The sequence below is a fragment of the [Flexibacter] sp. ATCC 35103 genome (assembly GCF_001975985.1).
GTDB lineage: Bacteria > Bacteroidota > Bacteroidia > Flavobacteriales > Flavobacteriaceae > Flavobacterium.
Map to the genome: position 1 here is coordinate 1 of NZ_MTQF01000018.1, position 57,671 is coordinate 57,671.

The 57,671-nt window shown below is 35.3% G+C and carries 40 protein-coding genes (1 of these 40 running past the window's edge); 19 read left to right on the forward strand and 21 right to left on the reverse strand.

The window, feature by feature from the left end; translation table 11 throughout:
- Positions 1–29: 29 nt before the first annotated feature.
- From BXU01_RS23110 to BXU01_RS23125, 4 genes are read right to left on the reverse strand one after another with little or no spacing between them, the layout of a single operon-like run.
- Entirely contained in the window at positions 30–923 is an 894-nt protein-coding gene (locus BXU01_RS23110) for a dienelactone hydrolase family protein (RefSeq protein WP_083696132.1), read from the reverse strand.
- A gap of 56 nt (positions 924–979) precedes the next feature.
- Positions 980–1,273 (reverse strand): DUF3861 domain-containing protein, encoded by a 294-nt coding sequence (locus tag BXU01_RS23115; RefSeq protein WP_055095304.1) that lies wholly within the window; start codon positions 1,271–1,273, stop codon positions 980–982.
- Positions 1,274–1,293: 20 nt separating this feature from the next.
- Entirely contained in the window at positions 1,294–2,025 is a 732-nt protein-coding gene (locus BXU01_RS23120) for a LytTR family DNA-binding domain-containing protein (protein WP_083696134.1), read from the reverse strand.
- Entirely contained in the window at positions 2,022–3,071 is a 1,050-nt protein-coding gene (locus BXU01_RS23125) for a sensor histidine kinase (protein ID WP_083696136.1), read from the reverse strand. Before BXU01_RS23125 ends, BXU01_RS23120 begins: the two co-directional genes overlap by 4 nt.
- A gap of 265 nt (positions 3,072–3,336) precedes the next feature.
- Here BXU01_RS23125 and BXU01_RS23130 point away from each other — a divergent pair, with 265 nt between their 5' ends.
- The 4 genes from BXU01_RS23130 (at position 3,337) to BXU01_RS23145 (ending at position 9,816) form a co-directional block, all read left to right on the forward strand.
- Positions 3,337–4,497 carry an efflux RND transporter periplasmic adaptor subunit gene (locus tag BXU01_RS23130; RefSeq protein WP_083696138.1) on the forward strand — a complete coding sequence of 387 codons (1,161 nt, stop codon included), beginning with the start codon at positions 3,337–3,339 and terminating at the stop codon, positions 4,495–4,497.
- A gap of 6 nt (positions 4,498–4,503) precedes the next feature.
- Positions 4,504–7,668 (forward strand): efflux RND transporter permease subunit, encoded by a 3,165-nt coding sequence (locus BXU01_RS23135; RefSeq protein ID WP_083696140.1) that lies wholly within the window; start codon positions 4,504–4,506, stop codon positions 7,666–7,668.
- Positions 7,669–7,687: 19 nt separating this feature from the next.
- Positions 7,688–9,091, forward strand: coding sequence for an efflux transporter outer membrane subunit (locus BXU01_RS23140; RefSeq protein ID WP_083696143.1), 1,404 nt, complete (start codon positions 7,688–7,690; stop codon positions 9,089–9,091).
- Positions 9,092–9,315: 224 nt separating this feature from the next.
- On the forward strand, positions 9,316–9,816 hold the full coding sequence (locus BXU01_RS23145) for a hypothetical protein (RefSeq protein WP_083696146.1): 501 nt from the start codon (positions 9,316–9,318) through the stop codon (positions 9,814–9,816).
- 211 nt (positions 9,817–10,027) lie between these two features.
- Here BXU01_RS23145 and BXU01_RS23150 read toward each other — a convergent pair whose 3' ends face one another.
- The 8 genes from BXU01_RS23150 to BXU01_RS23185 form a co-directional block, all read right to left on the reverse strand.
- The gene (locus BXU01_RS23150) at positions 10,028–12,844 is read right to left on the reverse strand and encodes a pitrilysin family protein (RefSeq protein ID WP_083696149.1); all 2,817 of its coding nucleotides are present in this window, start codon (positions 12,842–12,844) and stop codon (positions 10,028–10,030) included.
- A gap of 11 nt (positions 12,845–12,855) precedes the next feature.
- Positions 12,856–15,117: a Gldg family protein gene (locus tag BXU01_RS23155; protein WP_083696151.1), complete on the reverse strand. Its 2,262-nt coding sequence runs from the start codon at positions 15,115–15,117 to the stop codon at positions 12,856–12,858.
- A gap of 11 nt (positions 15,118–15,128) precedes the next feature.
- On the reverse strand, positions 15,129–16,076 hold the full coding sequence (locus tag BXU01_RS23160; RefSeq protein WP_083696153.1) for an ABC transporter ATP-binding protein: 948 nt from the start codon (positions 16,074–16,076) through the stop codon (positions 15,129–15,131).
- Positions 16,077–16,144: 68 nt separating this feature from the next.
- Positions 16,145–17,512 (reverse strand): RagB/SusD family nutrient uptake outer membrane protein, encoded by a 1,368-nt coding sequence (locus BXU01_RS23165; RefSeq protein ID WP_083696155.1) that lies wholly within the window; start codon positions 17,510–17,512, stop codon positions 16,145–16,147.
- An 11-nt stretch (positions 17,513–17,523) separates the two neighbouring features.
- Positions 17,524–20,916: a TonB-dependent receptor gene (locus BXU01_RS23170; protein ID WP_083696158.1), complete on the reverse strand. Its 3,393-nt coding sequence runs from the start codon at positions 20,914–20,916 to the stop codon at positions 17,524–17,526.
- A gap of 143 nt (positions 20,917–21,059) precedes the next feature.
- Positions 21,060–22,097 (reverse strand): FecR family protein, encoded by a 1,038-nt coding sequence (locus BXU01_RS23175; protein ID WP_083696160.1) that lies wholly within the window; start codon positions 22,095–22,097, stop codon positions 21,060–21,062.
- Positions 22,098–22,324: 227 nt separating this feature from the next.
- Positions 22,325–22,912 carry an RNA polymerase sigma factor gene (locus BXU01_RS23180; RefSeq protein ID WP_083696162.1) on the reverse strand — a complete coding sequence of 196 codons (588 nt, stop codon included), beginning with the start codon at positions 22,910–22,912 and terminating at the stop codon, positions 22,325–22,327.
- Positions 22,913–23,251: 339 nt separating this feature from the next.
- The gene (locus tag BXU01_RS23185) at positions 23,252–23,998 is read right to left on the reverse strand and encodes an NUDIX domain-containing protein (protein ID WP_083696165.1); all 747 of its coding nucleotides are present in this window, start codon (positions 23,996–23,998) and stop codon (positions 23,252–23,254) included.
- Between the two features lie 305 nt (positions 23,999–24,303).
- Between BXU01_RS23185 and BXU01_RS23190 the strand changes: the two genes are divergently transcribed.
- Positions 24,304–26,754: a glycoside hydrolase family 3 N-terminal domain-containing protein gene (locus tag BXU01_RS23190; RefSeq protein WP_083696168.1), complete on the forward strand. Its 2,451-nt coding sequence runs from the start codon at positions 24,304–24,306 to the stop codon at positions 26,752–26,754.
- Positions 26,755–26,832: 78 nt separating this feature from the next.
- Here BXU01_RS23190 and BXU01_RS23195 read toward each other — a convergent pair whose 3' ends face one another.
- The gene (locus BXU01_RS23195; protein ID WP_083696171.1) at positions 26,833–27,705 is read right to left on the reverse strand and encodes a LysR substrate-binding domain-containing protein; all 873 of its coding nucleotides are present in this window, start codon (positions 27,703–27,705) and stop codon (positions 26,833–26,835) included.
- A 97-nt stretch (positions 27,706–27,802) separates the two neighbouring features.
- Here BXU01_RS23195 and BXU01_RS23200 point away from each other — a divergent pair, with 97 nt between their 5' ends.
- Entirely contained in the window at positions 27,803–28,555 is a 753-nt protein-coding gene (locus BXU01_RS23200) for an MBL fold metallo-hydrolase (RefSeq protein WP_083696174.1), read from the forward strand.
- Positions 28,556–28,754: 199 nt separating this feature from the next.
- Here the strand turns inward: BXU01_RS23200 and BXU01_RS23205 are convergent, their stop codons facing one another.
- On the reverse strand, positions 28,755–29,357 hold the full coding sequence (locus BXU01_RS23205; RefSeq protein WP_083696177.1) for an RNA polymerase sigma factor: 603 nt from the start codon (positions 29,355–29,357) through the stop codon (positions 28,755–28,757).
- 279 nt (positions 29,358–29,636) lie between these two features.
- On the opposite strand from BXU01_RS23205, the gene BXU01_RS23210 reads away from it, so the two are divergent.
- From BXU01_RS23210 to BXU01_RS23245, 8 genes are all read left to right on the forward strand, one after another.
- Positions 29,637–30,788, forward strand: coding sequence for a FecR family protein (locus tag BXU01_RS23210; RefSeq protein ID WP_083696179.1), 1,152 nt, complete (start codon positions 29,637–29,639; stop codon positions 30,786–30,788).
- 321 nt (positions 30,789–31,109) lie between these two features.
- Positions 31,110–34,691 carry a SusC/RagA family TonB-linked outer membrane protein gene (locus BXU01_RS23215; protein WP_083696182.1) on the forward strand — a complete coding sequence of 1,194 codons (3,582 nt, stop codon included), beginning with the start codon at positions 31,110–31,112 and terminating at the stop codon, positions 34,689–34,691.
- A gap of 17 nt (positions 34,692–34,708) precedes the next feature.
- Positions 34,709–36,115, forward strand: a complete 1,407-nt coding sequence (locus tag BXU01_RS23220; protein WP_083696185.1) for a RagB/SusD family nutrient uptake outer membrane protein — start codon at positions 34,709–34,711, stop codon at positions 36,113–36,115.
- Between the two features lie 69 nt (positions 36,116–36,184).
- Positions 36,185–37,375 carry a TlpA disulfide reductase family protein gene (locus BXU01_RS23225; RefSeq protein WP_083696188.1) on the forward strand — a complete coding sequence of 397 codons (1,191 nt, stop codon included), beginning with the start codon at positions 36,185–36,187 and terminating at the stop codon, positions 37,373–37,375.
- A 151-nt stretch (positions 37,376–37,526) separates the two neighbouring features.
- Positions 37,527–38,660: a TlpA disulfide reductase family protein gene (locus BXU01_RS23230; RefSeq protein WP_083696191.1), complete on the forward strand. Its 1,134-nt coding sequence runs from the start codon at positions 37,527–37,529 to the stop codon at positions 38,658–38,660.
- Between the two features lie 115 nt (positions 38,661–38,775).
- Positions 38,776–41,562 carry a pitrilysin family protein gene (locus tag BXU01_RS23235; protein ID WP_083696194.1) on the forward strand — a complete coding sequence of 929 codons (2,787 nt, stop codon included), beginning with the start codon at positions 38,776–38,778 and terminating at the stop codon, positions 41,560–41,562.
- 355 nt (positions 41,563–41,917) lie between these two features.
- The gene (locus BXU01_RS23240; RefSeq protein ID WP_083696197.1) at positions 41,918–43,915 is read left to right on the forward strand and encodes a cytochrome c biogenesis protein CcdA; all 1,998 of its coding nucleotides are present in this window, start codon (positions 41,918–41,920) and stop codon (positions 43,913–43,915) included.
- Positions 43,916–43,937: 22 nt separating this feature from the next.
- Complete coding sequence (locus BXU01_RS23245; protein WP_083696200.1) at positions 43,938–45,437, forward strand: aminotransferase class V-fold PLP-dependent enzyme; 1,500 nt, start codon at positions 43,938–43,940, stop codon at positions 45,435–45,437.
- Positions 45,438–45,517: 80 nt separating this feature from the next.
- Here BXU01_RS23245 and fucP read toward each other — a convergent pair whose 3' ends face one another.
- The 7 genes from fucP to BXU01_RS23280 form a co-directional block, all read right to left on the reverse strand.
- Positions 45,518–46,819: an L-fucose:H+ symporter permease gene (gene fucP / locus BXU01_RS23250; RefSeq protein WP_083696202.1), complete on the reverse strand. Its 1,302-nt coding sequence runs from the start codon at positions 46,817–46,819 to the stop codon at positions 45,518–45,520.
- 117 nt (positions 46,820–46,936) lie between these two features.
- The gene (locus BXU01_RS23255) at positions 46,937–47,422 is read right to left on the reverse strand and encodes a MaoC/PaaZ C-terminal domain-containing protein (RefSeq protein ID WP_255373833.1); all 486 of its coding nucleotides are present in this window, start codon (positions 47,420–47,422) and stop codon (positions 46,937–46,939) included.
- 142 nt (positions 47,423–47,564) lie between these two features.
- The gene (locus BXU01_RS23260) at positions 47,565–48,629 is read right to left on the reverse strand and encodes a Gfo/Idh/MocA family protein (RefSeq protein WP_083696205.1); all 1,065 of its coding nucleotides are present in this window, start codon (positions 48,627–48,629) and stop codon (positions 47,565–47,567) included.
- A gap of 67 nt (positions 48,630–48,696) precedes the next feature.
- A complete protein-coding gene (locus BXU01_RS23265; RefSeq protein WP_083696208.1) occupies positions 48,697–49,953 on the reverse strand; it encodes an extracellular solute-binding protein in 1,257 nt (418 codons plus the stop codon).
- Positions 49,953–51,092: a CaiB/BaiF CoA-transferase family protein gene (locus BXU01_RS23270; RefSeq protein ID WP_083696211.1), complete on the reverse strand. Its 1,140-nt coding sequence runs from the start codon at positions 51,090–51,092 to the stop codon at positions 49,953–49,955. Before BXU01_RS23270 ends, BXU01_RS23265 begins: the two co-directional genes overlap by 1 nt.
- A complete protein-coding gene (locus tag BXU01_RS23275) occupies positions 51,089–52,237 on the reverse strand; it encodes a CaiB/BaiF CoA-transferase family protein (RefSeq protein ID WP_083696212.1) in 1,149 nt (382 codons plus the stop codon). Before BXU01_RS23275 ends, BXU01_RS23270 begins: the two co-directional genes overlap by 4 nt.
- Entirely contained in the window at positions 52,234–53,382 is a 1,149-nt protein-coding gene (locus BXU01_RS23280) for an ABC transporter substrate-binding protein (protein WP_083696213.1), read from the reverse strand. Before BXU01_RS23280 ends, BXU01_RS23275 begins: the two co-directional genes overlap by 4 nt.
- Before the next feature lie 337 nt (positions 53,383–53,719).
- Between BXU01_RS23280 and BXU01_RS23285 the strand changes: the two genes are divergently transcribed.
- The 5 genes from BXU01_RS23285 to BXU01_RS23305 all read left to right on the forward strand — a co-directional run.
- Positions 53,720–54,484, forward strand: a complete 765-nt coding sequence (locus BXU01_RS23285; protein WP_083696214.1) for an SDR family NAD(P)-dependent oxidoreductase — start codon at positions 53,720–53,722, stop codon at positions 54,482–54,484.
- Positions 54,485–54,603: 119 nt separating this feature from the next.
- Complete coding sequence (locus tag BXU01_RS23290; protein ID WP_083696215.1) at positions 54,604–55,458, forward strand: fumarylacetoacetate hydrolase family protein; 855 nt, start codon at positions 54,604–54,606, stop codon at positions 55,456–55,458.
- Positions 55,459–55,476: 18 nt separating this feature from the next.
- Positions 55,477–56,490 (forward strand): zinc-binding alcohol dehydrogenase family protein, encoded by a 1,014-nt coding sequence (locus tag BXU01_RS23295; RefSeq protein WP_083696216.1) that lies wholly within the window; start codon positions 55,477–55,479, stop codon positions 56,488–56,490.
- Between the two features lie 91 nt (positions 56,491–56,581).
- Positions 56,582–57,382, forward strand: a complete 801-nt coding sequence (locus tag BXU01_RS23300) for an SDR family oxidoreductase (protein WP_083696218.1) — start codon at positions 56,582–56,584, stop codon at positions 57,380–57,382.
- A 2-nt stretch (positions 57,383–57,384) separates the two neighbouring features.
- Positions 57,385–57,671, forward strand: partial view of an amidohydrolase gene (locus BXU01_RS23305; RefSeq protein WP_083696220.1) — the beginning only. 544 nt of this gene lie beyond the right edge of the window; 287 of the gene's 831 nt are visible here — the first part of the coding sequence; its start codon is at positions 57,385–57,387; its stop codon lies beyond the right edge, outside the window.

Below are 57,671 nucleotides of genomic sequence, written 5' to 3' on the forward strand. Positions count from 1 at the left end.
AACCTTTTTCAGGACAACTCAATGTTGCATTATTTCTTTTTTAGTTTTTCCTTAAAAAAATCAGTAGTTCGGGTCCAGGATAAAGTTGCTGCTGCTTCATCATATCTTGGGGTTGTATTGTTATGAAAACCATGATTTACGTTAGGATAAAAGTAAGCTGTATTTTCGACTTTATTTTTGTTAAGCACTTCCTGAAAAGCTGGCCAGCCTTCGTTTACACGAGTATCAAGACCTGCATAATGCAATAATAACGGCGTTTTTATTTGTTCAGCTTCTTCTTTTGTGGGTTGTCCGCCATAATACGGAACGGCAGCTTTTAAAGAAGGAATTTTTACCGCCATCATATTCGAAATCCATCCGCCAAAACAAAATCCAACTACACCAATATAACCGTTACAATCCGGATGTGATTTCAGGTATTCATACGCTGCAATAAAATCTTCGAGCATTTCTTCGCGCGTACGTTTTTTTTGTAATTCACGTCCGTCATCGTCATTTCCGGGATAACCGCCTAAAGGAGACAAGGCATCCGGAGCAAGCGTAATAAAACCTTCGATAGCGGCTCTTCGGCCTACATCTTCAATATAAGGATTGAGGCCGCGATTTTCGTGTACAACAATTATTCCGGGTAATTTCTTTTTGGTTTCTGAGGGTTGGGATAAAAGTCCTTTTATGCTTCCGCCGCCTTTTGGGGAATCATAGATTATATAACCCGTTTTTAATCTGGGATCTGTGGGCTTTACTAATATGCTGTCGACATAATTGGGTGTCATAAAGCTTAAAAGCGAAGGCAGTGTAACGGCTCCAACAGCAAATATAGAGAGCTTTTCGACAAATTGTCTTCTATTGATTTTATTATGAGCGTAATCGTCATATAAATCAAATACTTCCTGACTGATATCTTCTTTGGTTAGTTTCTCCATAGCTTTAAAATTTGAAAACTAATTTAGCAAATAAAATGAAAAAAGCCTGTAGAGAACTACAAGCTTTTTAGTTTTTTCATAAAAACAGGAAACACTTCATTTAATTCATCAAAAAGTGGATTATTGCGGTTCTTTAGTTTTACTTCGCTAAACAATTTCAGTCCAAGTGCAAATTGTGTTGCTTCGTTAGGATCTTCAAAAATGTTTTTGTCTTTTATTCGTTCTATGATATTGAATATTTCATCATGATTATCGAATTGTATTCCAAGTTCTCTTGCTGGTTCTGTTTCGCCGTTTGCATATTCTTTCAGGCTTAAAGTCAGATAATATTTGTTTGATCTTTTTTGCATGGTATTTTATATTATTATAATTATTTCAACCATTTTTCTACAATGGTTTTAAAAGTTTCCTTGTATTGTTCACCAACAGTTATTTCGGTTTTATGAATGAATATTGAGTTTTTACTGATCGAGTTTATTTTCTCTAACGGAACAATAAAAGAACGGTTGATTCGCATGAATTTTGATGCCGGTAATTTTTCTTCCAGTGCTTTAAGAGAGATTAAAGACATTACAGATTTTTGAGCATCTTCAAAATGAACTTTTACATAATCCTTTAAACTTTCTATATATAGAATATCCTTTAATGAAATTCTGACCCATTGATATTCTACCTTCAAAAAAATAAATTCATCGTCTGCAGTGACAGAATGATATTGGTTTGCTGCTTCTTCAGACATTTGAAGAACCTTGTTGGCGGCTCGCAAAAACTCCTCGTAGCTAAAAGGTTTTAAAAGATAATCTACGGCATTTACCCTGTAACCTTCAATCGCATAATGGTTGTAAGCGGTCGTAAAAATAATTTTTGGCAATGGTCCGGGCTGTTCCTGTAAAAGTCTTGCGAGTTCCATACCGGTTAAGTTGGGCATGTTTATGTCCAGAAAAACAATGTCTGGCTGTTGTTCCCTAATCAAACTCATGGCTTCTACAGCGTTGTCACAACTGCAGGCCAATTGCAAAAAAGGGGTTTGCGCTATAAAAGTTTCCACTAGTTTTAAGGCAAGTGGTTCATCATCTACTGCTATACATTTTAATACAATCATTGTTCTAAAGTTATTTGCAGATTTACTCTGTATTTGCCATTTTGGTCTAAACCGCATGTCATAACATGACGATGTGGATATATCAAATGCAATCTGCGTTTTGTATTCGTTAATCCTATTCCGCCCGGATCATTTGTTGAAGTCTTTTCGAAAAAAGTATTTACTACCTCAAATTCAAGATTGTTTTCTTTTTGTCTGAGTTTAATATGTATTTCACTTTTGTCTGTAGCATGTATGCCATGTTTAAAAGCATTTTCGACTAAAGGTAATAACAACATGGGAACAATTGGATAATCGTGTATTTTTTCCGGAATATCTGTTGTTATCGTTAATTTGCGATTAGCCCGAAGCTTCATCAAAGCTATGAAATCTTTCATGAAATCAGCTTCTTTTAATAAAGTCGTTCTTTCGCCTTCTGTGCTATAAAGCAAATAACGCATCATGCGGCTTAAGGTATGAAGTGCACCGCGGGAATCTTCGATATTGGTATACGTAAGAGAATAAATGCTGTTTAGTGAATTAAAGAAAAAGTGAGGATTAATCTGGGCTTTCAGCATCGCAAGCTCTGCCATGGTTTTGTCCTGTTCCAGTTTTTGTTTGTGTTGTGCCGCTTTCTGCCAGTGGTGAAGCATTGCCCAGCTCGTACTAATGCCTAAAACCAATAAGGTAAGCATAAAAACGTAATTGTCGAAATAAGGATTTTTGTATTTTTTAAACCCTAAAACCAGGCTTATTTTTGTATGAAGATCTGTTTGCGAAGTATAGAAATAAGCAATAAGCTGCATGACGAAAATCATGAGAAAAGCCCAAAACAAAAAAGGAGATGTGTTATCTTTTATAATCGTTTTTGGTACGATGATTTTAGCATTAGAATAAAATATTACAATAAGTAAAACCAGTACAATCATCTGCCATAACCAAAAAACGGATGGCAGCACCACATTCCAGGTTATTGGAATGTAAAATAGCATTATAAAACCCAATAATAACCAGGCAAGAATGTGTAATCCTGTGAATATGTAAGGTTTAAAAAAGTTGAGTATCATTTTGTTTGGTGATTTTATGACAATATTACATTATATTTATAAAAGATATAAAAGCAATCGCCAAAAATGGAATCAGAACCTTTAAAAACCATTTTAGAACCGACGAGCCTATTCTAAATTGTGTTGATATTACTAAACAAACTTCTATCGGTTCTTAAGTTATATCTATCGATTGTTTCTAGCCCTCCGTCTATTGGAAATTTTTTGCTTACTATATTTTAGTTATTTTGTTACGATATAAATTGATAATTACACATTTTTCACAATGAATAAGCAATCCTTTTTAAGCATTCTCGCTGCAGCTGTTGTTATCGCATCTTGCGGTAATAAAAACGACAAATCGGCTCAGGCCGGAGGTGCACCTCAAGTAAAAGAGTATAAAACGCTGACTTTACAGACGCAATCAGCTACTTTAAATACAGACTTTCCTGCCAGTATTCAGGGACAGCAAAATATAGAAATCCGACCAAGAGTAGAAGGGTATATCGACAAGATTTTTGTCGATGAAGGTGCTGTTGTAAAAGCAGGACAACCTTTATTTAAAATCAATGCGCCTGAATATGAGCAACAAGTACGTACAGCATCTGCCAGTATAAAAAGCGCTCAGGCAAGTTTAAGTTCAGCAAAACTGGCTGTAAATAAAGTAAAACCACTTGTAGAAAAAGGGATTATTAGTAAATATGATCTTGAATCTGCACAATATACATATGAATCAGCATTGGCAACATTAGCACAGGCAAATGCAGCTTTGGTAAATGCCAAAACTAATTTGGGATATACTACGGTTACAAGTCCGGTTAATGGAGTTGTAGGTTCAATCCCGTTTCGTTTAGGAAGTTTAGTGAGTTCTAATACTGCAGAACCTTTGACTACAGTTTCAAGCATTGGAAATGTATATGCTTATTTTGCTATGAACGAAAAAGCCTTATTGAATTTCACCCAAAGCGGTTCAGGAACTTCATTCTCAGAGAAAATCAAAGAATTGCCGGCGGTTTCACTTTTACTTTCAGATGGATCAGCTTATACTGAAAAAGGACGTATTGAAACTGTAAACGGACTTATAAATACAGAAACCGGTTCTGTAAATATCAGGGCTCGTTTTGCAAATCCAAAAGGTATTATCAGAAGCGGAAGCAGCACAACTGTGAGAATCCCAAATGAAGTTAAAGATGGAATATTGATTCCTCAGAGCGCTACATTTGAACTTCAGGATAAGATTTTTGCCGTAACGGTAGGAAAAGACGGAAAAACAAAAAATGCCAATATCACCGTACTTGAAAACACTGCAGGTAATTTTTATGTGGTAACAAGTGGCTTAAAAGCAGGAGACCAAATTGTACTAGAAGGAGTAGCTTCATTAAAAGAAGGAAGCGAAATAAAAACTCACAATCAGAGCCCGGAAGCGGTCTATGCTGAATTAAAATAAGAAAAAATGTTTAAAATATTCATACAAAGACCTGTACTTTCGACAGTAATATCTGTTATTATTGTCATCTTAGGTGTATTAGGGCTTATTGAGCTGCCTATTTCTCAATATCCTGATATTGCGCCGCCAACGGTAAACGTTTCTGCAAGTTATACAGGAGCAAATGCAGATGTTGTACTTAAAAGTATCGTAATTCCGCTTGAAGAGCAAATTAATGGTGTAGAGAACATGACATACATGACTTCTACAGCAACAAACGACGGAAATGCATCTATAAAAATATTTTTTAAAGTAGGAACAAATCCTGATTTAGCAGCGGTAAACGTTCAAAACAGGGTTTCGAGAGCTACAAGTTTATTACCTGTAGAGGTAACTCAGGCAGGTGTAACGGTAACAAAAAGTCAGAGTAGTAACCTGGTGATTTTCTCTTTATATAGTGACGATCCTGCTTATGATCAGACTTTCCTTCAAAATTATGCTAAGATCAATCTTGTTCCTCAAATTCAGCGTGTAGTTGGAGTAGGAGATGTAACCGTTTTTGGGGCAAAAGATTACTCGATGAGAATCTGGCTTAAACCGGATATCATGCAGCAATACAAATTGATCCCAAGTGATATCTCGGCTGCTTTGGCAGAACAAAATATCGAAGCCGCACCAGGTAAATTTGGTGAGAACGGAGATCAGGCTTTTCAATACGTAATCAAGTATAAAGGACGTTTGACAAGTGCTCAGGAATTTGGTGATATCGTAATAAAATCTGTTGGAAACGGACAAATGTTACGACTTAAAGATGTTGCTAAAGTAGAGTTGGGATCTTTAAGTTATTCGTCAACCATTAAAACAAATGGTGTAGAATCTGCTGCAATGGCAATAAGCCAGACTCCCGGATCGAATGCACGTGATGTAATCAACAATTCTAAAAAATTAATTGAAGATGCTGCAAAAAGCTTCCCAAAAGGTGTAAAATATACTATTCTTGTTGATGTCAATGAAAATCTGGATGCTTCTATCGAAAAAGTAATTCATACTTTGATTGAAGCGTTTATATTGGTATTTATTGTGGTATTTATTTTCCTTCAGGATTTCAGGTCAACATTAATTCCGGCAATTGCGGTTCCGGTTGCGATTGTAGGTACATTTTTCTTCCTGAATTTATTTGGGTTTACCATTAACTTATTAACGCTTTTTGCGATGGTTCTTGCCATTGGTATTGTGGTCGATGATGCCATTGTCGTCGTCGAGGCCGTGCATGCCAAACTGGATCATGGGTATAAATCGTCTAAAAAAGCAACGATTGATGCTATGGATGAAATTTCCGGAGCAATTATCTCGATTACTCTTGTAATGGCAGCCGTATTTATTCCGGTTACCTTTATCACGGGATCTACAGGGGTTTTCTATAAACAATTTGGTATTACATTAGCGGTTGCGATTATTCTTTCGGCAATTAATGCCTTGACTTTAAGTCCGGCATTGTGTGCTTTGCTTTTAAAACCACATGCTGACGATCATAAACATAAAAGTTTTATTCAGAGATTCTATACCTCTTTTAACGTTGCGTTTGATAATGTAACCAATAAATATAAAAGATCTGTACAATTTCTTTCCGTTAAAAAATGGATTGTATTAGCGGCTATTGTTTTTGCCGGTGCAGCTTTATTTTATATGATGAAAACAACGCCATCAGCGTTCGTTCCGGCAGAAGATCAGGGAACTGTTTTTGCCAATATCAGTTTGCCGCCATCAGCTTCTATGGAGCGTTCAGATATTATTGCGAAAAAGGTAGATAGTATTGCCAAAACAATTCCGGGTGTTAAAAACACATTGCGTATTGTAGGTCAAAACTTTACAGCCGGAGCAGGAAGTGCTTACAGTATGGTTATTGTAAAACTTGAAACCTGGGAAAAACGTGATTTAAGTGTTAATGATGTAATTGGTCAGCTTTTTGCCAAAACAAGCGGAATTCGTGAAGCTAATATTTTCTTTATTTCCCCGCCAACAATTCAGGGATTTGGACAAAGTGGTGGATTCGAATTTCAGTTGCAGGATAAAGGAGGACATTCTACAGCAGAATTCTATAAAGTGAATACAGACTTTCTGGAAAAACTTTCAAAACGTCCTGAAATACAATATGCTACAACGCCGTTTAATCCTGGTTTTCCTCAATATATGATGGATATCAATCTGGCAAAAGCTAAAGATGCAGGAGTTCCTGTTAATTCGATCCTTTCTACGATGCAAGGTTATTATGGAGGATTGTATGCATCGAATTTCAATAAATTCGGAAAACAATACCGTGTTATGATTCAGGCTTCGCCGGAATTCCGTACCAATACTGAAGGGTTGAACAAAATTTTTGTTAGAAACAGCGCCGGAACAATGGCACCAATTACAGAGTTTGTAAAAATGACCAGAGTTTTTGGACCGGAATCTATTTCAAGGTTCAACTTGTTTACGTCTATTGCTATAACAGGAGCACCAAATCCGGGATTTAGTTCAGGAGATGCGATTAAAGCAATTCAGGAGGTTGCGGCAGAAAATCTTCCGGCAGGTTATGGTTATGAATTCTCCGGATTAACACGTGAGGAATTAGCATCAGGAAGTGAAACTATTTTCATCTTTATATTATGTCTTGTGTTTGTTTACTTTTTATTAAGTGCACAATACGAAAGTTATATTTTGCCATTTGCCGTATTATTCTCAATTCCGTTTGGATTAGCAGGAGCATATTTGTTCTCGATCATATTCAAACTAAACAGTAATATCTATTTGCAGATTTCCCTGATCATGCTTATTGGACTATTGGCGAAGAATGGTATTTTGATTGTTGAATTTGCCCTGGAAAGAAGACGTAAAGGAATGCCAATTGTGCAAGCGGCAGTTGAAGGAGCCGTTGCGCGTTTACGTCCAATTTTAATGACTTCTTTCGCCTTTATTTTAGGACTTGTTCCTTTAATGTTTGCTTCAGGAGCCGGAGCTGTAGGTAACAAATCAATTGGTACCGGAGCTGTTGGAGGTATGTTAATCGGAACCATTTTGGGAGTATTTGTTATTCCGGTATTGTTTATCATTTTCCAGACTTTACAGGAAAAAGTAAGTGGTCCTGCAAAAGAGGGGTATGATGAAGATGACGACGACGAAGTACAACTAATCGAAGCTCATAAAGAGTAATAATTTAATTAAGACAGAGATGACTCATAGTTCAAATAAATATATTATAATGGTAATCGCAGTCACACTTTTAAGTGCCTGCGTTACCAAAAAGTACGAACGCCCCACAACAGTTTCTACAGCCAATCTTTATCGTGATCAGGCTTCTGCCGATTCAGCTACGATTGCCAATATGCCGTGGCAAACGGTTTTTAAAGATCAAAAACTAAATGCTTTAATTCAAAAAGGATTAGATCAGAACCTGAACTTAAAAAATGCGATCGAAAATATCGTTCAGTCGCGTGCTACTTTACGTCAGGCTAAACTGGCCTATTATCCAACGCTTAATGCAGATGCAAACGTAACGCGTAACAAGCAGTCTGAGGCAGGATTGAATTTTCCGGCAGGAATTAATATCAATACCCTGACAACGACTTATAAATTAGGTTTAAGCACATCGTGGGAAGCAGATATCTGGGGAAAACTAAGCAGTTCAAAAAGAGCCGCTCTTGCCACTTATCTTTCTACAGATGCGGCAAAACAAGCAGTTCAGACCCAATTGATTTCTGATATTGCAAACAATTATTTTTTATTGTTAGCATATGACAAACAATTAGAAATAACCAAATCGACATTAGAAAGCCGTATTAAAAATGTTGAAGTTATAAAAGCTTTAAAAGAAGGTGCTATTGTTACTGGTGCGTCTGTAGTACAAAGTGAAGCCAATCAACATGCGGCCGAAGTTTTGATTCCGGATTTAAAGAGAGACATTCGCGAGACTGAAAATGCTTTGAATATTTTGTTAGGACAAGCTTCCGGACCAATTGAAAGAGGAACATTAGGAGATCAGGTAATTCCTGAGAAAATTGCAATAGGTTTACCGGCTCAATTGCTGGAAAATCGTCCGGATGTTCGTCAGGCTGAATTTAATTTTAGAACGGCTTTTGAAACGACAAATATGGCTAAAACGTATTTTTATCCTAGTTTAACGCTTACGGCAAGTGGTGGATTTTCGAATTTGCAATTGACGGATTTCTTTACTAATTCTGTTTTTTATTCTTTAATAGGAGGATTAACGCAGCCACTTTTTAATCAGGGACTTAATAAAGCCAGGTTAACAACAGCACAATCAAGACAAGTACAGGCTTTAAATAATTTTCAGCAAAGTCTTTTAGTTGCAGGTCAGGAAGTTTCGAATGCTTTATATGCTTATGAAATGGCGGTTGAAAAAGAAGATTCAAGAGAAAAGCAAATCGAAGCTTTGACAAAAGCAGTCGATTTTACACAACAACTTTTAGAATACAGTTCTGCTACCAATTATACGGATGTATTAACATCTGAACAAAATCTTTTAGCAGCTCAATTGAGTGGCGTAAATGATAATTTGCAAAAATTACAAGCTGTAGTCGATTTATACCGCGCTTTAGGCGGCGGATGGAAATAGATTTATGATCCAATCATATGTACCTTGATGATCATTGTTTAATTGAAATTGTTAAACATGAAACGCCTCAAATTCTGAGGCGTTTTTTTATTTTATAAATATGTCGGTTGTGAGGGGCTTTTCGTCGATTGGTTTTGCCTTTCGGTATAATGAATAGGGTAAAGGCAAATTAATGGCATTACTTTAGCTTTATACAAATCAAATTAATACTAAATACTTCAAAAATGAAAAAATTAGGAATTGCTCTAATACTCTTGATGAGTGTTTTTGCCCACGCGCAAGTTTCGATCAATGTAAATATTGGTACACCGCCAAACTGGGGTCCACAAGGTTATGACGACAGCAGATACTATTATTTACCGGATATTGATACCTATTATGATGTAAACCAAAGCCAGTTTATTTATGATAACAATGGTAAATGGGTTCGTGAAAACAGATTGCCTTCAAAATACAGACAATATGATTTGTATTCAGGATATAAAGTAGTCGTAAATGATTATAAAGGCGATGCTCCTTATACCTATCACACCAAACACAGAGCCAATTATCCTAAAGGATATCAGGGACCTCCTCAAAAAAACAGAGGAAATAAACCGGACAAGGCTAATAAACAAAATAACAAGCAAAAGAATCAAAACGGAAACGGAAAAAAAGATGATTCTAATAAATCAAAAGGAAATTCTAATAAAGATAAGGGGCACGGACATGATGATCGTCACTAAATAACAGAATTAATTTAAAAAAACGCCTTAGAAATGGGGCGTTTTTTTGTTTTGTATATAATTTAGAGAGAATTAAAAGATGATTTTAGCAAAGTTCTTTTGGAACAATTATCCCATTAGAATTGTTTTTTTAGAAGTTATAAAAACAAAAAAGGCTGTCTGTTAAGACAACCTTTAATGACTAATAAAATAAAAAAGCATTCTAAAGCATTTACTTACCTGGTTGGCTTTCCGGACTCATAATTACTTCAACACTACTGGAACTATCTACAATTTGTTTGCTTAATTGCTGAATCGTTTTTAGACTAATTTTGGCAATTAAGTTTTTGTACTCATCGTCTGCCAGAAACGGAATCTGGTTCATGCTGACGTTATAGATAGTATTACTCCAAAAAGAATTTGTTTTCATAGATTCTTCTCTGTTTTTTATAAGCGCTTTTTTGATGTCTTCAAAATCGCTGCTAATCGCTGGTTTTGATTTTAAATCATTGATTTCTTTCCATACAATCTGCATTAATTTCTCTTCCTTTTCAGGATTGCAATCAAAACCAAGAGCTAAATTATATTGTGGTTTTGGTGTTATTTCCAGACTTCCGCCAACATTTACACCATAGCTTCCGCCTTCTTCTTCGCGAATTGTTTGTAGAAAACGTTTAGACAATAATTCACCAATAATATACATTCCGATGGCGTTTTCCTGACTGTATTCCATTTTTCCGGTTAAATGCAAATAAGCTGTTGTTTTAGGAATTTCCATTGCTCGTTTAAAATGAACTTCGGTTTTTCCTTTTTTAGGTTCCAGGTTATGGTCTGTAAAAGTTTCTGTTGCGTTTGCATTTCCTTTTATATTCCCGATATATTTCTGAATTAAACCAAGCGCGGAATCCGGAATATTCCCAACAAAAACAAAAGTAAAATCGGCAGCATTATTAATTCGCTCTTTATAGATTTGTGTCGCTTTTTGCAGGTCGATATTCTCAAGGAATTTTTCGTTGAAGATAAACGTACGGGTATTATGATTTGAATTTGCAAGAGAAACAGTGTCTTTAAAAGCATTTGCATTATCTTTTTTAATGTTCTCTAAACGGTTTTGATATTGCGTTTTTAGAATGCTGTAAATATTTGGGTCAAAACGAGGTGCTTCAAACGAAAGATATAACAATTGCAGCATCGTTTCGAGATCAGCCTGATTTGAACTTCCCTGAAATCCTTCGGTGTTTTCGCCAATAAACGGAGCTGCCTGAGCTACTTTTCCGGTTAGTTTTTCTTTTAAGCCGGTATTGTCAAAATTGCCAAGTCCTGATGATCTTGCAATTGTGGTTGCAATTTCTGCCGACGCTAAATTTTCATTCTTTATCAACGATTTTCCACCTTTACTAAAAGCCGAAAACACGATTTGATCCTGAGAATGTTGGGTTGGCAAAATGATAATATTGGCACCATTTTCAAGCATATATCCTTTTGCATTATTAATTCCCGGCACCTCAAATGTTTTTTTGATGGCTGCAGGTTTTAAATCTTTGTCGACTAACGGATCATTGTTTTCCTTTTTTGAATAAGGTTCCAAAGTCATGGTTTCAACCTTTTTCATTACATCAACAACGGCTTCTTTTTTAGGGAAATCATTTTGATCTTTATCAGATCCGGTTATTAAAACTATTTGGTCTACAGGTTTCTGAATCGTTTTTGCATAAGCATTCAGCTCTGTCAGGGAAATGTTTTTTATGATTCCAACGATAAGATTATAATCATCTTGTGGGGCAAGAAAGGGTTTTGCTTTCAAAAAATAGTTGGTTAGTTTATCTGCCCAGCTATCATTATCGACTTTGTCTTTATTTTTAATAAAATCATCATATGAACTGATAAAATCTTTTTTTGTACGATCTAATTCTGACTGAACGGCACCAAAACGTTTCATGCGTTCCGTCTCTGTATAAACATCCTGAAATGCTTCTAATACTTTTCCTTTTTTGGCTAAAGCCGAAATATTAAAAGAAGTATTTAATCTTGAAATAGGCTCAAAATAGCTTTTTAAACTCAAACCTGAACTTTGATTTTTTAAGATTAATTCTCTAAAACGATTGTTTAATATACTGGTATAGAATGAGTTCATTACATTCGTACGAGTAACAAGAGAATCTTTTACCAATGGCTCATCAAGCACATATTTTAGAGTAACAGATGCTGAATTTGCTTCTTTGTCTGTTGCTGTGACAAAATACAATTCGTCGTGTTTAGGAATGTCATAATAAGGACGCGGAGTTGCTTTTTTTGCCAAAGGAATTCCGGAAAATATAGATTTTACTTTCTCTTCCATTGTTTTTACATCAATATCTCCCACAATAATCACCGCTTGCAAATCCGGACGGTACCATTTTTTATAGTAGTTTCTAAGTTCAGCATATTTAAAGTTGTTGATGATATTAAGATCACCAATAACATCCCGTTTACTATATTGTGAATTGTGGTATAAAACCTGATCTGTTTGCATTTTTAAACGAAAATCGCTTGTTCTGCGGGTTCTCCATTCTTCCCTGATTACACCTCTTTCTGCATCGATTTCCTGATTCGTCAATGACAAAGATCCTGACCAGTCATGTAAAATCCAAAGTGTAGAATCTATTAGTTTTTCATTTGCAACCGGAACACCGCTTATGTTGTAAACGGTTTCATCCTGAGCAGTATAAGCGTTGATATCTTTACCAAAACTTACACCGTTTTTCTCCAGCATTTTAATGATTCCTTTTCCTTTAAAATGTTTTGTCCCGTTAAAAGCCATGTGTTCCAGAAAGTGTGCTAATCCGTTTTGATTGTCTTCTTCGAGGATTGCACCAACATTTTGAACGAAATAAAAACTCGCACGATCTTTAGGTTCTTCGTTATGCAGAATGTAATAGGTTAAACCGTTTTTGAGTTTACCTGTCGTAACATTTTTATCCAGCGGAATCGTAGTTTTGAATTGGGAAAATGTCATCTGAAACGATAACATTATAATCCCAATCATGATATTTTTTTGATGTATATGCATTGTTTTGTTTTTTATCTTCTGTTTCTTCTAATCAGTATAAAAGCCCCGCTTAGTATAATCAATAAAGGAAATAACCCAATAAATATCATTTTGCTGATAAAAACCTGATTTGCATTTACCGTTATTCTGTTGTCAGTATTTTCAGGCCGCGTCGTGTCTATTGGAAATTTATAATCGCTAAACCAGCTAAAAACATCTGTTACAAACTGAAATGTTCCTGAACCATTACGGCTTAACTCCGCATTACCCATAAAATCAGCATCACCGGCAACAATTATTTTTTGTGATTTTCCGTTAATATTTCTTGTCAATGCCACAACAAGCGGAACTGAAGAGGAAGAAGTTTGTTTTTTAAGATCTTCAGATACAGAATTGATTCCTGTTGGTGCTTCCCAAACTTTCTGATTATTGGTTTGTAGCAATGTTGTTACTTTAAATCCGGAATCAGGATTCGTTTTAACGCCGCTGGTCCCTAAAAGCGGAATTGGAAATTGACCTTTTTTAAGTTTAATAAATGAAGTATCAATTGCTTTAGAAAACTCTGTAACTAAATAATCCGGTGAGTTAATTTCGCTTTCCTGAACTAATGCCTGTTTGGTAAAACTTACACCTAATTTAGCCGCTATAGTCGCTAATGCAGAGTTTGTTTCAGGTTCTGCCAGAAGCATTAAATTTTTTCCCTGTTCGATATATTTATTGATTCTGTCAATGGCGCCCTGGCTTAATTCGGTTTTAGGATCTGCAATAATAAAAATATCTGCATCCTGCGGAATGTTCTGTGCATTGATATCTACAGAGGCTACATCAAATCCCTGATTGATTAAGGAGTTTCTGAACGTAATTTCATTAAAACCGGTTTTGTAATTTTTATCCCCGTTTTTATCAATACTGCGTTCCATATTTCCGGTAGCAAATACAATTTTTGAAGGAGTTGTAATTAAACGTTTTAATGATGCCGAGATTTCTTTCTCAAAAGGAACTTTAAACAAGTCATCAAACATTCTTAAAAAAGTTTTCTTTCCATTGTATTCTATGGTTCTAACCACTCGGTTTTGTTCTGCTTTCAGATTAATTATTTTGCTTATTTCTGCCGGAGAATATAATTTTTTCAGCTTTAAATTCTGCGTTTCGATCATTTTTTCAGCAAGTTGTTTGTCATTCAATCCCGGATTTTGGGCATACAAAGCAGCATTTGTAGAAGTATCGTAGTAATAAACGTAATCCATTTTTATTTGGGGCAAAAAACGAGAGTACTTGTCAAAACTGGCAATATCCTGATTTTGAGAATACGGCATTGCCATATAATAATTAATGTCAAGTAAATTAACATAAGTAGTAATGGTAATAGGGCCGTCGATCTTTTTTACAATTTCCTGACTGGTTTTAGTCAGCGTTTTGTCTTTTGTACGCGTCATATCTTTATAAAAAGTCAGTGGCGCAGTAGATGTAATATAACCAAGAGATAATATAACAGCAATTAATCCTGTATATTTCAAAACTCTTTTTGATGTGGTTTGAGCATCTCTTCCGGTTTGTAATTTATAAATACTTAAACCAATAAAAAGAGTACTTACCAAAATAAAATACAGTACATCCTTACTTACAATAAGCCCTTCGATCATGGAGTTTGCACGTCCGGAAATCGAAAGAAAATAAGTTACATCTTTTACATAATCAACACCTTGCCATAGTTTACCAATAAAGTTCAAACCTGCTAAAACTACCAATGTACTAATTGCGGCAACAACCTGATAAGAGGTAAGACAAGACATAAAAAGACCAATAGCCGCATAAGTGCAAACTAATAAATACAAGCCAATAAGACCGGATAAAATAAAGCTGATATCTACATTATCAATAGAAAAATAAGCTGCAACACCCAATAAACCAAGTATTGACATAAACAATAAACAATAACTTGCAATGGCAAGAAATTTACCCAAAACAATGTCTTTAATGTTTATTGGCGAAGAAAGCAAAAGTTTGATAGAACCGCTATTAATCTCACGGCTAATAAGTCCCATTGTTAAAAGCGGAACATACAGATATAAATAATTTTGCATTTCAGTATACAACCCACTGAAACCGGAAAACACAATTTGTGACAGGTTATTCATGTGTTGACCTATTTTTTGTCCTTTTTCAAAACGTTCAATCGAGTCAAAGAATTTCCAGCTTGACTGGATCGAAAATATGACTAAAACAACCCATGCAACAGGCGAGTAAAACATAGTGTTGAGTTCTGTTTTAGCGATTCTATATATAGTTTTCATTTGTTTAATTTTTAAGAAATAGGGGAATTTTTAGAAGGTGCTTTTTTAGATAACTGTGCAAAAATTTCGTCCAGAGATACTTTTTCAAATCGAATTTCACGTAGTTTCCAATTGTTCTGTACACTTAGCGAAACAATTTTTTCGGCAATTTCCTGTGTTCCGTTAAAAGTGATCTGGATTTTCTTGGTCGAAAGAAAAATAGCTTCCGTAACTTCTGTAATAGCTGTTAATGCACTCAGTTGCGGCGGATTTTCGAAACTTACCGTCAATGTATTTGCCTCTATATGATTGTTGAAAGCTTCCAGCGAATCAGCAAAAACCATATGTCCGTTTTCGATCATTCTAATTTCCTGACAAGTTGCCTGAACCTCAGATAAAATGTGAGACGAGAAGATAACAGCCTTGTCTTTAGAGATTTTCTTGATTAAGTTTCGAACTTCTAAAATTTGATTTGGGTCTAATCCGTTTGTTGGTTCATCGAGCACAACCAGTTTAGGTTCATGAATAATCGCCTGTGCAATTCCCACACGCTGACGATATCCTCCGGATAAATTGCGGATTAATCGGTTACTAAAATGTGAGATCCCGCATTGTTCCTTGGCTCTTTCCACGGCATTTTTAAGATCTTCTTTTTTTACCAGTCTTAATTCCGCACAATGCGTTAAATATTCATTTACTGTTAAATCAAGATGTAATGGCGGTGTTTGCGGCAAAAAGCCAATTAGTTTTTTAGCCTCTACCGGATTTTCTTTTAAATTGATTCCATCAATAAAAATGTTTCCTTTTGTCTGGTTTAATACACCGCAAAGAATATTCATCGTAGTCGATTTTCCTGCGCCGTTAGATCCCAGAAGACCCAGGATTTTGTTTTCTTTAATTTCAAAACTTATATTTTGTATTGCCCAATCCTTGCTATATTGATGTGACAAATCCTCAACTCTTACAATTGTTGTTTCCATAGTGTTTTTTAAAACCTCAGGAATGCCTTTTTACTGAAAAAACATTCCCGGGTAATTTTTAATATTATTTAGTATCCTAAGTTTTGGGTTAAAAAGGGATTAGAGCGTCTGGCAGTTTCCGGTATTGGATAAAGGCTGTCTGTAGAAGCCCAGATTTTGCCCGCAGTTGCACCCAGAACCTGATCGATTATACCGCTTCTTTTTAAGTCTAACCATCTTTGTCCAAATTCTGCAAAAAGCTCACGTTCTCTTTCAAGAGAAATTAATGCCAATAACTGATTTGGGTCTGTTAGGGTAGTTGAAGGTAATAACGCCCTGTTTCTAATTACATTTATATCTTGCTGAGCTCCTGTAATATCATTTGATTTTACTCTGGCTTCGGCTCTTATTAAATAAACTTCGGCTAATCTCAGTACTGTAGAACGTTCTGATGGCGAAGCGGCATAAGCATTTTTATATTTTCTAGGGGCAATAAATGTCGTTCCGTCTGCAGCAACAACGCTTCCTGTCCAGTTTGTTTTTCTGGCATCGCCGGTTTCAAACAGTGTATTTCCTTTTCTAAGCATATAAGTTCCAGCAGCTGTAAACAAAGCGCCTCCTTCATAGGTATAAATAACATTAAAGTAGGGTATTTGCCAGATTGCTTCATTATTGTCTGCAATAAACGGACTGTTGGTACTTGTTAAACCGGTAATCATTTTATAAGTGCTGTTTTGAGCAATTACAGCACTTGCATGAGTAGCAGCATCTGTCCATTTGCCTAAATACAGGTTCACTCTTGCCAGCAAAGCCTCGGCTGCCCATTTTGTAGCCCTGATTCGCTGTGCATTATATTTCGTATAATCCACAGGAAGTTCTGCCGTTGCATCTTGCAAATCTGTTACAATTTGATTGTAAACTTCTGCCTGCGGATTGCGCGGAGCAAGTGCTGTCTGGTCTACATTGGTAGTCAGGATTAAAGGAACATCACCCCAAAGGTTCGTTAAATAAAAATAAGAATAAGCTCTTAAAAATTTAGCCTCAGCAATCCAGCGTTTCCCTGAAGCTTCTGTTAGTGTTTTGCTTTTATTTATACCTTCAATAACGCTGTTTGCATTATAAATGGTTTTGTAAAAGCTTGTCCACATTGAGTTCATTTCACCATCTTCGGTAGTAATTTCATTTGTACCAAAAACGTTATTCAATTGGGTTTTTAGAATTAATTCATCAGAAGTTTGTCCAAGAGTAATATGCAAAGAACCATAAAAAGTGTTGGTTACCATACTTTGGTAAATTCCGTTTACAGCAGCTTCTGCAGTTGCATCAGTTGCATAAACAGTAGACGATGAAAACTCACTGCTTGGAAGTTCGACATCAAGGATCTCTTCGCAGCCTGTGAAACCTGTCAAAAGTAAAAACGAAAATATATAGCGGAATGTTATAGAATTATTTTTCATGTTTTTTAGATTTAGAATGTAAACTGAGTTCCTAAAGTGATCGTACGTAACGGAGGTAAAGCCAGACCTTGAGTTTCAGGATCAAATCCTTTGTAACTTGTTATGGTCAGCAAATTTTGTCCCTGAAGTGTAAGACGTATTTTTTGAATGAATTTTTGTGTTTTTGCATCCAAAGGAATCGTATACGAAGCGCTTACATTTTTTAGCTTAATGTATGAAGCATCAATTAAAGTAGCATTTGATGCTGCGTAATTTAAAAAACTAGGCAAATAGGTAGATTGCAAAGCAATTCCCTGAGCCACATAATCATTATATTCGTCTGTTTGATAATTGGCAATACCATAAGGATATCCGGGTTGTATGGCTACTGTCGACATTAAATTTCTTCCGTTTTGTTTTACAAATTGAAACAAAAAGTCTAACGAAAATGCTTTGTAATTAATCGAGTTCGAAATACCTCCGTAATATTTAGGATAAGAAGGACCGTAATATTTTCTGTCCCCAAGTCCGTTTTGCGCAAAACCCGTAGTTATTTTTCCGTCACCGTTTACATCTTCAACTTGTGCAATACCATTTACAACGCCGGTATAATTGTATAAATATCTGCTGCTTAACGGATTTCCTACCACATAAGTGCTGTAATAACTGGAATTTTCTATATTATCAAATGACAATAATTTATTAGAGTTTGTCGAGATATTAAAAGATGTAGACCATTCCAGATTTTTAGTACGCACATTTGTAGTATTCAAGGTAAACTCCCAGCCTTTATTTTCGACTTCAGCATTTAAATTTGCCAGATAAGTTGTAAATCCGGCTTGCGGGCTTAGTGTTGCATTTACCAATTGATTTCCGGTAAGATTTCTATAATATGCTACTGTTAATGAAATACGATCTCTCAGGAAACCAAGATCCATTGCAGCTTCAAACTTTTTGGTAACTTCCCATTGAAAATTTGGATTCGCGATTCTCGTTGCAGCCATAGCCGCATTTCCGTTGCCATATGTGCTTGACGAATACGTATCAGCATATCCGTAATCATCAGAAGGATCATTTCCAACTTCACCATAACTGGAGCGCAGTTTACCAAAACTGATTACGGAACTGTGTCTTAGAAAATTTTCTTCTGAGAAAATCCAGGCACCACCAATTGAGCCAAAATTTCCGTAACGTTTATTGGCTCCAAAACGGGATGAACCATCTCTTCTAAAATTGATATTTAGAATATATCTGCTTAAAATATTATAATTCAATCGGCTAAAAAGCGATGCATATTTATATTCTGATGAACCATTATAAGCTGTTACAGTTGCAGCAGTTCCGGTAATACCAATAAGATTATCAGCACTATAACCAGTAGAACTAACGTAAGATGGCATTTCTGATTTTCTGTTTTGCCATGAACCACCAACTAATGCAGTCAAATTTCCTTTCCATAGGGGAGTAGAGTAGTTTAATTGCGGATCGATAGTAAAATTATTCGTATTGTTTGTTGACACTGTGTAGGATCTCAACGTATTAAGGCTAATGTTATTAGCTTGATAATAAGCATAATTACTTCCCGTTGCCGGCATAATTTGTTTAGAAGTCATTTCTGCAATCCCGTAACCTAAATCAGTTTTAAAATAAAAGCCTTTTGCAATTTCGTATTGAATGTTAAAGCTTGTAATTAAGTTGTTGCCTTTATCTTCGACTCTTTTCGTTAAAGCCGCTAAAGGATTTATATCGCTAAAATACGTTGGAGCCCAGTAATAACTACCGTCTGCATTGTATATTGGGTGATTTGGCGCTGTTGTAATTGCATAGGAAGTAATATCAAAATAAGGCAATTTGTTTTTATCCGTAGAGAATATAACAGAAGCTCCTACTTTTAATTTATCATTCATAGTAGTATGATTGATATTAAAGTTGGTAGCAAATTTGTTGTAACCAAAATCTCCCGGTAAAACAGTAGTTTCTTTATGATAAGCACCACTTAATAGAAAACTTGTGTTGTCGTTTCCGCCTTTTAAGCTTGCTGAGAAATCATTAAAATTAGCAGCTCCGCCTATTAATTTATCCTGCCAGTCAGTAGTAGTATTTTTATCCCAGTCTGTAAGCGCAATTCCGGTGCTTGAATTACTCGCAATTGCTTTACTGTTTGTCAATGCCGTACTCATCATATTAAGGTAAGCCGGAGTATCGAGTGTTTTTATTCTTGTTGCAACCTCAGATATTCCTGAGTTGGTATTGATCGTAAATTCGGTTTTACCTGATTTTCCTTTTTTAGTCGTAATCAAAACCACACCATTTGCACCTCTGGAACCGTAGATAGCCGTAGCATCTGCATCTTTAAGGATTTCTATGCTTTCAATATCATTTGGATTAATAATATTTAACGGACTTGTAGATTTTTGAGCTCCTCTGATAACACGATCAGATTGTACTTGTTCCTTGATATCATTACCAATATACGGAACGCCGTCTACGATATACAACGGGAAATTATTTCCTGACATAGAGTTTGTACCGCGAATACTTACATTGATATTACTTCCTGCATAACCGGATGTTTGGGTCACGAAAACTCCTGGAGTTCGTCCTTGTAAGCTCTGTAAAATATTGGTTATAGGTTGTTTTTCTATATCGCTCGAAGTAATTTTTGTTACAGATCCTGTCGATGTTCTTTTGGTTGTTGTACCGTAACCAATAATCACAACTTCATCTAGTTTTGCTAAATCAGGCTGCATTTTTATAGTAACAGTTGTCTGGTTTTCAACCGTAACTTCTTGTGTTTTATAGCCCAGATAAGATATTCTGAGCACGTGTTTTCCTTTAGGCAAATCGATAAAAAATTGTCCGTCAAAATCAGATATTCCTTGTTTGTTGCCGCCTACAACCATAACAGAAACACCAGGTAAAGGCTGACCTTTTTCGTCCAGAATTTTTCCGGCAAGAGTGTACGCCATATCTGCATTTGCTGTTGTTGCAGTAGTATTAGCGACTGGTTTTGCCGTTTCTTTTTTATAGATAACAACATTTTTATCTACTTGTTTGTATACTAAATTACTTCCCTGAAGAACAGTGTTCAAAATATCACTTACGCTTCTGCGTCCTTTGGGAGTAGTTACTTTAGGAAAATCTTTTATGATCTGTGGCTGGTAAGCAAACAGTAATCCTGTTTTATTTTCTATTGTTTTAAAAAGGGTTTTAATATCCTGATTATGAAGTTCAATATCAACAGATATAGATTCTAAATTCTGACCGCTCATTTCATTGGCAAAGACCATATGTGTGCCGCAGGTCAGTAAGAAAATGTGGAATAAACTGATTCGCATGATCATAATGGTTTTTTTTGACAGGTTGAAAAAAGACATAGATTTCTTTTCCCTGTCAAACATGGTTGTTTTACAGCGTAATTTCATAAATTTGCATGTTTTTTAATGGTTACTGGAATTAATTATTAAGAATCGCGGCCGTCTGGTGTAGGAGCCAGATGGCTTTTTTATTTCATTTTTGGTTAGTTTTTTATATCAGGTTTTAAAGGTTAATACTCCGTTATTTGGTTTTATTCACAACCTTTGCCTTCCAGGACAATTGCGTTGTTTTTATTATAATGGTAAGTGGTTTCAATTACACTGCAAACCACTTGCAGCACGTGATCTAAATCTTCTTCGTTTAAGAAACTGGCCGTTATCCTGCAGTTTTCGATCTTATCATTCGATAGTACAATTTGTACTTTATACTTTTGGGCAATCATTGCAACAGCTTCTTCCATATTTACATTATCAAGAATGAGGTAATTGCTTTTCCATGCGATTGCAGTTTCGGCTTTAGTATTATTTTGTTCAAAGTCTAAAGTGTTTTTGTTCACTTTTATTTGCTGATTAGGCGTAATTACACCGTATACTTTCTTAACATCTCCCACCTGAACTTTACCACGTTCTACTGTAACTTCTATATTGTCAGAACTATCGTAAGCATTAATATTAAAAGCAGTTCCCAAAACTTTTGTACTTACTTTTCCGGTATGAACAATAAAAGGTTTCGCTTCGTTATGCTTAATATCAAAATAAGCTTCACCGGATAAAGTAACTTCTCTGGTTGTTTTGTCAAAATCATTCTGGTCATAAGTAATACTACTTTTATCGTTTAGGATAATCGTACTTCCGTCAGGTAAACGAATAAGCTGTTTTCCGTTAAAGGCCAAAACCGAACTTATTTGTTCTAATTTCTCGTCTTTATTTTTTACAGGATTTGGCGTGCTTTCATAAACAAAAGCAGTTCTTAAAGCAAATAAAATCGTGATTGCTGCTGCGATTGCAACAAGAGTTTTCCCTAATTTTCGGTATGATTTTTTATTATCATCGATCGAAATAACCTTAGGTGAAGACTGAGAAAGGATATAATTAAGAATATCATCTCCTTTTTGCTTGTCTAATATTTCAACATTCTGATTTTCCTTCATCAAAAGCTGAATCTTTTCTTTAATAAAATCATCTTGCGTGCCAGATTGGATGATTTCCATCAGCTTTTGCTGTTCTGCCTCAGTTAAATTATTCTGCAGGTAGTTTTCGAATAATTCTTCAAATACTTTTTCTTGCATTTGTTTTTTGATTGTGAGTTAATAATCGTTATGGTAAACCTGGGTGTTTTTTATTTTGTTTTAAAATCAATCATCTTGTTAAAATAGGTCATAAACCTGGGTTAAATAGTGATCTTTATTATAAAGACGATTGTAAAACAGGGAAGGAGTAGTCGAAAGTGAAAAAAATGTAAAAAAATGTAAAATAATATAAAACGATGTTAACAGATACCGATTTTTAAGGAAGTTTACATTCTAAAAAACAAAAGCAAAGTCATGAACATATTCATGTATGGCGAAATTTTAAGACGCACAAATTTCAACGCCTGCGCCATGTGTTTCTTAACAGTTTCTGTAGAAATGCCTAAATCTTCACCAATTTTCTGGTGGCTTAAACCATCCCATTTTGCCATTTTATAAATTTTTTGCTGTTGAGGAGGGAGTTGATCAACAATTTGGTTTAAGATAACATTATACTGATCGTCTTTTATTGCTTCATCAGTATCATTTGCAGATGTGTTTTTGTAATTCGTTTGCACAGATAAAGAACTATCTCGTGCAATTTTCTTAATCATATCAAAAATATGATTGCGGGAAATAATAAAAAGATAATTTTCGATATTCGTAATTTCGGCTAAATTTTCATGATTTTGCCAGATTTTCAAAAAGACATCCTGAACGACTTCTTCCGCTAAAATTCTTGATTTTGTTATTTTTAAAGCAGTAGAAAAAACAATATTTTTATATTGATTATAGAGTTTTGTAAACGCCAGTTCACTCCCTTGCGATAACTCATAAAGGAGTTTGCTTTGGTCTGAATTGGAATTTGAAGACATCGTAGTAAATAATTTTGTTGATTTTGGCAATATTATTACTTTTTTGAATATATGCCGTATTGCAATGAAAAATATTTATCCGAAATGTTATTTTGGTAATTATTCGATATTAATATTATCTAATTATTAAAAAATGATTAAACATTTTGTAAATCTTCGAAACGTACTATTTTGTGTACGAAAATAGCTTAGCTCTTATGTATACTGAGATGAGGAGTATTTTTTGCCGAATTACAAAATAGTTCAGTTTTTTATTTTCTAATAAAAAACAGCGATTATTGCTTACAAAAGAAGCATTAGTTTGTGTTTTTTGAATCTGAAAAATAAAATTATTTCAAATTACCAGCTTCCTTTTAAACCTTCTTTCAGCGCAATATTATATTTTTCCAAATCAAAACTATATAAATCAGGAGCTTTATGCGCACCGCCTTTTCTTGATTCATCTAATTTTGTTAAGATATCATATCTTAAAATTTTGCGATAAAAATTACCTCTGTTGAGTTTTTTGCCTAAAATGATTTCATATAATTTTTGAAGTTCAGGCATTGTAAATTTCTCAGGAAGAAGATTATATCCAATTGGGTGATTGTTTAATTGTTCCCGTAATGTTAGCAAAGCTTTGTCAAGAATGTTGCTGTGATCCATCATAAAAACAGGCAATTCGCCAATAGATTTCCATTCGCAAGCTGATGAGTATTCATCCAGAATCAAATTTACCTTAGAATGTTCAGCCAGAGCATAATATCCTATCGAAACAAATCGCTGTTTATTCCATAAAGAATCGTCGTAATCTTCAAAAGCACTTTCAGAACGTTTCAGGTTTCCAAAAGTATAAAATTGCTGCAAATAGATATTCTCAGTTCCCGTTCTGTCTTTCAGGATACGGATTGCAGCATCGTCTACGTTTTCTTCTTTTTGTACATATCCGCCCGGAAGTCCCCACAAATCCTGATCTCTCATCTTGACAGTCAGCACCTGAAGCTCCGTTTCATGAAAGCTGAAAATTACGCAATCAATAGAAAGCGTTGGAATATATTTTTTCCATGCTGCGTCAGATTGTTCTTCAAGTATCCTTTTAAATTCCATTGTAATGATTTGTTTTCAAATTTACTGTTTTTGAAAATTTAAATAAACTAAAAAAAACTAAACTTCTGTTTATAATCTAAAAAAGGGCGCTTTTAAGCTCCATTTTTTAGTTCATTATTTTTTAATGATAACCTTTAATCATTGATAATAACTCATTTTTAGTTCTTTATAATTACAGTAAGTGAAATTTTATCCAATTTTATTTGTTGATGTGAGAAAAAGTTTTTAATATTGCTTCATTGTGAAGCAATGAAATAATACGATCAAAAACTCTAAAATTTCAAGAGACAAATAAAATTTCAACAATGAAAAATCCACTTATAAAAACAGCGCGCCTGACTCTTTTGACGGCATTAGTGCTTTCTAATTTATCATGGAATAAAATTCCGAATGATGAAACAAATCCTCCGGTTCTTACCATTAAGGGATTTAAATTTTTAGATTTAAACAGAAACGGAAAATTAGATCCGTGGGAAGATACCCGACTTTCTGTTGATAAAAGAATTGACGAAATCATCAAGCAAATGACCAATGCCGAAAAAGCAGAGCTGCTTATTGGAACCGGAATGCCCGGAATCGAGGTTCTGACGGGTCCTGTTGGAGATTCTAAGCAAGGTCTTGTTCCCGGAGCTGCGGGAGGAACTGCTGCTTTTGAGCGATTTGGTATTCCTGCAACTGTTGTAGCCGATGGTCCTGCGGGTTTACGAATTGAACCAACGAGAGAAAATGACTCAAAAACATATTATGCAACCGCATTTCCGGTAGGAACAGCTTTAGCATCAACCTGGAATAAAGCACTTTTAGAAGAAGTTGGAAAAGCAATGGGAAATGAAGTAAAAGAATATGGCGTAGATGTTTTATTAGCTCCTGCTTTGAACATTCAGAGAAATCCATTGAACGGAAGAAACTTCGAATATTATTCTGAAGATCCGTTGATTTCAGGGAAAACTGCAGCAGCAATTGTAAACGGAATCCAGTCGCAAGACGTGGGAACTTCGATTAAACACTTTGCCGTAAATAATGAAGAAACCAACCGATTGACAATTAATGCGCACGTTTCTGAAAGAGCGATCAGAGAAATATATTTAAAAGGTTTCGAAATTACCGTAAAAGAATCGCAACCCTGGACCGTAATGTCATCTTATAACAGACTAAATGGCGAATATACCTCTGACCGAAAAGATTTACTGACGGAGGTTTTGAGAAACGAATGGGGTTTTAAAGGCATTGTAATGACAGACTGGTTTGGTGGTTTTCCGGGTTTTGAATCCATACAAAAAGGGTCAAGCTCTGATGTTGTCAAACAAATGATTGCCGGAAACGATCTTTTGATGCCTGGAATTCCGGTGCAGAAAAAAGCATTGTTAGATGCCCTAAACTCAGGTAAACTACCTCAGGAAGTAGCAAATACAAATGCAAAAAGAATTTTAGAATATATTTTTCGTACGCCCACTTTTGCCAAATATAAATACAGTGATAAACCCAACCTGACAAAAAATGCAGAAGTAACCAGAAACGCTGCTGCCGAAGGAATGATTTTGCTTAAAAATACCAATAATGCATTGCCTTTTGCTGACAAACAAAAAGAAGTTTCCTTGTTTGGAGTTACATCTTATGCCTGGATTACTGGCGGTACAGGAAGCGGAAGCGTGAATAACAAACATACCGTTTCTCTGTTAGAAGGACTAACGGCTGCGGGTTATAAATTAGACAAGGAATTGGTTGGTTTGTATCAGCCACATGCTGAAAAAGAAGTTGCAGCTGAACAGGAAAGAAGAAAAGAAAAAGGTATTCTGGCTTTGCCGGAAAGACTTCCTGAAATGAAAATGGACGATGCTTTTATAGCTAAAAAAGCAGCAAGTTCTGAAATCGCATTTGTAACTTTAGGAAGAAATTCCGGAGAAGGCGGGGACAGAGTTGTTAATGACAACTTTAATATCGCAAATGAAGAAATTGAAATGCTGGATAAAATTTCGAAAGCTTTTCATGCAAAAGGGAAAAAAGTAGTCGTTATTTTAAATATTGGCGGAGTAATCGAAACGGCATCGTGGAAAGATAAAGCAGATGCTATTTTATTAGCGTGGCAGCCAGGTCAGGAAGGCGGACATTCTGTTGCTGATGTGGTTTCAGGAAAAATAAATCCATCAGGAAAATTAACCATGACTTTCCCAATGAAATATGCAGATACACCATCGGCAAAAAACTTTCCGGGATTTCCTGTCGATAATCCAAAAGAAGTAACCTATGAAGAAGGTGTTTATGTTGGATACCGTTATTTTAATACATTCAATATAAAACCATCGTATGAATTTGGTTTTGGAAGTTCGTACACGACTTTTGATTATATGGATGTAAAATTAAGTTCACCAACTTTCAAAGATAAATTGACGGTTGCTGTTACGGTAAAAAATACCGGAAAAGTATCCGGAAAAGAAGTTGTTGAGTTATATCTTTCGGCTCCTTCAAAATTGATTGATAAACCAAAAGAAGAATTAAAAGCTTTTGCGAAGACCAAAGAATTAAAACCGGGAGAAAGCCAGACGTTAGAACTGACTTTATCTCCAAAAGACCTGGCTTCGTTTTTAGAAAGCAAAAGTGCCTGGATTGCCGAAGCCGGAACCTATAAAGTTTTGGTTGGAGCATCGTCTTTAGATATTAAAAAATCAGCTGAATTTTCAGTAACCAATGAAATCACGGTCGAAAAAGTAAAGAAATCATTTGAACTCGATTCAAAGTTTACAGAACTTAAACCTTAAGCATATTATTTAATATTTTGGTTAGTATTAGATAATTTTAAAGCCTTTGAAACACTTGTTTTGAAGGCTTTTTTTATTTTAAACCAACGATTTCAAAATATCTAAAAACACCTTAACCGCCTTTTTTTCATAGACCTCTTTAATCGAAATTATCATTGCCGTTCTGGTCATGTTTTTTCCTTCTATCGGAATACACGAAATTCCTTTTTCGCTTTTAATGGTGGTTTGGGTGAGAATCGTATACCAATTTCCGCTTTTTACGAGTTCTAAAAGTGTTGGGATATCATTGATTTCGATTGCCACTTTTGGATGTAATTTGCTTTTGGCAAAAGCATCACTAATAAATTGAGTGGTGCTATATCCTTTTGCAGGAAGTGCAAGGGATAATTTACTGATTTCTTTTAAGGATATGGATTTCTTGTTTTTTAAAGCAGATTCTGTTGCTGTTACCAAAGTCATTGGCGAGGTAAAAAGTGCCTGATATTTAAAGTGATTTTCGGTAATAATTTCTTCGAAAGTCAGAATAACATCCAGTTCAAAATGATTTAGTTTTTCTATCAATTCCTTAGAAGTGCCAAACACAATTTCGAATTCAATTTCAGGAAATTTTGTATTGAATTCAATTACGGTTTGCGTCAATATATCCCGTAAAGCATAGGTTACACCAATCGCAATTTTTCCGGTATTAAGGTTGTTTAAATCCTTTAATAATTGAAAACCTTCATTTGCTTTGCTGATACTTTGCAGCGCAAAACTAGAGAATAATTCTCCGGCTTCGGTCAAGGTTATTCGTTTGCCAATTCTATTAAAGAGAGAAATTTGTAACTCATCTTCAAGCTGTTTAATTTGTTGGGATAAAGTACTTTGGCTAATGTTTAGACTATTTGCCGCTTCGGTAAAGTTGAGCAATTCCTTTGCTTTAAGAAAGTATTTAAGTTGTCGGAGTTCCATTTTTTAAATCGGTTTTATCGATTGATGTTATCGAAAAATAACGTTTTACAAATATAGAAATTCTTTAGACCTTTGTAACAAATAATGACTTAGTAAAATGAAAATAATACCATTACAAGAAGGGAATTACGTTGTAAACAGTAAAAAAGAATTTAAACTGATAAATGAATTTCCGCTTGATTCAGGACTAAAAATGGCGATTCAGCCTTTTTTGATTGTTACCCAAAAGGATTATATATTATTGGATTTAGGTTTAGGATTTTCTAAAAACGGAAGACCATTCGTTCATTATTTACTCGAAGCTCATAACATTAAGCCGGAACAAATTACAAAAGTCCTGATTTCACATTTCCATAAAGATCATATCGAAGGAATTGGCTTTTTTGAAGGAGATACTTTTGTTCAAAATTTTCCGGATGCAACCATTTACATGCAAAAAAGAGAACTTGATTTTGCTTTAACCCAACAACATCCGTCTTATAATTTGGAGATTTTGAATGAAATAAAAAAGTTTCCAAATGTAGAATTCCTTGAGGAAGATCAGGGAGAAATAACTGATGAAATTATCTATGAAGTTTCCGGAGGACATTCGCCATTTCATCAGGTTTTCTGGATTAAGGAAAATAACGAGATTATCTTTTACGGAGCCGATGATTTACCACAAGAAGCATATTTAAAAATGCATGTTGCCTACAAAACAGATTATGATGGCAAACGTGCCATGGAATCGCGAAAAAAATGGGAACAGCAAGCAAAAGACGAACATTGGAAAGTGCTGTTGTATCACGATATGAAAAAGCCTGTATTGGAGTTTAAGAAAGAAGCAAGACTTTTAGAAGCAAGAATATAGAAGCAAGAGGCAAGACTTTTAGACACAAGAAGTTAGAGAATATATTTGTTGTATTGCGCAAAAGTTAGCTATTTTTTACAGATAGCTATGTGAATTAATGTAAAGTGAAATGCCTTTTTTAAGCAGGCAAAGACTATGTTTCTATGTGTTTAAAACAATATCCTTAAAAAAAAAATATATCAAAATTCAGACGAAACGATTAGTTGAGTCTGAATTTTTTTTTCTTAGAAAATAACACAAATAAAACACTTCTTACTTTTTCTTCTAATGAAGATCGCAAAATCGAAAAAGCTTTGGTAATCTGGGCTTCAACCGTTTTTATCGATACATCGAGATGTTCTGCAATTTCGATATTGGTTAAGCCTTCTTTTTTACTTAATATAAAAACCTCTTTGCATTTGGGCGGAAGGTTTTGAATTTCTCTGTTTACCACATTCAGCACACGCTGAAATGACTCTGAATCATCTTCCTGAATAACAGAGTTTAACGCATCATAATACGATTTTTCTAGCGAGAATAAGGATTGGTTTTTTCGATACAAATCAATGAATTCATTGTAGACTAATTTGTAAAGAAAACTTTTTAAGGCGTGATCCGGTTTTAATCTTGTGCGTTGTTCCCAGACTTTAATAAAAACATTCTGCACGATATCCTCCGCACTGTAAATATTTTTTACAAGACTGTTGGCATACACACAAAGTTTATGATGATACGTGTCGATAAGGTAATTGTAAGCACTTTCATCTCCTTTGCTAAGAGACTCAATTAATGTTGCGTTATCGTTATAATCATCAATATTCATAGAACCAAATATATAAATTAATAGTTTTTAGGACTAAAATTAGGGTTGTATTTCTTGAAATTGAGCCTTTTTTTAATTTTCTATTTGAAAATTAGTACAAATAAAAACACCCAAAATGGCAAAGATAAAAACATTTACTATTTTATTTCTATCAAATTAGTATAGTTTATTGAAAGAAAAGACTTGTGAAAAATAAAAAAATCAGCAAAATGAAAAAAACTTTATCAAATTGTTAGGGTTTTGTTTTTTTGCTTCGTAATAATATTAAAAACAAGTAAAATGACAGTGAAAAAGTCAGAGCGATTAATTGTTAAGTTTATCACAAATCAGGCCAGTAGAGATGAAATCGAAAGCCTTACGGAATGGCTTAAAGAAGAGGAGAATCAAATTGTGTTTAAGGATTTTGTAAAAACCAACTACGCAATTGATGCTGCAATGTACACTTTTGATTCAGGTGAAGTTAAAAAACAATTAGCAGAAAGAATTGAGAGAGAAAATATTGTTTTTCAAAAAAGAAGATTTTCATCTTATTACAAATATGCGGCAATTTTAGTGCTGGTTTTAGGCGGATTTTATTTCTATCAAAAATCGGATTTGTTTCAACATAAAGTAAATGTTGTGGTACCAAGACAAGATGATATTGTTTTGCAATTAGACAACGAATCGTCAGAAACAATCGATACAGCTGAAGCGAGAGATATAACAGACAAATCCGGAAAAGTAATTGGTAAACAGGAAAAAAACAGATTGGTGTATTCAAATGAATATTCAAACGGAGAATTAGTGTACAATACTTTGAGAATTCCGTACGGTAAAAAGTTTGAAGTTCAGTTATCAGATGGTACAATTGTACATTTAAACGCAGGAACTTCATTGCGATATCCGGTTCAGTTTCTGAAAAATAAAAGTAGGAAAGTATATTTAACCGGTGAAGCTTATTTTGAAGTTTCAAAAGATAAAGCACATCCGTTTACCGTAAATACTCAGGAACTAAATGTAGAAGTTCTGGGAACTAAGTTCAACGTAAATTCATATCAGGAAGATATAAACGCAGATGTTGTTTTGGTCGAAGGAAAAGTCTCTCTCTATAAAGATAAAAAAACGACAGACAATCAGGTTTATTTAACTCCGGGATTAAAAGGAACGAGTATAAAAGGTCAGCAAAAAATTACTGCAGAGCCTGTAAATACTGATTATTATACGGCTTGGGTAAAAGGAAGCCTGGTATTTAAAAACGCCTCTTTTGATGCAATTATCAAAAAACTCGAACGCCATTACAACGTAACGTTTATCAATAAAAATAAAGCACTGGGAAAAGAAATTTTCAACGCCCGATTTGATAATGAACCTATCGAAGTGGTCTTAAAATATTTTAGCGATAGTTATGCGATAGATTATAAGATAAAGGAGGATGAGATTACGATTAGGTAAAGGAGAGAGAAGCAAGATGAAAGAATAAAGAGAATAGAATAAAGAGAATAGAATCAAGATGAAAGAAGCAAGAATAAAGAGAATAGAATTGTGAATTTATAGTAAATAATCTAAAATCTAATAATCTAAGTAGTCTAACAATCTAAGAAGTCTAACAATCAAAATAATCAGAAAACTAAAATTAAAAAAGCCTATGTAACAAAAAGTCCGGAAAAAAGGATTGTGTTTATATAAAAAAACCGGAAAATGCGCCAACATTTCCCGGTAGAGTAAATGCGATCAGTTAATTAACCAACCAACATTAAAAAACATTTTAAAAGTATGAAAAAACTATTGAACAAAATCAGGTTCGACAAGCCTTTTTTGAAATTTGATTTGAAGATGAAATTGACTACATTATTTTTATTTACCACTTTGACAGTGATGCAGGCGGGAGTTTCGTATTCGCAAAAAGCTAAAATGTCACTTAATGCCAGCGACATGACCGTTGGTAAAGTTATTGAAAAGCTGGAGTATACTACAGATTATAGATTTGTTTACAATATAAGATCGGTTGATTTAGACCGTAAAATAGACATCAGACTCAGTGATGTTTCTATAGAAACGATTCTAAATACGATCTTTAAAAATACCGGTACTGATTATAAAGTTTCAGGATCCCACATTATTCTAACACCCAAAAAAGCTCCGGAACCGGTACAGCCTGTTAGTAAAAAACAAGAGGCAGATTTTATCGTAAAAGGTAAAGTGACAGATGAAAAAGGGATTCCGTTAGTAGGAGCAGCAGTTTCTGATAATGGTTCAGGTAGAGGTGTTCAGACAGATTTTAATGGTGAATATCAAATTATTGCCGTAAGCAGCGAAACGACATTGGCTTTTGCATATCTGGGGTATATCAGACAAGAGATAAAAGTAGAGGGCAAAAGTGTTATCAATGTTGTATTAAAAGAAGAAACGCTTCAATTGGGCGAAGTAGTCCTGACAACGGGATATCAAAATATTTCGGCCGAAAAATCGACAGGATCATTCTCCAGTTTAAAAGCAAAAGATTTTCAGGAACAGCGTTTAAGCAGTTTAGATAAAATTCTGGAAGGACGTATTGTAGGATATCAGGGAGGTAAAATTCGTGGTACAACTTCTATGAACGGTCTTACAACACCTTTATACGTGATTGATGGTTTCCCGATTGAGAACACCAAGTATGATGCAAATTTTCGTTTATCAGAAAGTTTACCAAACTTAAACTTAGAAGATATTGAAACTATTACAGTTCTTAAAGATGCGGCTGCATCGTCTATTTACGGTGCGCGCGCAGCAAATGGAGTTGTTGTAATTACTACTAAAAAAGCAAAAGCCGGACGAACAAATATTTCATTTTCAAGTAATCTTACTGTAACTCCGTATAGAAATTATACCGGAAATCTTACAGATGCAGGTGATATTATTGGTCTTGAAAAAGGCTGGGCTGATGCAAACCCAAGTTTAAAAGGAGCAAATGCAAGTACTTATGCACAATCTTTATTAAACAATGCCGTATTTACAAGTCAGGGAATGCAAACTCTTTTAAATGGTTATGCAGGAAATATTTCCCAAGCAGATATGAACAATCGTTTAAATCAACTAGGATCGCAAGGATACAGATATTATGATGATATTGCCAAATATGCAAAACGCGATCAATATTTTATTCAGCATAACGTAAGTTTAGGCAAAGCAACAGAATCGAATAGTTTTAATGCTTCCCTGACGTATAAAGGAAATAAATTTGAAGACCGTTATTCTGATAACCAATCAGTTGGAATTAATTTAAAAAATTCAACTGATATTACAAGCTGGCTGTCATTAGATTTAGGTACTTATATGAATTATGGAGAAAGTGATACACAAACCTATGATCCTTTTAGTACTCTTAAACCACAATTTAAATTTCAGATGTACAATCAGTTAGTAAATGATGACGGATCAAATTTTACTTCTACAGCAGCATCACGATATAATAATTTTACGCTTCAGTCCATGAAGACTTATGGTCTTTACAACATGGATATCACACCAATGGATGAATTGGGGCGTAACATAAATAAAACTAAAAACTTATTGAACAGAACTTTTGCAAAATTTAATATAAAATTCAGTCATGCACTTACCTATAATACAATGTTTCAGTACGAATACGGTGTTGATCGTGGCAGTTTAATAAGAGATAAAGAATCGTTTAATGTTAGGTCTACAGTAAATGGTTTAGTAACCATTGTTAATAATAAAGCCGTTTATAACTTGCCTTATGGTGATATTTTAAAAGAGACAAATCAATTTACGAATGCTTACAACTTCCGTCAGCAATTAAATTTTGATCAGAATTTTAATAATATACACGATGTAACCGCCATTGCAGGTATGGAAATTCGTCACTCAAAAGTAGAATACGGTGATAACACACGTTACGGCTGGGACGAACAAACTTTGTCATATACACCGGTAAATCAGGCTGATTTGCTAAAAGTGTACGGAACTGTTTTTGGAGGCAGCCTGGGAGTAAATAATTTTGCAGCAGATCGTGAACTGGTAAACCGTTACGTTTCTTTTTATGGAACAGGAGGTTATACGTATGACCGAAGATATTCATTAACAGGTAGTTTACGTTGGGACCGTTCGAACCTTTGGGGAACAGATAATAAATATCAAAATAAACCAACCTGGTCTACAGGAGCAGCGTGGAATATTGATAAAGAATCTTTCTTTAAAGTTTCCTGGATAAATATGCTTAAACTTCGCGGATCTTATGGTATTGGAGGAAATGTTGCCAAAGATTCTGCACCATACTTAACAGCCAGTTATTATGCCAATACAAATGTTGGCGGAAATCAGGGATATGTTAATTCAAGACCAAATCCTGAATTATCCTGGGAGAAAACAACTACAACCAATGTAGGTTTAGATTTTGCATTTTTTAATAACAGATTAAGCGGAACTTTTGATGTTTACCATAAAAAAGGACAAGATTTATTAGCAAGCAGTAACGGAGTTCCAACAGAAGGATTTGGTTATTCGACTTATAGAATAAATAACGGAGAAATGACCAATAAAGGGATCGAAACGACTTTAAGAGGAACAATTGTAAAAACAGGTTCATTCTCCTGGGATGCGTCAGTTTTATATGCCTATAACAAAAACAAAGTCGATTATGTAAAAGTCGAAGCTCCCGTATATTACCTGCAATTAGATTATCCGTCTTCTTATCCCAGAATTGGCAACGATTACAACACAATTTACGGTTATAAATGGGCAGGATTAAACGAGAAAGGTTTACCGCAGGTTTATAATGCAAAAGGCGAAAAAGTAATATACAATCCGGCTGATTTAAAGGCAATTCAGGATTATGGTTCAACTGTACCCACGCATAGCGGATCATTTCATACCTCTGTGAACTATAAAAATTTCTCCCTTTCGGCATTGTTTATCTATGAGTTAGGACATAAAATAAGAAATACATTTTTACCCATGTTAGAGAATAATTATTCTAGCGCATTAGGAAGTTATGTAACAGATATCACGACTGTAAATAAAAATATCGTAAACCGTTGGCAACAGCCCGGCGACGAAGCTTTTACTAATGTACCTCGTGCGGTATACGAATACGAAGCAGATTTTATTTCAGATTCCCGCGACATCTATCGTTATGCAGATATCAATATTCTTGATGCTTCGAATATCAGATTAAGCAATGTTTCGCTGGCTTATCAATTGCCAAAAGAGGCGATAAAAAGAGTAAACTTACAAGATGTGCGCTTTAATCTTAACGCAGAAAATGTTTTTACGGTAGCAAAAAGCAGAGATGCTAAATATCTTTTAAATGGTTTTCAATCCCCAAGTTTAGTTTTTGGTGTAAACATTAATTTCTAATTTAAAAAGACTATACTATGAAAAATATATATATAAATATACTATACATTTTAGCATTAGGATTGGTTGTAGCATCTTGTGATAATTATTTGGATGATGCGCCAAAAGGATCTAAAATACCAACAACACTGGCTGATTATGAAGCTTTTATTCGTGACGAATACACCAACCAAAGTGTAGATGCAGCACAAGCGTTGAACCTCATGAACGATAAATTTATCGATATAGCCACTCTCGCTGCTGAGCGTTTGACAAAAGCCAATTATATGTGGGATGAAACAGCTGATCGTATCGAATTAAAACAATCAGACGAAAGATTATATTACGGACAGTATGCAGGAATTTCTACCTTTAATTTGATTATTGCAAATGCCTTAACCACAACAGAAGCAACCGAAGCTGAAAAGCGAGTGGTTTGGGCAGAGGCAAAAATTTTGCGTGCCATGTCATACTATAATCTGGTAAATTTTTATGCAGATACGTATGAAGCCTCAACAGCCTCAACAAAACTTTCAGTGCCTTTAATTACAAGCGCAGATATTAATGCACCAAACAAGCAAGTAACCATTCAGGAACTGTATGATTTTATCCTGACAGATGTAAAAGAAGCATTGCCTTATTTACCAAAAGTTTCGCAAACTGCTTTGCATCCTAATTTAGGAGCAGGTTATGCGTTTTATTCCCGCGTTTATTTGCAAATGAGTAATTATACCGAAGCTTTAAAATATGCAAATCTGGCTCTTGCGGAGAATAATAAACTATACGACTGGAACGCATATTATACGACGAATAAAACCATAATCGATCTGCCTAATTCATATACCAATACGCCATCGCCAATGGGATATGATTATGTTGAGAATTATACGTATCGTCATGGCGCTACCACTTATTTATCTACAGAATTTAGTATTCCCGTAGACCGTGCACAACGTTTTGAAGCCGGAGATGTCCGCTTTAAATCACGTTGGAAAATCAGGACCGTTGGTGTAGAAACGTACTACAGAAGAACCTTGTCAGGTATGTTTAATTATGGCGGAATCACAACTGTAGAAGTCTATTTGATCAAAGCAGAATGTCTTGCGCGTGCAGAACAAATAAGCGATGCATTAACACAACTTAATACAGTTCGTAAAACCCGTATACTTCCGGCTTTATATCAGGATATTGTAACTACAGATAAAACGGCTGCGCTAAACGCTATTTTCAGAACAAAGAATAACGAACTTATTCTAACCCTGATTCCTTTTGCAGATGCACGCCGATTAAATGCAGAAGGCGTTTATAAAGTGAGTTTCTCAAAAGTAGATGCAGGAACAACCTATACTTTATCATCAACCTCACATTTATGGACAATGCCATTTCCTCAGGGCGCGACTAAAAATCCCGGCAACGGAACAATCATCCAAAATGTAGCCAAATAAAAATCTTAAAAGCTTCCTGATCAGGATTTTCGAAAAGGAAGCTTTTTTCTAAAAAACAGCAATCAAAAAATGAATACAATTAAATATAAAATAGTTGCATTGTGTCTGGGTTTATCTATGGTTTCTTATAGCAATCAGGCACAGACAAAAAAAACGGCTACGCAATCTTATACTCTTGAAGGAACTATAAAAGGACTTGCAGACGGAACCACAATCGAGTTGATTCCCGGAGCAACTCATTCATCAGAAACTGCGGTTGCCGAAACAACAAGTAAAGATGGCAAATTTAGCTTTACAGGAAAATTAAAAGAACCACGTTTATTTTATCTTTCTTTTGGAAAAAACAAAGGATATATTCCCGTTCTGGTTGAAAATTCTAAAATAAAACTAACAGCAGAAGCCGAAACTTCAAAAGAGAATGAAAGAATCAATTTTAAAAATGAAGTAGTTACAGGATCAAAATCAAACGATTATTTCAAAAAAGAAACGGCTTTCAGAGAAGATTTGAACAATGACTACGCAGCATATCATAAAGGAACCGAAACGATTTCTAATTTATATGCAAAAGCCAGAACATCAGGCAACAAAAAACAAATGGATTCTATTGGAAATTCTCCTGAATGGAAAAAATTTGAAGCAGATGAAAAAGCATTTTTTGCAAAAGTACAATCAAGTTCTGAGAATCTAATTGCAAAGCATAAAGCCACCTGGTGGGGACCATTTTTTATGCTGACACAATACAGTTACTTCACTCCGGATCAAAAACCTGTTTTTGCGCAATTTTCAGAAACAGCCAAAAAAAGCTATTACGGACAATTAGTAGAAAAAGAAGTAAACCCTAAATCGTTGGTAGGCACAAATTTTTCTAATTTTGCCTTAAATGATAAAGACGGAAAAGCATATAATGTAAAAGATATTATAGCAGGAAAAAAATACATTCTAATAGACTTTTGGGCATCCTGGTGTGGTCCGTGTCGCAAAGAAATTCCGAATTTAAAAACAGCCTATGCCGCTTATTCGGATAAAGGGTTTGAAATATTGAGCATCTCAATAGATAAAGATCAAAAAGCGTGGCTTAAAGCGCTTGGACAGGAAAATATGCAATGGCATAATCTTTTAGATGATAACAAAGTAAGCAATGCCTTTAATGTAAAAACAATTCCGGCAACTTATTTAGTAGATAGTAAAGGTGTAATTATCAGCGATAACTTAAGAGGCGCTGCATTAGAAGAAAAATTAAAAGAACTTTTGAAATCGTAGTTTATAGTTGATAGTATTCAGTCGCAGTCTCAGTCTCAGTCTCAGTAATCAGTGCCGTTAATCAGTCGAATACTGAATACTGTCACTGCGACTGAATACTAAAAACTGCGACTATAAAAAAACACATCGTAACAACAAAAGAAATAACAACATGAAAAGTACAATTTTAAAATCAGGTTTAGCCGCATTAGCGCTCCTAACCACAATTACTTCCTGCTCTAAAAAGGAAGGTTATACTATCAACGGTACCATTGCCGGATTAGATAAAGGAACTGTATATCTGGAAAATACAGATGAAAAAGGAAACAAACAAATTGTAGATTCTACCCAGATAAAAGGAGGTGCTTTTATATTTGAAGGAAAAGTAAACGAGCCTTTATTGTACACCATAAAATTGAAAGGACAAGAATACGGCGCTTTTCTTTTATTAGATAATGAAGATATTAAAGTCGAAGCAAAAAAAGATTCTGTTTTTAAAGCCAAAATTACCGGAGCAACCCAATACGACATATATCAATCGTATTATAACAACGAATTCAAGGAAATTCAAAAAATTGCCGGACCTATTTATAAGTTATCAGATTCATTACAGCAAAACGGAAAAGTAAAATTAACGCCGGAACAACAAACCATGATGGATAAAAAATGGAAGGATCTTGCCGCTTTCGCCGATGGTCTGACAGATAAATACATCCTGAAAAATAAAGATAAAATTGGTGCGGCATTAGTAATCAGTGACCGAATTGTATCGTACGGAACTCCTGAACAAGTAAAAAAATACTACGCAATTCTGACTCCTGAAATTCAGAAATCATTTTACGGAAAACAGTTAAAAGCAACAATTGACCTAAACGACAAAACGGCTCCGGGAGCTCTTGCACCAGAGTTTTCTCAAACAGATGTAAACGGAAAAGTAGTAAAATTATCAGACTATAAAGGCAAATATGTTCTGGTAGATTTCTGGGCAAGCTGGTGCGGACCTTGCCGTAAAGAAAATCCAAACGTAGTTTTAGCCTATAAAACCTACCACGATAAAGGATTTAATGTTTTGGGAGTTTCACTGGATGATAAAAAGAAACTTTGGGAAAAAGCAATCGAAAAAGACGGACTAACCTGGACACACGTTTCAGATTTAAAAGGATGGCAAAATGAAGTTGCAACTCTATACGGCGTAAAATTAGTCCCAACCAATTACCTAATTGGACCAGACGGAAAAATCATTGCTAAAAACCTGAGAGAAGCAGAACTTCAATCTAAATTGAAAGAAATTTTTAGTAAAACTTAAAAAGTATATAGTCACAGTTTTTCAGTCTCAGTTTACAGTCTCAGTGAAAAGTGCAAACTGCGACTGCAAACTGAATACTGCAAACTGAACACTATAAAAAATAAAATCACAAAAAATGAAAAAGTATATCATGTTGAGCTATTGCTCATTAGCATTCTGTACACTTGTTTCAGCACAGAATAAATCCGTTAACTTTAAGAAGATAAAAGAGTTAGGTGGTATCGAAGAGTATTTGTATCAGCCAAACGGTATGAATGTTTTGCTTTTGCAGGACAATGCTTCACCCGTTGCAACCGTACAAATTGTGTATCGCGTAGGTTCTAAACATGAAGTTTTAGGAAACACCGGATCAACGCATCTTTTAGAACATTTAATGTTTAAAGGAACACCAACTTTCAATAAGAAAAACGGAAAAACAATTACAGATGTTCTTCAAAATACCGGAGCACAATTGAATGCGACAACCTGGTATGACCGAACGAATTATTTTGAAACCTTACCAAGTGATAAAATCGCATTGGCACTCCAGATTGAAGCTGACAGAATGCGAAACTCTTTATTATTAAAAGAAGATAAAGAAGCTGAAATGACCGTAGTTCGTAACGAATTCGAACGTGGCGAAAATGACCCGAATAGTTTACTGGAAAAAGAAATCTGGGCTTCGGCATATATTGCACATCCTTATCATCATTCTACAATTGGTTGGAAATCTGATATTGAGAAAGCACCAATCGAAGTATTACGCAATTTTTACAATACCTATTATTGGCCGGATAATGCAACTTTAACCATTATTGGAGATTTTAAAAAAGAGAATGTATTCGAATTAATCGAGCAATATTTTGGTAAAATTACAAAAGCGCCAAACGCAATGCCGCAGCCTTATACCGAAGAACCACAACAATACGGACCTCGTAAAATTGTAGTAAAAAAACCGGGAGAACTGGGCGTTGTAAATAAAGCCTATAAAATTCCCGGAGCTTTACACGAAGATTTGCCGGCGTTGAATATTTTAGGAGAAATCATAGGTTCAGGGCCATCAGCGATATTAAACAAAACGTTTGTAGATACACGTCTTGGAATTTACACATTTGCAAGTGCAACAAACTTTAAAGAAGTGGGACTTTTTACTATTGGAGTTGGTTTTCCAACAACCTCAAAACACGAAGATATTGATGCTAAAATAAGCGAAGTTGTCGCTAAAATCCAGAAAGATGGCGTTACTCAGGATGAGGTAAATCGAGTTGTGGCAAAAATTAGCGCACAGACTATTTTAGCCCGCGACGGTTCAGGAGTTATTGCATCAGAACTCAACGAGGCTATTGCAGCCGGTGACTGGACAGATTATATAACAGGAGTTGACAGATTAAAAAAAGTTACTCCCGCAGATGTTTTGCGTGTAGCACAGAAATATTTAGTCGAAGATCAGAGCACAACCGCATATTTTATTCCGAAACAAGCAGGAGCGCAAAATAAAGATTCGGCTCAAGCCAATAATTTTATGTCACAAAACGGACCTTTTTATTACCGAGATCCCAAACACGCACATAATGAGGAAGAATCTGCCAACGTTTTATCAGGACAAATAAATAACCCAACAGAAATTGCAGTAGAAAATCAGATCGAAAAAACACCGTCGGCATATAAAAGAGAAAAAGTAGCAGGAATTGATGTTGTTTCGGTTAAAACTTCGGCTAAAGATTTTGTGACAGTTTCAGCTAGTATTTCATTAGGAAACTATGCAAACGAAACAAAAAACACCATGATTCCGTCCCTGACAGCAACTATGTTATCAAAAGGAACAACGCTGAATGACAAGTTTAAATTTTCGGAAAAATTGCAAAAATTAGGCGTAAACCTAAACGTAAATGCCTCAACTTTTAAAATAAATATTGGATTTAAATGTCTGAAAAAAGATCTGGATCAGGTTATTACCTTACTGGCAGAAGAATTAAGAAACCCGTTGTTTGATGCAAAAGAATTCGAGAACTTAAAACAGCAATTTACAGGCAACATACAACAAAGTTTAAACGATCCGGGCAGTAGAGGAAACATCGCTTTGTCACAAGCTATTTATCCTAAAGCAAATCCTAATTATAGTTTAAGCGCAGAAGATAACATCGCTAATATTAAAAATGCAACATTAGAGGAAGTGAAAGCTTTTCATAAAAAATATTTTGGTCCCGTATCCATGCATTTGGTAATTGTGGGAGATACAGAAGGAGCGAATTTAAATGCAGCATTAAAAAAATCATTCAAAAACTGGAATGGCGGAGTTGTAGAAAATATGAAGTTTGAAGAAGCCGTAAAATCACCTTCAAAAACAGAAGTCATTACAATTGCTGAAAAACCAAGTGCCGAATTATTCATTGGTCAATACACAGGTTTAAAGAGAGCCGATGCCGATTATATTCCGTTTTACATTGCCAATTATACTTTAGGCGCCGGTTTTGCCGGACGTTTGATGCAAACCGTTCGTGATAATGATGGTTTAACCTACAGTATTTCATCCGGAATGGGAGGAAATATCTACACTGGCGGATACTGGGTGGTAAATGCTTCATTTAATCCAACTTTGTTTCAAAAAGGATTAGACGCCACAATGGTTCAGATCGATAAATGGGTAAAAGACGGGATTACCACAGAAGAACTCGAAAACAAGAAAACCAATTTGATAGGAAGCTTTAAAGTTGGAATGTCGACCACAAACGGAATGGCAAGAACAATTTTGAGTTTTATAGAAAGAGGTTTAGAACCTAATTACATCGAACAATATCCTAAAGATATCGAAAAAGTAACCTTACAACAAGTGAATGATGCCATCAAAAAATACATTCAGCCAGATAAGATGATTTTCATTAAATCAGGTTCACTGGATAAAGATGGAAAGCCTTTGCAATAAGAGAAGGTAAAATTCAGGCAATTTTTTGTCATTTCGAGGAACGAGAAATCTCCGCAAGTAGCTCCATAATTTAGGAAATACTTTGCGTTAGTTTCTTACGAAGATTTCCCGTTCTTCGAAATGACAATGATTGCGATTATTGACTCAATAGGTAAACTTTAAGAAAAGTTCTAAACCTTGACAAAGTTACCGCAATCCAAACCTGAAACCTGAAACCTGAAACAAAAAATTTTAATAGTAGTCTTTCATTTTTTTCATATTAGAAACTGAATTAGTAAGCAATTTTCTAAGAAAGACCGTAAAAGAGCTGTTTGCCAACAGCTCTTTTTTTTCAAAAATCAAACTCAAAAACCAAATGAAAAACACCATAATAACCTTTATGCTGCTGTTAAGCTGCAGCATATTTGGACAAATGTACAATCCGGTAAAATGGACAACAACTGTCGAAAAAACAGCAGATAAAGAATATATACTAAAAGCCCAGGCCGTAATACAATCAGGATGGCATTTATACGGACAATATATTGAAGAAGGCGGACCATCGCCAACCGCTTTTACGTTTAAAAACGCTCAAAAAAAATTCGAGTTAATCGGAAAAACAACAGAAGACAAAGGACACGAAACCGTCGATAAAATCTTCGATATGAAAATTAAATATTTTGAAGACAAAGCTGTTTTTACACAAAAAATAAAATTTACTTCAGATGAAATTGTGAATATTGCTGCCGAAGTAGAATTCATGGTTTGCGATGACAGCAATTGCTTACCGCCATCATCTGAAGAATTATCCTTTAAGATCCCGAGTGCCAAAAAGTTGGCTTCTGCCGAAGTAACTACTGATTTAACTAAAAGTGATTCCGTACAAACTGAAGATAAATCAGCAGAAAAAGCAACAGAAAAAGCAGTTGTAAATCATCCTGAAAAAAATAAATCAAGAGGATTAATAAGCATTTTTATAATCGCTTTTTTATCCGGTTTTGCGGCTTTGCTAACGCCTTGTGTTTTCCCGATGATCCCAATGACCGTGAGTTATTTTACCAAACAAAGCAAAACCAAAGCAGCGGGGATCAAAAACGCTTTGATTTATGGCTTTTCGATCGTGATTATCTACGTTTTATTAGGCTCGATTGTAACCGCTGTTTTTGGTGCAGATTCCCTGAATGCACTTTCTACAAATGTTTGGTTCAACCTGATATTCTTTATTTTACTGGTCGTTTTTGCTTGTTCTTTTTTAGGGGCTTTCGAAATTATGCTTCCAAATTCCCTTGCCAATAAAGTCGATTCGCAAGCGGATAGAGGAGGACTAATTGGGATTTTCTTTATGGCTTTGGCCTTAGCCATTGTATCGTTTTCTTGTACCGGACCTATTGTAGGAACTTTATTGGTAGAAGCAGCTTCAAAAGGCGGGATTGCCCCAATTGTGGGAATGTTAGGATTTTCGATTGCTATTGCATTGCCATTCTCGTTATTTGCTGCTTTTCCGGGTTGGCTGAATGCGCTGCCAAAATCAGGTGGATGGCTTAATACTGTAAAAGTAGTTTTAGGCTTTCTGGAATTGGCTTTAGCTTTCAAATTTTTATCTAATGCTGATCTGGTTTTGCAATTGCATTGGCTCGAAAGAGAAGTTTTCTTAACCATCTGGATTGCTGTTTTTGCTGTTTTAGCACTTTATTTATTTGGAAAAATTACCTTGCCGCACGATTCACCTCTACATAATATTTCGGTTGGACGATTGATTTTTGGCTTGCTCGTTCTGAGTTTTACAATTTATCTGATTCCGGGACTTTTTGGTGCTCCTCTAAAATTAATCAGCGGATTCCCGCCACCAATGCATTACAGCGAATCACCGGACGGATTTGGAGTTTCTGGAAATTCAGCTCAAAGCAAAACAATTTTGCCAGAAGGAGCAGAATTTGGCCCGCAGAATATCATTACTTTTCATGATTATCAAAAAGGAATGGAATTCGCTAAAAAGGCTGGAAAACCAATTTTATTAGATTTTACAGGATATGCCTGTGTAAATTGCAGAAAAATGGAAGAACTGGTCTGGTCAGATGCTAAGATTTTAGGAGTTTTAAAAAATGATTTGGTTTTGATTTCGCTTTATGTTGATGATAAAAAAGAATTGCCTGAAAGTGAACAATATATCTCTGAAACCACTGGCAAAAAAATCAAAACAATTGGTAATAAGTGGAGCGATTTACAGATTAAAACCTATAAGGCAAACGCACAGCCATTTTATGTAATTGTAGATCATAACAGCAATAATTTAACCCAACCTTCAGCATATAATCCTGATATCGAAAACTATTATGACTGGTTGAATACAGGAATCAAAAATTTCAAAAAATAAGCTGTTTTTAAAAGATAAAATAATGAATGCTATTCTGAATAAAACGGAACCGACACAATTAGAACGCTATTTTTCTAAGTTCAGGGGAAATACTATTGGGGTAAATCACAGTTTCGAATCCACATACGGGAAACAAAAACTAATATATGCAGATTGGATTGCCAGCGGAAGATTATATGCTCCTTTAGAAGATATTATGCTTTCTAAAATTGGGCCAATGATTGCCAACACCCATTCGTTTTCAAGCCAAACCGGTAAAGCTTCAACTTATGCGTATCAGCATGCACGCGACCTGATTAAAAAACACGTGAATGCAAATGAGCACGATTGCCTTGTAGCAACCGGAACCGGAATGACAGCCGCTTTATCGAAGTTGCAGCGCATTATGGGTTTGCGATCAAAAGATAATATTTACAATATAAAACCAAATTTTGATAATCAAAGACCAGTGGTTTTTATCACACATATGGAGCATCACTCTAATCAGGTTCCGTGGTATGAAACCATTGCAGATGTGGTGGTTTTAACTCCCGATGAAAATAATCTGGCTGATCCCCAAATATTGTCAGAAGAGCTTAAAAAATATGCAAACAGAGCTTTGAAGATTGGCTCGTTTACAGCATGTTCCAATGTAAACGGAATCATTACGCCATATCATAAACTGGCTAAAATCATGCATCAAAATAATGGGCTATGTTTTGTAGATTTTGCAGCTTCAGCGCCTTATCTTGCTATAAATATGCATCCTGAAGATCCTGAAGAACAATTGGATGCAATTTTCTTTTCGCCTCATAAATTTCTTGGAGGTCCGGGAACGTGTGGAATTTTGGTTTTTAATGAAAAATTATACCAATCAAACTTTCCCGATAATCCCGGCGGAGGAAATGTAAAATGTACGAATCCCTGGGGAGGTTACCATTACAGCGATGCTATAGAAGTAAAAGAAGATGGCGGAACTCCGGGTTTTTTACAAGTCATGCGAACAGCTTTATGTCTGGAACTGAAAAACCAAATGGGAATCGAAAACATGAAAAACAGAGAAAATGAATTGCTTGAAATTTGTTTTTCTGAACTTCAAAAAATAAAAGGCTTATCTATTTTAGGAGATTTAAATACGGAGAGAATTGGCTGTGTTTCTTTTACGATTGAAAATATTCATTATAATTTAATTGTCAGACTTTTAAACGATCGTTTCGGGATTCAGGTTCGTGGCGGATGGTCCTGTGCAAGTACATATGCACATTATTTGTTTGATATTAATGAAAAACAATCAATCGAGATGACAAACGAAATTCTGGATAAAAACCTAAGCAATAAGCCAGGCTGGGTTCGGGTTTCACTTCATCCCACAATGACAACCCAGGAATTATTGTTTATTTGTGATGCGATACAAAAAGTAGCTTTGAACTACGAAAAATGGCAGGAAGCTTATCGTTATAATCCAATAAATAATGAGTTTGAAAGCATTGTAAACAAAGAAACAATTGCCGAAGATGTGAAAGAATGGTTTTGTCTGGACTAAGTTTCTAAACCAAATTATAATAAAAAAGGTTTGAATCAAAATTATCTGATTCAAACCTTTTTTTATTTTTTAAAATGAAATTATTTCGCAGCCTTTACTTTGTGCCCGTACAAACCAAAAGATAAAATAATAACAAAACACAACAACGGAATAATATATCCGGATTGAATATCATCATGTTTCATATCGATCAAAGTTCCCATTCCGTACGGAAGTATTGCGCCGCCAACAATTGACATAACCAACCACGAAGAACCTGTTTCTGTATTCGATTTTAAACCTGTTAATCCTAATGAAAAGATCGTAGGAAACATAATCGACATAAAAAATCCGATTCCGCCAAGCGCATAAATAATATAAATACCGGATCCGTAAATTGCTACTAAACAAAGCAAAACGCTGATGATACAATAGATAGAAAGCAAAATGTAATCCTTAACAAATTTTAGAAAAAAGGTTCCGCTAAATCGTCCCATCATAAACAAAAAGCCATAAATACCAAGATAATAAGCCGCAGTTTTTTCATCTAATCCAGCTTCTTTTTGTGCTATTCGTACAAAAAAACTGGTGATGCAAACTTGTGCACCAACATAAAAAAATTGTGCCACAACAGCCCAGCTTAAATGCGAAAATTTCAGGACAGAAAAAAATCCGGGTTTTGCTTCATTTTCAGTTTGCTGGGATTTCATAGAAGGCAAGTGCATAAAATAAAATACAACTGCTACTAAAACCAATATGCTTCCCAGAATAATATAAGGCAATTTTACAGTCGAGGCTTCCTCCAATAAATAAGCAGCTCTTGTAGCATCAGGCATTGAAGCTAATTGCTCCGGCGTATGATTAACGCCCGAAAGTATAAAAACTCCTCCAAGTAAAGGAGCCAGAGTTACAGCCAAACCATTAAAAGAAGCGGCTAAATTCAATCTTGTCGAAGAAGATTCCGGAGGACCTAAAATTGCTGCATACGGATTAGCGCTCGTTTCAAGAATTGTTAATCCGCAGCCAATAATAAATAATGCCAGTAAAAAAAGCTCATAGGTTCTGGTATTTGCTGCCGGTACAAATAAAAATGCTCCCGCCGCAAAGACCAATAAACCAGTAATAATACTGTTTTTATAACCAATTTTTTTAATGATAATTCCCGCCGGAATAGCCATTATAAAATAGGCAAAAAAGATCGACGTATCGATTAATGTAGATTGTCTGTTGTTGAGCTGGCATGCTTTCTTTAAATGCGGAATCAAAATTCCGTCAAGACCATGCGCCATTCCCCACAGGAAAAATAAACTGGTGATTAATATAAAGGGCAAAAGGTATTTTTTGCTTGAGCCTGTTTCGGGAGCGACTTCGTGTTGATCGCTGGTTTGGTTGGTTATTTGCATGAGTTTTTTGGTTGATAGTTTTTAAAAGGTTCAAAGTGACTGAGGTGCAGAGGCTCAAAGGTTTTGGGTTCAAAGTCAGGAAACCTATGTTCCTTTGAACCTTTGGTCCTTTATACCTTAAAAAATATTTTTCTTGACTAAGAGTAAGTGATCGCAGACTAAAACTACTTCACCTCTTTGATTGATGATTTCTACGTGTTCTGTTACAGTTCCCATATCTGGTTTTTTGGCTTCGCCTTTTTCTGAGATGGTGATTTCAGAATGAATGGTATCGCCAATATGAACCGGTTTTACAAATCGCATTCGGTCATAACCTTTAGAAAACGCTTCAGGATTAATTTCTGAGGCTGTTAAACCAATTCCGATACTAAAAACCATTGTTCCGTGTGCAATGCGTTGCCCAAAAGGTTGTGTTTTGCACCATTCCTCATCCATATGATGCGGAAAAAAATCTCCCGTATGTCCGGCATGAACAACAAAATCGGTTTCGGTAATTGTTCTGCCAAAAGTCACGCGTTTATCGCCAATTTGGTACTCTTCGAAAAATGTTGATTTGAAATACATCGTTTTTTTGTTTTTACCATATAAGTAATATAAGTTCATTTAATTACTTTGTGTTGAGCTTATCTGAACTTATAAATTTTATATGATTTATTATTTTTTCTTTTTAATACTGCTTATATGAGTTAAAACTTTCTCAGCACAAACCAATTTAAATGAACTTATATCACTTATATGGTTCAAATTAGTTTTCAAGAGAAACCCCTCCGTTTTTGTTGCTGATGTAACAGGCTTCGACTACTTTCATCGTGTCGAGAACGTCCTGAATACTTGCCAGTAATTTAGTGTCGGAACCTTCCTTAAAACGCATTAGGTTTGACATTGTTCCTATAAAAGCTTCGGGAAACCACGAACCTTCGAGTTCGATTTTTTGCCATTCATATTCGCCTTTTTCGTTGGGTAAAGCATATTCAAATTCATCCGGCAAACCATCAGGATAATTCATTAATAAACCCATTTTAGCTTTGATAGCGCCTTTTGTTCCTTCCCATTTAATGTAGCTTTCCTCGTGTTTAGGTCCAAAATGATGATCGTGATTCGTATTGATTACAACATGTTTGTCTTCTCCATAATCTAAAATGATTGTAGAACGGCAAGAGGATAATTTTTTTAGCGGATGTTTCGCTGTTTTTGCCATCACACTTTTCGGATTTCCTAAAAATGACCTGATGCAATCGATATAGTGAACACTATGAAAAAGAATTTCTAATCTGGGGTGTTCCTTAATTAGCGGAAATAATTCCCATGGTGTGTTTACCGTAACTTTAAATTCAAAATCATACAAATCTCCAATAATTCCCTGATCGATTATATAGCGGGCAGCGCTTACAAAAGAGGCAAAACGCAATTGAAAATTAATTGCCGCAACCAGATTTTTACGCTCACAAACGGCAACAATTTCACGTGCCTGATCAAGATCATTTCCCATAGGTTTCTGAATCAGCACTGCGGCTCCGTCAGGCAATTGTTCCAGAATTTCGATGTATTGGTCGGGTAGGACCGTAATATCATAAACAGCATTTGATGGTGCATTTTTTACCGCATCAGCCACGTTTTCAAAAACATGTGCAATTTTAAATTGTTTTGCCAGATCATGTGCTTTCGAAATCGTTCTGTTTGTAATCCCAAAAACTTCAAAACCAGCCATTTCATAAGCAGGCAAATGAGCATCTTTTACAATACCGCTTGCGCCGATAATAATAATGGGTTGGTTGGTTTCCGGTAATTTAGGTTTATATGGAATATTCATATGTTTTAATTTAAAGGTTTTTTAAGCTTCTTAGTGGCTAAGTTGCTAAGTTTTCTCTCATCGTGGTTTAAACTTTGACAAAGTTGCCTGGAAAGGTTAAACTCGTTAATTTTTCAATCTCATTTTGAGTCTCTTCGATTAGTTTTTCAGACGTAATATTGCTTTCAATCGCCTTTAAAACCATTTGATCTATTAATACTGCTACTTTAGGCCAGATTGGAGTCTGGGGCAAAGTCAAAGCATTTTCGTGCAGCATTTCGAGTTTGTGATAAAACGGAATAATTTCATTGATTTCAGGATCATTCCAGGTCGATTTTCTACAACCAATTCCGCCTTCTTTTGTTAATAGTTTGTCGCTTTTTACACTCGTTGCAAATCGTAAAAAATCATAAGCCAGCGTTTTATTTTTGCTTCCTATGCCAATGGTATATAGCCAATAAACATTAAGGGAAGCCGTTTTATGATTGGGATCAGAAGGAAGTTCCGCAATATCGACTTTCCCTTTTACTTTCGATTCATCGATCACTTCGCACATCGAAGCAAATCCAAACCAATTGATTGCCATTGCAGCCTGTCCTTCGGCGAAAGCTATTCCTGCTTCTACAGAACCAAAAATTTTCGATTTTGGATGAATTGCATTTTTATTGTTTACAATCGCTCTGTAAAAATCTAAAGCTTCAATTGCGGGATTATGATTGATATTAATTTGATTTTGATCGTTTAATAATAACCCGCCGCGAGTCCATAATTGCAGGCAAAAATCAAAAACCATATTGTGTCCGTCTGGAAAATTGGCAAAAACGCAACCATAAAGATTTTCTTCCGGACGATTAAAAAACTCAGCTATTTGTACAAATTGTTTCCATGTTTTTGGAGGATTTAATTCATAACCAAATTGCTTTTTAAAGTTTTCTTTCTCGTTATTATCTTCAAATAAATCGGTTCTGAAAATCAAACATTCAGGTCCGTCATGAAAAGGCAAACCATAAGTGCCGCTTTTTATTTGCTGTAAATGCAATAACGAATTATGCCATCCTTCAGGATAATCCTGCGGAGGATTTTGATTGATAAGAGAGGTTAAATCCAGCACTGCTTTTTCGTTTACAGCGTCAAATATCCAATCCGTATTAATATGTGCAATATCCCATTTGCCATTTTTTAAACCTTTATTAGTAATTGTTTCTTCATAAAGATCATGTAATTCCAGCGGAACCATTTCTGCCTCGACAGCAATATTATATTTCAGGCAAAATAAATCCCATAGCTTTTGCAGCGTATTTTCGAAAGGATCAAATTTGCGGACAGCTATTCTTATTTTTTCCATTAGATTAGTATAAATTCTTTAATAATCTTCTCGTTATCCTGTCCTAATTTTGGAGAACCTTTATCTGAAGTAAAATATTCACCGTCTATTTTAATTGGGCATCTGGTAGTTTTATACGAGTAACCATCGATCATTTGAACTTCCTGCATAAAATCCAATACCTTAAAACCTTCTTCGGCAAAAAGCTGCTGATAATTTAAAACTGCGGCACACCAAATGTCTGCGGGTTCTAAAATGTTCAACCAAAAATCAGTATTTTCAGTTTGCAAATGCAAAGCGAGAATATTCTTGATTTCATCTCGTAAATTGAATTTATTTTCCGGATATGCCAAAAGGGCATCACATTTTAAAAGCGAAGCCAAAACCGGAATAGATCCCATTGCCAGAGCCAGATAACCGTTTTTGGTTTTGTAAATTCCGTATGGTGCGCCCAAATACGCATGAGCATTATTGGTTTTGGTTCGAACGGGCAATTCTCCGCCATCATTAAAATAAGTTGTAATCGTTTCAAACTGAAAATCGAAAGCCGATTCTAACATACTCACCTGAACCGAAGCGCCAATAGTATGCGTCGCTTTTCGATATAATGCTGCTAAAATTCCCTGCGCCAAATGTGCACCTGCCAACATATCGACAATTGATAAACCCATTGGTACCGGACCATCGTCCTGATTGCCGCTTAACCATGTCAACGCTGTTAGGGATTGCAGTAATAAATCTTGTCCAGGTAAATCCTTTAAATCCGGATGATCGCCAAAACCGGAAATCGATGCATAAACCACCGTAGGATTTATAGCTTTTACAGCTTCATAACTCAAACCGATGCGCTCCATAACTCCGGGTCTGAAATTATGCATCACAACATCGGCTTTTGCCAATAATTTTTTTAATTTTTCAAGTTCATCAGGTTGCTTAAAATCAATTGAAAATGATTCTTTGTTTCTGTTAATCGTATGAAATACTGATGATTCGCCATTCATAATCAAATCAGATGTATATAAAGTCCTGCAGATATCGCCCGTTCCCGGTTTCTCAATTTTTATAACACGCGCGCCCAAATCAGCTAATCTTAAACTCGCTGACGGACCAGAAAGAAACTGGCTAAAATCTACTATTAAATAATCTTCTAATGGTTTCATGCGTTGCTTAAAAATTGTTCGTGTATGTTTTGATTATCTTCTCCAACTTTAGGAGCGGCTTTTATACTGGTTAAAATTTTTCCGTCAAGCTGAATCGGATTTCGGGTTGTAACCAAAGTTTCTCCATCAGAATTTTTAACGGTTTGTTTCAGTTGCAATTCTTTTACAAAAGGCTGATTGTCGAGTTCTTCATAATTGAAAACTTTTCCGCACCAGATTCCTTCTTTTTGCAGTATTTCGATCCAGATATCTGCCGTTTTGGTAAGCAATTTATCAGCTAATATTGTTCTGATTTCATCTCTCTTTTCAAACCAAAGAGACTTTACTGCATATGCATTTAGATCAACTCCAAGTGTGTTTCCTATAAAAAGTAAATCACCCATTGCTAAGGAAATATAGCCGTCTTGGGTTTGATAAACACCGTACGGAGCACTTAAAAAAGCGTGCGCACTTCCTTTTACATCGCCTCTTTCAGGCAATTTCCCGCCATCATTTAAGAAAGAAGTAATGGCTTCAAATTGCACATCCAAAACCGATTCGAGTAAACTTACTTCGACCAAAACACCTTTTCCGGTTTTGGCTCTTTTAAGCAATGCAGCTAAAATTCCCTGAACGAAATGATTTCCGCACATTAAATCGGCTACAGCCAGACCAAACGGAACTGGTTCCTGACTTTTTCGACCGCTTAACCAACTCAATCCTGATAAAGATTGCAGTAATAAATCCTGTCCGGGTTTTTTTGCCCACGGACCAATATTGCCATAACCTGTAATAGTTCCGTAGATTATTTTAGGATTAATTGCCAATGTTTCATTAAAATCCAAACCAATTTTTTCCATCACGCCGGGTCTGAAATTATGCGTCATAATATCAGCCTGAGCGATCAGTTTTTTGATCAAAATCAGATCTTCCGGATTTTTAAGATCAGCGGCAAAAGATTCTTTATTTCTATTTATGGTGTGAAACAATAAACTGCTGTCATCGACAAAAAGATCTTTGATGCTCAATTGTCTGCAAGCTTCACCTTTTATTGGACGTTCAATTTTTATGACTCTTGCGCCTAAATCAGCCAGCTTTAATCCCGCTGAAGGACCGGCCAAAAACTGGCAGAATTCTAATACAACTAATCCTTCTAATGGTCTCATGTCGTTTGCAGGTTTAAGGATTTCGCATAAAGCGAATTCAGGACTTCTAAAACCAATTCTTCATTTCCGCCATTGATTAGATAATCGCGAACAACATCGCCAGCATGATCCTGAAAATACATATGACCGGAATATCTTGGGCGTAAAAATGCACGTTCTAAAGCAGGCAGTGTATTCTTGAAATAATCGTGAGTTACGGCATTGATTCGGTCGCTTTTCCAGGCTTGTAAATGACCGGGCTGTCCGCCATTATCAGCAAATATATTTTGCTGAACTTGCGACGATCCCGTAAATTCGGCATATTTAATCGCTTCAGGAATATGTTTGCTGAACGAAGAAACCGCTAATCCCGTTCCGCCAAGGGAACTAATCATTGGATTATTATTCAAACTTACCAAATCATAAAAATGAAGTAAATTTTTACTATAGCCTGTTCTCGAATAATTAGAATATCCGTAAGCAAAAGGGCAGTAGGCAATTTCATTAGAATTCACCATTGCTTCATAAACCTGAATTGGATTTCGATTGAAATTTGCAGGATCTACCAACTGTGATAATTCCCTGAATAGTTGCAACGCTTTTTTTCCGGTTTCAACAGATATTACTTTTTCGTCAGACAAAAAAGGAGCTTCGCCCAAACTACAGCAATACATATAAAAACTCATAAGAACATCAACCGGAATTCCTGCAAAGGCAACCAGTCCTTTTTTAGCAAGAACAAGTAAATCTTCATATGTCTGAGGAACTTTTAAACCTTTTTTTTCTAAAATATCAAGTCGTGCTGCTGCAACCGGAGTCGCTGCATCAATGGGTAATGCCCAAAGTTTATTGCTAAAAACGTAACTCCCATAAGATTTTCCAACTGTATTTATTTCCTGATCTTTTATATATTCATTCGAAAGATGATCTGAGAGTGGGAGGATTGCATTTGTGTGCGCTCCAAAACCTGTCCAAGGATGATCGATTACTAATAAATCAAATCTTTTGGCAAGATCTTCAATCGATGCATCTGCAAATTCCTGTAAACTTCTTTTCTCCCAAGTGATTTCAATATTTGGATTTAGTTCTGTAAAACGCTGTGCTGTAGCAACCATTGGTAATAAACCTCTTGTATGATTCCAGGTTATCCCTTTTAATATTGTCATTTTTTGATGTTTTATTGGTGATGATTGTATTCTTAAAATAATAAATGTAAAAAATACAATTACAAAAATAGAAATAAGATTGAATTGAGCAATAAATGTTTCATTTATTAACAGTGATTTTTTGCGGTATATGAATCTACGGTGTCATTTTTTTACAAATGACATAAAAATTGTTATAATATATTAAAGTATGATTATTTTTAAAGGAAATAAAGAAAATATTTCTCAGTATATTGAGATTAAAAATTACATTTGTAATTGTGTTTTTTACATTTATTAATTTACACGCAAAATTTTAGGGTTTAATGTTAAATAAAAGACTTAATAATTATAAAAAATGTTTTCATTACAAAATAAAAAAGCTGTAGTAACAGGAGGCGGCAGCGGAATTGGCAGAGCCATCGCAACATTATTTGCCAAACAAGGTGCAGAAGTTCACATCATAGACTTAACACTTGAGAGTGCTCAGGATGCGGTAGAAGATATCAAAAAATTAGGCGGAAATGTTTTTTCACATGCTTGTAATGTGGCGAACCAAAAAGAAGTCACTGCAACATTTGAAGCCATTGGCAATATTCATATCCTGATTAATAATGCCGGAATTGCTCATGTTGGTAAGGTAGATACAACACCGGAATCTGATTTTGATCGTGTAATGGAGGTAAATGTAAAAGGAGTTTACAATTGTTTGTTTGCTGCAATTCCGCAATTGCGACTTTCAAAAGGTGGCGTAATCATTAATATGGCTTCTATTGCGGCTTGGGTTGGTATTCCGGACAGGTTTGCCTATTCTACAGCAAAAGGAGCTGTGATGGCAATGACTTTATCTGTTGCCAAGGATTATATTGGCGAAAATATTCGTTGTAATTCTATTTCTCCGGCGAGAGTTCATACACCATTTGTAGATGGTTTTATTTCGAAAAACTATGCCGGTAAAGAAGAGGAAATGTTCGAAAAACTATCGCAATCACAACCTATTGGCCGAATGGGAAAACCTGATGAAATCGCAGCTCTTGCTTTGTATCTATGCAGCGACGAAGCAGGATTTATCACAGGAAGCGATTACCCAATCGACGGCGGATTTATTAAATTAAATAACTGAGAAAAGTTGCTAAGATTCTAAGTTGCTGAGTCGCTAAGTTTTTAGACCTGGCAGGTTTTTAAAACCTGTCAGGTCTAATGTGAAATAAAAATATACAACATAATTTAAAATATAGAGAAATGAAATTAATACGTTTTGGAGAAATTGGAAAAGAAAAACCAGGAGTTTTAATAGATGAAAAAAGATACGATGTTTCGGCAATTGTTTCAGACTTTAACGAAAGTTTTTTTGAAGAAAACGGTCTTGAAAAATTACAAAAAGCCTTAGACAGTAATCCAAATTTACCAGAAGTGGATGCAAATATACGTTTAGGATCTCCGGTAGCGAGACCTTCAAAAATAATCTGTATTGGGTTGAATTATGTAGATCATTGCAAAGAAACCGGCGCGCCAATCCCAACAGAACCTATCATCTTTTTTAAATCAACGACATCTTTATGTGGTCCTGATGATGATGTAGTTATACCAAAAAATAGTGTAAAAACAGATTGGGAAGTAGAGTTGGCATTTGTTGTAGGTAAAAAAGCAAGTTACGTTGAAGAAGCAGAAGCTTTAGACTATGTTGCAGGTTATGCTTTATTAAATGATTACAGCGAAAGAGAATTTCAAATCGAGCGTGGCGGACAATGGGCAAAAGGAAAAGGCTGCGATACATTTGCGCCTCTTGGACCATTTTTGGCTACGAAAGATGAAGTAAAAGATGTCGATAATTTGTCGATGTGGCTTACTGTGAATGGTAAAAAATACCAGGACAGTAATACCTTAAATCTGGTTTTTAAAATTCCATATTTATTTCATTATTTAAGCCAGTTTATGACATTGCTTCCTGGCGATATTATTAGTACCGGAACACCTCCGGGAGTTGGTTTGGGGATTAAGCCAGACCCAATTTACCTAAAAGCCGGTGATGTTGTAGAACTTGGAATTGAAGGTTTAGGTACTAGCAAACAAACTGCGGTTGCATACAAAAAGTAATCTAAAACAAAATTGAAGATGAAATTTATTGTATGTGAAAAGCCACAGGAATTCATATTAAAAGAAAAAGAAATACCAGAACCGAAAGAAGGCGAAGTATTACTAAAAATAAAAAGAATTGGAATCTGCGGAACTGATATTCACGCTTTTGGCGGAACTCAGCCTTATTTTGAGTATCCAAGGATTTTAGGGCATGAACTTGCTGCAGAATACATTAAAGGAAATGCGAAAGGTTTTGTGCCAGGAGATAAAGTGACTTTTATCCCGTATTTCAATTGCGGAAAATGTGTAGCCTGCAGAAACGGCTTAACCAATTGTTGTGTAAATATTAAGGTTTTTGGCGTTCACATTGATGGTGGAATGGCCGAATATGTGACCATTCCGGAACAATATTTACTACAAGGTCAAGGATTAGATTATGACCAACTGGCATTGGTTGAACCACTTGCAATTGCGGCACACGGAGTAAGAAGAGCTGCTGTTGGGCCCAATGATACAGTTCTGATAATGGGAGCAGGACCAATTGGTATTGGACTGATTCAGTTTGCTAAAATTGCAGGAGCAAAAGTTATTGTAATGGATATCAACGAGTACCGATTGGGTTTTTGTAAAAACGAATTGAATGCCGATGCGACGATAAATCCGTTAAACGAAAATGTAACCGCAAAATTAGCTGAAATCACCAATGGTGATATGGCAAATGTGGTAATTGATGCAACAGGAAACCGAAATGTGATGAATGATGCTTTTAATTACATTTCGCATGGCGGAAGATTTGTTTTGGTCGGACTTCAAAAAGGCGAATTAAGCTTTAGTCATCCTGATTTTCATAAAAGGGAATCTACTTTAATGAGCAGCAGAAATGCTACAATTCAGGATTTTGAATATGTTATGGAATGTTTGAAAAACGGAAAAATAGATCCTAAAAAATACATTACTCACAGAACAAGTTTTTCTGAAATGATCAATGATTTTGGAAATCTGATTGACCCAAAAAATAATGTAATAAAAGCGTTGATTGAAATAGAATAAACTAGTATCTGTAGAATTTACAATCAAAGGAAACCCGACAGGTTTTTTAAACCTGTCGGGTTTAACTAGATAACCTCAAATAACCACAAAAATGGATTTAAATTTAAAAGGTAAAATAGTTGTCGTGTCGGGTTCGGCGGGCAAAGTAGGCAGTATTGGAGAAACGATTATAAAAAGACTGGCAGAAGAAGGTGCAATTCCGGTTCTGGTTGACAGAAATGACAGAGGATCTGACTATGCCCAAGAACTTCAAAAAAGAGATATAGATTCCTTATTTGTCAAAACAGATGTTACTGATCCTGTTGAGATAGAAAATGCTGTAAAAAAGATCGTTGCAAAATACGGCAGAATCGATGCCATAATCAATAATGTAGGGGTAAATGACGGCGCTGGTTTAGACTCCAGTTATGAGGATTTTATGAATTCTCTGAAACTGAATGTGGTAAGCTACTTTTTATTGACAAAATATGCGCTTCCGTACTTAAAAGAATCAAAAGGAAATATCCTGAATATTGGTTCAAAAGTCGCTTTAACAGGTCAGGGCGGAACCTCAGGTTATGCTGCTGCAAAAGGCGGCGTGTTAGGATTAACCAGAGAATGGGCAGTTGATTTGATTCAGTTTGGTATTCGTTCGAATGCGATTATTATTGCAGAAAGTTACACTCCGGCATACGAAGACTGGATTAAAACCTTACCGGATGGTGACACGGTTTTAAAGAAAATCAATAAAAGTATTCCGTTTGAAAGCAGAATGACCAAAACAGAAGAAATTGCAGATACTTGCCTTTTCATTATTTCTAATCGCTCATCGCACACAACAGGGCAATTTGTTTTTGTAGATGGCGGTTATGTGCATCTGGATCGTGCCTTAATTAGCGATGTAAGTTCATAAAGATGAGTAATCGTATAGATTCACATCAGCATTTTTGGAAATTTGATCCCGTTCGCGATAGTTGGATTGATGATTCGATGCAAAAGATTCAAAGGGATTTTTTGCCCGAAGATCTTTTGCCTTTGTTACAACAAAATCAGTTTTCAGGTTGTGTCGCCGTTCAGGCAAGCCAGTCTGAACAGGAAACTAATTTTCTGGTAGATTTAGCATCAAAAAATGATTTTATAAAAGGGATTGTTGGCTGGGTTGATTTGCGAAATGAAAATAGTATAGAACGATTAGAATATTT

Excerpts from the sequence above, each read along its gene's own strand:
- BXU01_RS23265 (WP_083696208.1), bottom strand. The coding sequence starts at position 49,953 with ATGGAAAAAATAAGAATAGCTGTCCGCAAATTTGATCCTTTCGAAAAT.
- BXU01_RS23155 (WP_083696151.1), bottom strand. The coding sequence starts at position 15,117 with ATGAAAACTATATATAGAATCGCTAAAACAGAACTCAACACTATGTTT.
- BXU01_RS23220 (WP_083696185.1), top strand. The coding sequence starts at position 34,709 with ATGAAAAATATATATATAAATATACTATACATTTTAGCATTAGGATTG.
- BXU01_RS23260 (WP_083696205.1), bottom strand. The coding sequence starts at position 48,629 with ATGAATATTCCATATAAACCTAAATTACCGGAAACCAACCAACCCATT.
- BXU01_RS23160 (WP_083696153.1), bottom strand. The coding sequence starts at position 16,076 with ATGGAAACAACAATTGTAAGAGTTGAGGATTTGTCACATCAATATAGC.
- BXU01_RS23245 (WP_083696200.1), top strand. The coding sequence starts at position 43,938 with ATGAATGCTATTCTGAATAAAACGGAACCGACACAATTAGAACGCTAT.
- BXU01_RS23300 (WP_083696218.1), top strand. The coding sequence starts at position 56,582 with ATGGATTTAAATTTAAAAGGTAAAATAGTTGTCGTGTCGGGTTCGGCG.
- BXU01_RS23130 (WP_083696138.1), top strand. The coding sequence starts at position 3,337 with ATGAATAAGCAATCCTTTTTAAGCATTCTCGCTGCAGCTGTTGTTATC.
- BXU01_RS23115 (WP_055095304.1), bottom strand. The coding sequence starts at position 1,273 with ATGCAAAAAAGATCAAACAAATATTATCTGACTTTAAGCCTGAAAGAA.
- BXU01_RS23290 (WP_083696215.1), top strand. The coding sequence starts at position 54,604 with ATGAAATTAATACGTTTTGGAGAAATTGGAAAAGAAAAACCAGGAGTT.
- BXU01_RS23200 (WP_083696174.1), top strand. The coding sequence starts at position 27,803 with ATGAAAATAATACCATTACAAGAAGGGAATTACGTTGTAAACAGTAAA.
- BXU01_RS23270 (WP_083696211.1), bottom strand. The coding sequence starts at position 51,092 with ATGAAACCATTAGAAGATTATTTAATAGTAGATTTTAGCCAGTTTCTT.
- BXU01_RS23145 (WP_083696146.1), top strand. The coding sequence starts at position 9,316 with ATGAAAAAATTAGGAATTGCTCTAATACTCTTGATGAGTGTTTTTGCC.
- BXU01_RS23180 (WP_083696162.1), bottom strand. The coding sequence starts at position 22,912 with ATGTCTTCAAATTCCAATTCAGACCAAAGCAAACTCCTTTATGAGTTA.
- BXU01_RS23215 (WP_083696182.1), top strand. The coding sequence starts at position 31,110 with ATGAAAAAACTATTGAACAAAATCAGGTTCGACAAGCCTTTTTTGAAA.
- BXU01_RS23240 (WP_083696197.1), top strand. The coding sequence starts at position 41,918 with ATGAAAAACACCATAATAACCTTTATGCTGCTGTTAAGCTGCAGCATA.
- BXU01_RS23225 (WP_083696188.1), top strand. The coding sequence starts at position 36,185 with ATGAATACAATTAAATATAAAATAGTTGCATTGTGTCTGGGTTTATCT.
- BXU01_RS23135 (WP_083696140.1), top strand. The coding sequence starts at position 4,504 with ATGTTTAAAATATTCATACAAAGACCTGTACTTTCGACAGTAATATCT.
- BXU01_RS23230 (WP_083696191.1), top strand. The coding sequence starts at position 37,527 with ATGAAAAGTACAATTTTAAAATCAGGTTTAGCCGCATTAGCGCTCCTA.
- BXU01_RS23170 (WP_083696158.1), bottom strand. The coding sequence starts at position 20,916 with ATGAAATTACGCTGTAAAACAACCATGTTTGACAGGGAAAAGAAATCT.
- BXU01_RS23190 (WP_083696168.1), top strand. The coding sequence starts at position 24,304 with ATGAAAAATCCACTTATAAAAACAGCGCGCCTGACTCTTTTGACGGCA.
- BXU01_RS23205 (WP_083696177.1), bottom strand. The coding sequence starts at position 29,357 with ATGAATATTGATGATTATAACGATAACGCAACATTAATTGAGTCTCTT.
- BXU01_RS23185 (WP_083696165.1), bottom strand. The coding sequence starts at position 23,998 with ATGGAATTTAAAAGGATACTTGAAGAACAATCTGACGCAGCATGGAAA.
- BXU01_RS23175 (WP_083696160.1), bottom strand. The coding sequence starts at position 22,097 with ATGCAAGAAAAAGTATTTGAAGAATTATTCGAAAACTACCTGCAGAAT.
- BXU01_RS23110 (WP_083696132.1), bottom strand. The coding sequence starts at position 923 with ATGGAGAAACTAACCAAAGAAGATATCAGTCAGGAAGTATTTGATTTA.
- BXU01_RS23275 (WP_083696212.1), bottom strand. The coding sequence starts at position 52,237 with ATGAGACCATTAGAAGGATTAGTTGTATTAGAATTCTGCCAGTTTTTG.
- BXU01_RS23165 (WP_083696155.1), bottom strand. The coding sequence starts at position 17,512 with ATGAAAAATAATTCTATAACATTCCGCTATATATTTTCGTTTTTACTT.
- BXU01_RS23120 (WP_083696134.1), bottom strand. The coding sequence starts at position 2,025 with ATGATTGTATTAAAATGTATAGCAGTAGATGATGAACCACTTGCCTTA.
- BXU01_RS23125 (WP_083696136.1), bottom strand. The coding sequence starts at position 3,071 with ATGATACTCAACTTTTTTAAACCTTACATATTCACAGGATTACACATT.
- BXU01_RS23195 (WP_083696171.1), bottom strand. The coding sequence starts at position 27,705 with ATGGAACTCCGACAACTTAAATACTTTCTTAAAGCAAAGGAATTGCTC.
- BXU01_RS23285 (WP_083696214.1), top strand. The coding sequence starts at position 53,720 with ATGTTTTCATTACAAAATAAAAAAGCTGTAGTAACAGGAGGCGGCAGC.
- BXU01_RS23280 (WP_083696213.1), bottom strand. The coding sequence starts at position 53,382 with ATGACAATATTAAAAGGGATAACCTGGAATCATACAAGAGGTTTATTA.
- BXU01_RS23150 (WP_083696149.1), bottom strand. The coding sequence starts at position 12,844 with ATGCATATACATCAAAAAAATATCATGATTGGGATTATAATGTTATCG.
- BXU01_RS23255 (WP_255373833.1), bottom strand. The coding sequence starts at position 47,422 with ATGAACTTATATTACTTATATGGTAAAAACAAAAAAACGATGTATTTC.
- BXU01_RS23210 (WP_083696179.1), top strand. The coding sequence starts at position 29,637 with ATGACAGTGAAAAAGTCAGAGCGATTAATTGTTAAGTTTATCACAAAT.
- BXU01_RS23295 (WP_083696216.1), top strand. The coding sequence starts at position 55,477 with ATGAAATTTATTGTATGTGAAAAGCCACAGGAATTCATATTAAAAGAA.
- BXU01_RS23140 (WP_083696143.1), top strand. The coding sequence starts at position 7,688 with ATGACTCATAGTTCAAATAAATATATTATAATGGTAATCGCAGTCACA.
- BXU01_RS23235 (WP_083696194.1), top strand. The coding sequence starts at position 38,776 with ATGAAAAAGTATATCATGTTGAGCTATTGCTCATTAGCATTCTGTACA.
- fucP (WP_083696202.1), bottom strand. The coding sequence starts at position 46,819 with ATGCAAATAACCAACCAAACCAGCGATCAACACGAAGTCGCTCCCGAA.